The sequence below is a fragment of the Vibrio ouci genome (assembly GCF_004551525.1).
In the GTDB taxonomy this organism is placed as follows: Bacteria; Pseudomonadota; Gammaproteobacteria; order Enterobacterales; family Vibrionaceae; genus Vibrio; species Vibrio ouci.
This window is the reverse complement of record NZ_SATR01000031.1, coordinates 1-57671: the sequence shown is the minus strand read 5'-3', so window position 1 is coordinate 57671 and position 57671 is coordinate 1. Positions and strand designations below refer to the sequence as shown.

The 57671-nt window shown below is 47.1% G+C and carries 56 protein-coding genes and 2 pseudogenes (1 of these 58 running past the window's edge); 31 read left to right on the top strand and 27 right to left on the bottom strand.

Translation table 11 applies throughout. From position 1 onward, the window contains the following. On the top strand, nt 1–236 hold the 3' portion of the coding sequence (locus tag ELS82_RS17850; RefSeq protein ID WP_134836686.1) for a GNAT family N-acetyltransferase. The gene continues 310 nt to the left of window position 1, outside the view; 236 of the gene's 546 nt are visible here — the last part of the coding sequence; its start codon lies off the left edge, out of view; it ends in the stop codon at nt 234–236. An 892-nt stretch (nt 237–1128) separates the two neighbouring features. On the opposite strand, the gene ELS82_RS17845 is transcribed toward ELS82_RS17850, so the two are convergent. After that, the gene (locus ELS82_RS17845; RefSeq protein WP_244230810.1) at nt 1129–1968 is read right to left on the bottom strand and encodes an HlyD family efflux transporter periplasmic adaptor subunit; all 840 of its coding nucleotides are present in this window, start codon (nt 1966–1968) and stop codon (nt 1129–1131) included. Nucleotides 1969–1978: 10 nt separating this feature from the next. On the opposite strand from ELS82_RS17845, the gene ELS82_RS26375 reads away from it, so the two are divergent. From ELS82_RS26375 to ELS82_RS17825, 5 genes are all read left to right on the top strand, one after another. Continuing rightward, nucleotides 1979–2188 (top strand): hypothetical protein, encoded by a 210-nt coding sequence (locus tag ELS82_RS26375; protein WP_167489377.1) that lies wholly within the window; start codon nt 1979–1981, stop codon nt 2186–2188. 512 nt (nt 2189–2700) lie between these two features. Next, on the top strand, nt 2701–3168 hold the full coding sequence (locus tag ELS82_RS17840; protein ID WP_134836684.1) for a hypothetical protein: 468 nt from the start codon (nt 2701–2703) through the stop codon (nt 3166–3168). A 96-nt stretch (nt 3169–3264) separates the two neighbouring features. After that, a complete protein-coding gene (locus ELS82_RS17835) occupies nt 3265–4158 on the top strand; it encodes a GNAT family N-acetyltransferase (protein ID WP_134836683.1) in 894 nt (297 codons plus the stop codon). Nucleotides 4159–4170: 12 nt separating this feature from the next. Continuing rightward, nucleotides 4171–4920, top strand: a complete 750-nt coding sequence (locus ELS82_RS17830; RefSeq protein WP_134836682.1) for a hypothetical protein — start codon at nt 4171–4173, stop codon at nt 4918–4920. Between the two features lie 89 nt (nt 4921–5009). Next, complete coding sequence (locus ELS82_RS17825; protein WP_134836681.1) at nt 5010–5531, top strand: hypothetical protein; 522 nt, start codon at nt 5010–5012, stop codon at nt 5529–5531. Between the two features lie 533 nt (nt 5532–6064). Here the strand turns inward: ELS82_RS17825 and ELS82_RS17820 are convergent. Continuing rightward, entirely contained in the window at nt 6065–6862 is a 798-nt protein-coding gene (locus ELS82_RS17820; protein ID WP_134836680.1) for a substrate-binding periplasmic protein, read from the bottom strand. 68 nt (nt 6863–6930) lie between these two features. After that, nucleotides 6931–7710, bottom strand: coding sequence for a substrate-binding periplasmic protein (locus ELS82_RS17815; protein WP_134836679.1), 780 nt, complete (start codon nt 7708–7710; stop codon nt 6931–6933). A 714-nt stretch (nt 7711–8424) separates the two neighbouring features. On the opposite strand from ELS82_RS17815, the gene ELS82_RS17810 reads away from it, so the two are divergent. The 13 genes from ELS82_RS17810 to ELS82_RS26365 all read left to right on the top strand — a co-directional run bounded on the left by ELS82_RS17810 (nt 8425) and on the right by ELS82_RS26365 (nt 22722). Next, nucleotides 8425–9018: a DUF2913 family protein gene (locus tag ELS82_RS17810; RefSeq protein WP_134836678.1), complete on the top strand. Its 594-nt coding sequence runs from the start codon at nt 8425–8427 to the stop codon at nt 9016–9018. 185 nt (nt 9019–9203) lie between these two features. Further along, nucleotides 9204–9587, top strand: a complete 384-nt coding sequence (locus tag ELS82_RS26370) for a hypothetical protein (protein WP_167489375.1) — start codon at nt 9204–9206, stop codon at nt 9585–9587. Then, complete coding sequence (locus tag ELS82_RS17805; RefSeq protein ID WP_167489373.1) at nt 9584–10228, top strand: LysE family translocator; 645 nt, start codon at nt 9584–9586, stop codon at nt 10226–10228. Before ELS82_RS26370 ends, ELS82_RS17805 begins: the two co-directional genes overlap by 4 nt. 195 nt (nt 10229–10423) lie before the next feature. Beyond that, nucleotides 10424–12880 carry a collagenase gene (locus tag ELS82_RS17800; RefSeq protein ID WP_134836676.1) on the top strand — a complete coding sequence of 819 codons (2457 nt, stop codon included), beginning with the start codon at nt 10424–10426 and terminating at the stop codon, nt 12878–12880. Between the two features lie 863 nt (nt 12881–13743). After that, nucleotides 13744–14583, top strand: coding sequence for a glycosyltransferase family 9 protein (locus tag ELS82_RS17795; protein ID WP_134836675.1), 840 nt, complete (start codon nt 13744–13746; stop codon nt 14581–14583). A gap of 163 nt (nt 14584–14746) precedes the next feature. Next, nucleotides 14747–15229 (top strand): hypothetical protein, encoded by a 483-nt coding sequence (locus ELS82_RS17790; RefSeq protein WP_134836674.1) that lies wholly within the window; start codon nt 14747–14749, stop codon nt 15227–15229. A 451-nt stretch (nt 15230–15680) separates the two neighbouring features. Then, on the top strand, nt 15681–15980 hold the full coding sequence (locus ELS82_RS17785; RefSeq protein WP_244230808.1) for a phytanoyl-CoA dioxygenase family protein: 300 nt from the start codon (nt 15681–15683) through the stop codon (nt 15978–15980). Nucleotides 15981–16316: 336 nt separating this feature from the next. Continuing rightward, nucleotides 16317–17711, top strand: a complete 1395-nt coding sequence (gene gad, locus ELS82_RS17780; RefSeq protein WP_134836673.1) for a glutamate decarboxylase — start codon at nt 16317–16319, stop codon at nt 17709–17711. Between the two features lie 62 nt (nt 17712–17773). After that, nucleotides 17774–18319, top strand: coding sequence for a DUF3332 family protein (locus ELS82_RS17775; RefSeq protein ID WP_134836672.1), 546 nt, complete (start codon nt 17774–17776; stop codon nt 18317–18319). A 34-nt stretch (nt 18320–18353) separates the two neighbouring features. Then, a complete protein-coding gene (locus ELS82_RS17770) occupies nt 18354–20081 on the top strand; it encodes an aspartate:alanine exchanger family transporter (protein WP_134836671.1) in 1728 nt (575 codons plus the stop codon). 443 nt (nt 20082–20524) lie between these two features. Next, entirely contained in the window at nt 20525–20854 is a 330-nt protein-coding gene (locus ELS82_RS17765; RefSeq protein WP_134836670.1) for a helix-turn-helix domain-containing protein, read from the top strand. Beyond that, the gene (locus ELS82_RS17760) at nt 20851–22110 is read left to right on the top strand and encodes a type II toxin-antitoxin system HipA family toxin (RefSeq protein WP_134836669.1); all 1260 of its coding nucleotides are present in this window, start codon (nt 20851–20853) and stop codon (nt 22108–22110) included. Before ELS82_RS17765 ends, ELS82_RS17760 begins: the two co-directional genes overlap by 4 nt. A 96-nt stretch (nt 22111–22206) precedes the next feature. Beyond that, complete coding sequence (locus ELS82_RS26365; protein ID WP_167489365.1) at nt 22207–22722, top strand: hypothetical protein; 516 nt, start codon at nt 22207–22209, stop codon at nt 22720–22722. Here the strand turns inward: ELS82_RS26365 and ELS82_RS17755 are convergent. From ELS82_RS17755 to ELS82_RS17745, 3 genes and pseudogenes are all read right to left on the bottom strand, one after another. Continuing rightward, entirely contained in the window at nt 22617–23087 is a 471-nt protein-coding gene (locus ELS82_RS17755; RefSeq protein WP_244230807.1) for a helix-turn-helix transcriptional regulator, read from the bottom strand. The two genes, ELS82_RS26365 and ELS82_RS17755, sit on opposite strands and share 106 nt — an antisense overlap. Then, entirely contained in the window at nt 23072–24433 is a 1362-nt protein-coding gene (locus tag ELS82_RS17750; protein ID WP_134836667.1) for a type II toxin-antitoxin system HipA family toxin, read from the bottom strand. The genes ELS82_RS17755 and ELS82_RS17750 overlap by 16 nt, the downstream gene beginning before the upstream one ends. Before the next feature lie 186 nt (nt 24434–24619). After that, a pseudogene (locus ELS82_RS17745) lies at nt 24620–25841 on the bottom strand (ISL3 family transposase). A 698-nt stretch (nt 25842–26539) separates the two neighbouring features. Here ELS82_RS17745 and ELS82_RS17735 point away from each other — a divergent pair. Next, nucleotides 26540–26854, top strand: a complete 315-nt coding sequence (locus ELS82_RS17735) for a helix-turn-helix domain-containing protein (RefSeq protein ID WP_244230806.1) — start codon at nt 26540–26542, stop codon at nt 26852–26854. 75 nt (nt 26855–26929) lie between these two features. On the opposite strand, the gene ELS82_RS17730 is transcribed toward ELS82_RS17735, so the two are convergent. Continuing rightward, on the bottom strand, nt 26930–27964 hold the full coding sequence (locus tag ELS82_RS17730; RefSeq protein ID WP_134836666.1) for a sigma-54 interaction domain-containing protein: 1035 nt from the start codon (nt 27962–27964) through the stop codon (nt 26930–26932). Nucleotides 27965–28273: 309 nt separating this feature from the next. On the opposite strand from ELS82_RS17730, the gene ELS82_RS17725 reads away from it, so the two are divergent. From ELS82_RS17725 to ELS82_RS17710, 4 genes are read left to right on the top strand one after another with little or no spacing between them, the layout of a single operon-like run. Continuing rightward, nucleotides 28274–29320, top strand: coding sequence for a sulfate ABC transporter substrate-binding protein (locus ELS82_RS17725; RefSeq protein WP_134836665.1), 1047 nt, complete (start codon nt 28274–28276; stop codon nt 29318–29320). Continuing rightward, nucleotides 29317–30165, top strand: a complete 849-nt coding sequence (gene cysT / locus ELS82_RS17720) for a sulfate ABC transporter permease subunit CysT (RefSeq protein ID WP_134836664.1) — start codon at nt 29317–29319, stop codon at nt 30163–30165. Before ELS82_RS17725 ends, cysT begins: the two co-directional genes overlap by 4 nt. 41 nt (nt 30166–30206) lie before the next feature. Then, nucleotides 30207–31046 (top strand): sulfate ABC transporter permease subunit CysW, encoded by an 840-nt coding sequence (gene cysW, locus ELS82_RS17715; protein WP_341867191.1) that lies wholly within the window; start codon nt 30207–30209, stop codon nt 31044–31046. Continuing rightward, entirely contained in the window at nt 31043–32089 is a 1047-nt protein-coding gene (locus tag ELS82_RS17710) for a sulfate/molybdate ABC transporter ATP-binding protein (RefSeq protein ID WP_134836662.1), read from the top strand. The genes cysW and ELS82_RS17710 overlap by 4 nt, the downstream gene beginning before the upstream one ends. A 434-nt stretch (nt 32090–32523) precedes the next feature. Here the strand turns inward: ELS82_RS17710 and ELS82_RS17705 are convergent, their stop codons facing one another. Together ELS82_RS17705 and ELS82_RS17700 are read right to left on the bottom strand one after the other, a co-directional pair. After that, the gene (locus ELS82_RS17705) at nt 32524–33378 is read right to left on the bottom strand and encodes an EamA family transporter (RefSeq protein ID WP_134836661.1); all 855 of its coding nucleotides are present in this window, start codon (nt 33376–33378) and stop codon (nt 32524–32526) included. Next, on the bottom strand, nt 33375–34145 hold the full coding sequence (locus tag ELS82_RS17700; protein ID WP_167489371.1) for a class I SAM-dependent methyltransferase: 771 nt from the start codon (nt 34143–34145) through the stop codon (nt 33375–33377). The genes ELS82_RS17705 and ELS82_RS17700 overlap by 4 nt, the downstream gene beginning before the upstream one ends. Before the next feature lie 175 nt (nt 34146–34320). Between ELS82_RS17700 and ELS82_RS17695 the strand changes: the two genes are divergently transcribed. After that, nucleotides 34321–34890 carry a hypothetical protein gene (locus tag ELS82_RS17695; protein ID WP_134836659.1) on the top strand — a complete coding sequence of 190 codons (570 nt, stop codon included), beginning with the start codon at nt 34321–34323 and terminating at the stop codon, nt 34888–34890. Between the two features lie 57 nt (nt 34891–34947). On the opposite strand, the pseudogene ELS82_RS26945 reads toward ELS82_RS17695, so the two are convergent. Beyond that, nucleotides 34948–35163: pseudogene (locus ELS82_RS26945) on the bottom strand (HTH-type transcriptional regulator YidZ); the annotation flags it as partial. Nucleotides 35164–35618: 455 nt separating this feature from the next. Here ELS82_RS26945 and ELS82_RS17685 point away from each other — a divergent pair. After that, nucleotides 35619–36749 carry a serine hydrolase domain-containing protein gene (locus ELS82_RS17685; RefSeq protein ID WP_134836658.1) on the top strand — a complete coding sequence of 377 codons (1131 nt, stop codon included), beginning with the start codon at nt 35619–35621 and terminating at the stop codon, nt 36747–36749. 737 nt (nt 36750–37486) lie between these two features. Then, a complete protein-coding gene (locus ELS82_RS27360) occupies nt 37487–37621 on the top strand; it encodes a hypothetical protein (RefSeq protein WP_279630707.1) in 135 nt (44 codons plus the stop codon). A 93-nt stretch (nt 37622–37714) separates the two neighbouring features. On the opposite strand, the gene ELS82_RS17680 is transcribed toward ELS82_RS27360, so the two are convergent. Continuing rightward, nucleotides 37715–37972, bottom strand: a complete 258-nt coding sequence (locus ELS82_RS17680; RefSeq protein ID WP_134836657.1) for a helix-turn-helix domain-containing protein — start codon at nt 37970–37972, stop codon at nt 37715–37717. A 518-nt stretch (nt 37973–38490) separates the two neighbouring features. After that, nucleotides 38491–39507, bottom strand: a complete 1017-nt coding sequence (locus ELS82_RS17675; protein WP_134836656.1) for an alpha/beta hydrolase family protein — start codon at nt 39505–39507, stop codon at nt 38491–38493. A 142-nt stretch (nt 39508–39649) separates the two neighbouring features. Here ELS82_RS17675 and ELS82_RS17670 point away from each other — a divergent pair, with 142 nt between their 5' ends. Continuing rightward, nucleotides 39650–39946, top strand: a complete 297-nt coding sequence (locus ELS82_RS17670) for a PAS domain-containing protein (protein ID WP_134836655.1) — start codon at nt 39650–39652, stop codon at nt 39944–39946. Nucleotides 39947–40569: 623 nt separating this feature from the next. Here the strand turns inward: ELS82_RS17670 and ELS82_RS17665 are convergent. Genes ELS82_RS17665 through ELS82_RS17620 form a run of 11 tightly spaced genes read right to left on the bottom strand, consistent with a single transcriptional unit; the run spans nt 40570 to nt 49018 of the window. After that, the gene (locus tag ELS82_RS17665; RefSeq protein ID WP_134836654.1) at nt 40570–41520 is read right to left on the bottom strand and encodes an SDR family NAD(P)-dependent oxidoreductase; all 951 of its coding nucleotides are present in this window, start codon (nt 41518–41520) and stop codon (nt 40570–40572) included. A gap of 18 nt (nt 41521–41538) precedes the next feature. Then, the gene (locus tag ELS82_RS17660) at nt 41539–42513 is read right to left on the bottom strand and encodes an aldo/keto reductase (RefSeq protein WP_134836653.1); all 975 of its coding nucleotides are present in this window, start codon (nt 42511–42513) and stop codon (nt 41539–41541) included. 13 nt (nt 42514–42526) lie between these two features. Then, nucleotides 42527–43072, bottom strand: a complete 546-nt coding sequence (locus ELS82_RS17655) for a carboxymuconolactone decarboxylase family protein (protein ID WP_134836652.1) — start codon at nt 43070–43072, stop codon at nt 42527–42529. A gap of 9 nt (nt 43073–43081) precedes the next feature. Then, the gene (locus tag ELS82_RS17650) at nt 43082–44611 is read right to left on the bottom strand and encodes an FAD-dependent oxidoreductase (RefSeq protein WP_134836651.1); all 1530 of its coding nucleotides are present in this window, start codon (nt 44609–44611) and stop codon (nt 43082–43084) included. Between the two features lie 10 nt (nt 44612–44621). Beyond that, nucleotides 44622–45944 carry an MFS transporter gene (locus tag ELS82_RS17645; protein ID WP_244230809.1) on the bottom strand — a complete coding sequence of 441 codons (1323 nt, stop codon included), beginning with the start codon at nt 45942–45944 and terminating at the stop codon, nt 44622–44624. Then, nucleotides 45886–46017: a hypothetical protein gene (locus tag ELS82_RS27355; protein ID WP_279630709.1), complete on the bottom strand. Its 132-nt coding sequence runs from the start codon at nt 46015–46017 to the stop codon at nt 45886–45888. The genes ELS82_RS17645 and ELS82_RS27355 overlap by 59 nt, the downstream gene beginning before the upstream one ends. 16 nt (nt 46018–46033) lie before the next feature. Continuing rightward, nucleotides 46034–46336: a putative quinol monooxygenase gene (locus tag ELS82_RS17640; protein WP_134836649.1), complete on the bottom strand. Its 303-nt coding sequence runs from the start codon at nt 46334–46336 to the stop codon at nt 46034–46036. 27 nt (nt 46337–46363) lie between these two features. After that, complete coding sequence (locus ELS82_RS17635) at nt 46364–46891, bottom strand: histidine phosphatase family protein (RefSeq protein WP_167489367.1); 528 nt, start codon at nt 46889–46891, stop codon at nt 46364–46366. Between the two features lie 8 nt (nt 46892–46899). Beyond that, entirely contained in the window at nt 46900–47145 is a 246-nt protein-coding gene (locus ELS82_RS17630) for a phosphopantetheine-binding protein (RefSeq protein ID WP_134836647.1), read from the bottom strand. A gap of 24 nt (nt 47146–47169) precedes the next feature. Next, nucleotides 47170–48165 (bottom strand): beta-ketoacyl-ACP synthase III, encoded by a 996-nt coding sequence (locus ELS82_RS17625; RefSeq protein ID WP_134836646.1) that lies wholly within the window; start codon nt 48163–48165, stop codon nt 47170–47172. Further along, on the bottom strand, nt 48155–49018 hold the full coding sequence (locus ELS82_RS17620) for an AvrD family protein (RefSeq protein WP_134836645.1): 864 nt from the start codon (nt 49016–49018) through the stop codon (nt 48155–48157). Before ELS82_RS17620 ends, ELS82_RS17625 begins: the two co-directional genes overlap by 11 nt. A gap of 878 nt (nt 49019–49896) precedes the next feature. Between ELS82_RS17620 and ELS82_RS17615 the strand changes: the two genes are divergently transcribed. Next, entirely contained in the window at nt 49897–50997 is a 1101-nt protein-coding gene (locus ELS82_RS17615; protein WP_134836644.1) for a tyrosine-type recombinase/integrase, read from the top strand. A 71-nt stretch (nt 50998–51068) separates the two neighbouring features. On the opposite strand, the gene ELS82_RS17610 is transcribed toward ELS82_RS17615, so the two are convergent. After that, a complete protein-coding gene (locus tag ELS82_RS17610) occupies nt 51069–52580 on the bottom strand; it encodes a S1 family peptidase (RefSeq protein ID WP_134836643.1) in 1512 nt (503 codons plus the stop codon). Nucleotides 52581–52963: 383 nt separating this feature from the next. On the opposite strand from ELS82_RS17610, the gene ELS82_RS17605 reads away from it, so the two are divergent. Further along, nucleotides 52964–53611, top strand: coding sequence for a GIN domain-containing protein (locus tag ELS82_RS17605; protein ID WP_134836642.1), 648 nt, complete (start codon nt 52964–52966; stop codon nt 53609–53611). Between the two features lie 12 nt (nt 53612–53623). On the opposite strand, the gene ELS82_RS17600 is transcribed toward ELS82_RS17605, so the two are convergent. Genes ELS82_RS17600 through ELS82_RS17590 form a run of 3 tightly spaced genes read right to left on the bottom strand, consistent with a single transcriptional unit; the run spans nt 53624 to nt 55575 of the window. After that, entirely contained in the window at nt 53624–54268 is a 645-nt protein-coding gene (locus tag ELS82_RS17600; protein ID WP_134836641.1) for a hypothetical protein, read from the bottom strand. Continuing rightward, the gene (locus ELS82_RS17595) at nt 54210–55325 is read right to left on the bottom strand and encodes a radical SAM/SPASM domain-containing protein (protein WP_134836640.1); all 1116 of its coding nucleotides are present in this window, start codon (nt 55323–55325) and stop codon (nt 54210–54212) included. Before ELS82_RS17595 ends, ELS82_RS17600 begins: the two co-directional genes overlap by 59 nt. Beyond that, nucleotides 55318–55575, bottom strand: coding sequence for a hypothetical protein (locus ELS82_RS17590; protein ID WP_134836639.1), 258 nt, complete (start codon nt 55573–55575; stop codon nt 55318–55320). The genes ELS82_RS17595 and ELS82_RS17590 overlap by 8 nt, the downstream gene beginning before the upstream one ends. Before the next feature lie 928 nt (nt 55576–56503). On the opposite strand from ELS82_RS17590, the gene ELS82_RS17585 reads away from it, so the two are divergent. Continuing rightward, nucleotides 56504–57067, top strand: coding sequence for a hypothetical protein (locus ELS82_RS17585; protein WP_134836638.1), 564 nt, complete (start codon nt 56504–56506; stop codon nt 57065–57067). The last annotated feature ends 604 nt before the right edge of the window (nt 57068–57671 follow it).

The window sequence follows — 57671 nt, the reverse complement described above, 5'->3', positions numbered from 1 at the left end:
CTTGCCGGAAGCAAGGTCTTGGTCAWAGACTCATTGATGCTGTTATAAATTTCTGCCAAGAAAAAGCTGAAATTGACTGGCTTGATCTTTGTGTATTATCAGAGAATTTCCCAGCAAAGAACCTCTACCTAAAAGCAGGGTTCAATGTTGTTGGAGAGTTCAAAGATCAATATAGAATCGACGGTTTGTCAGTCTCGGAAACAGCAATGACAAAGTACGTCAAAAATTACGCATAACACATATGAGCCTTCTACCTGTCAATAGGCAATAACATCCTGTTGGCTGCGCGAGCAGCCAATCTTCTTCGAACAACAAAGTTATCTACTTCGCTTTGTCATTTCGGTTGTTAAGCATTGCTTACGACAAACACATATTGAGGATCTCTTATGGTTAAATATAGTAGCCTTTGTTTTTTACGGTATTTTGGTAAAACAAATATGTCAGACAGCTCTATAAACTTCTGTTTGTTTACCAGGGTGTTTTCTGTCGTTACGAAACCAGCTATGTTTCCATCACTTATTAGAAAGTATGCACAACTTCCATCTCTTCCCAACAAACATCCATCAAATACTCAGGATCAACATCATAACAGCCATTAGCATCTAATTCTTCAATAGACAAATAAGAGTTGTGACATGCATAAAATTTCCAAAATACTGGAAAATCTTTCTCGGTTAACTTTCGGATTGAGTACGTAATTATTAAACCATATTTTTTAGGGTAGGAATTCCCTGGTTATTTAAATAAAAGTCATTAAGTAAAAGTAGGAACAAATCTTATCATGTGATTAAATTACTTCGTAAAAAATAAGGAGCAGACAAACAATACGTGAAATTAAATATAATCATATAAATCTGGGTCAAAGCCAAACTTCTTAGACAATCAATTCCTGTCAGTATTTGTATTCTTAATACTTGCCTTAATAATCATGTTTCTTAGTGATCTAATTAGAGTTGTAAATTTACTTTTTAATACCACGGTGTGAGTGCCTGTATTCTCGTTATTTTTAGCCTGTAATTTTTGTGTGAAAATGCCCCTGTAAACGAGAAGTTTGGTCTCAATACAAAAAAAGTGTGCTCTATTATACACCCCGAGCCCCTTTCAATAGGGGCGTTTTTCACCGATAATTTAGTATCTTAGCGAAAACATAGACTGATCGAAAAACATTCCAAAAAGTGCCCCTGCATTTTCAATTTGGTCGCACACACCTGATCGCCAGACAATGTCATTATGCTCATCGTTTAAGTGTACTCGGAGTTTAAACAACCGATTGAACCGACCACTTCGGCCTGACGCTGAAACGGGACCAATTGTGGACTCCGACACGGATGCGATAAAAGAAACACGGCCTGAGATCGGTTGTTTTGGGTAAGCCACCAAGGTGACGATCACTTCCGTCCCCAGTTTTATGCGAGCAGAATCGGTCCCACTGACGTACCCTTCAAATACCATCGGCCCAGGCGCTGCCAGTCTCATGATAATATCAGCGTCCCTAACTGAGGAGGATGACTTGACCCAATCGCTGATTTGAAAAGGGATCGACAACACTAAGCCGGTCATGGGTGAATAGATCGTTTTCCTTGGTGTCGGACGTTTTGAGTCAGGACTGTCGACGGTTGGAAAGGTTTCGATCTCAAACAGCGGATCACCGCGAGTCACACGCTGACCTTTCTGGACATGGATTGCTGAAAGGCGACCATTGTCGGGCGTAGGAAGAGGGTAGATGTGCGGGGCGATCACCTTGCCAGGCAGCGTAATGTCAAACCTGAGGGTTTTCGCGATCACGCTGATCTGACGTTCATTTTTGCCTGAGTAGCTAGGAGTGAGAAGAAACAGGAAAATCAGGCCCAGCCTGACAAAGAGTCTCGCTATCTTGTCAGATTGCGTTGACGACTTGGATCCCCTATTTAAATAGGCCAAAGTACCGTACACGAAAGTAAAAATGGTTATCAAGGTTAATGGCCCCATAGCAGTCAAAATGGACGCACATTTTCGTGTCGAGCTCTTGGACATCGTTCAAAGCAAAATCAATCGAGAGTTCATTGGGGCCATTTCTGATCACTGGTTGTCGTTTCACAAAGTGGCATTCCTGAATCTGGTATTGACTGGCAATGGCCCGGCAGAAATCGCGTTCAAAGTATCGACGGTCAAAATAGCCACACATGTAAACGACACAGCCTTGAAGTAAGTGTGTTAACTCTTGGTCCGTGAGCGCACAGCTGCTGATGACCTTAGTGAGATCGAGGTAACGTAAATCGAGTGGGGTGTTCATGTGAATGTGACAATTTGAACTGTCGATGCAGCAGGTAGGCTTGAGTAAAATCGAATCAAACGGGCATTTGAACTTAAATTTGAGATAACGAAAAACGGTGCTCATATCCATGATTGTCCTCCAGGTGACAAGATGTCAGGGCATAACCAGAGTGTTACTTGGGCAATGAACCTGATTATTAATATGATATCGATTGTATATGAGTCTTTCGCGGAGTAAATCTTTATAAAATTTAATAATATTGGCAAGGGGGAGGGGGCGGTATCGCCTCTTTCTGTTGAATATTATTTTAATTTATTAATTGCTTAACTTACAAGACCCGTTGCACGTTCACTGATACGCTCGTGTGACTTGATGCGTATCGTGATACGCAGTGACGTTGTCACACCTTATCACGCGCATTCTCACCAATTCAGGAGTCGAAGGGGATGAGCCAGTTGATGACCATTGGTTTTTTGGTGTGGTGGCCTGTGCTTCAGGTAGGCGCGAATCCGACGATGTTCGGTTTAACCTTAGGTGAGACTCTGGAATCTCACTTCACGGTGATCTACCCGGAAATAGTGCGTAGCGGGACAAACCGATATACCCATGGGCCGGAGTATCAGTTGCCTGTCGAGAGCATGGCCTGTTGTGCGGATATGCCGGTTAGCGAGCTCCGCGAAGCTAAGATTGTGTTCAGTGAGCAGGAAAAGCTGGTCGCGATCTTAACCCTATTTGAAGGCAGTCAGTCGTTTACGCCGTTAGAAAGCTGGCTTGATCGTCACTATACACGCGTGCCCCGTATGTATCCCTCATTGCGTGATCAACACATCCGATACCACAGCGGCGAGAGTCAAATCTTGCTGGAGTTAGACCGGGACAATGGGGGGGCTTGCTTTGTCTTACATGCACGATGAATTTCTGTCGGCCGTACGCCGATTCCAACAGAAGCAGAGAGAGCAATACGGTCAGGATAGTCTCATCGGTGTAGCCGTTAGTCTAGAGGATGCAGAGTGATAGAGACGGAACGGTTGGTGCTCCGCCGATTGCTTGCCAGAGACGATCATGATGTGTATCGCTACATGTCCGATCCTTCGGTGACCGAATGTCTGGCCAAAAAACGCATGTCCCGTCAGGATGTAACCAGGTTTATCTCAGATGAAGACGACGCTCTGGCAATTGTACTCAAAGAGACCGGGCAGGTTGTGGGTCACACAGTAGTTCGCCAGGCAATAGATAGCCACTCGTGCCAACTGAGCTGGGTGATCAACCGACAGTTTCACCGACAAGGGAGCGCCTATGAAGCGGGAGAAGCGCTTTTGAAGTATGCATTTGATACGCTCCGCATTGATCGTGTCAGTGCCAGCGCACAATCGTGTAACCTTGCTGGATGTGCGTTACTGCGCAAACTGGGTATGGTCTACGAGGGGTACTTTCGCCAATGCATTTCGAAGTCGAACGGTGTTTGGTGGGGAACGCATGCGTACATCATGCTCAAGGCCGACTATTGTCGACACATCGCGATGGCGGACCGATCGAACCCTAAGGTCAAGTGGCTCCACAACATTTTGGTTGGGCTGGATCAACTCGGAAATAGCCTGGCGGGCGGCGAGCCCTCGACCACCATATCGGCCAGAGTGGGTTACTTTGCCAATGTTCGGCGCGAGGGGCGGTCTCGTCCTTATTGGAAAGTGGTGGAAGGGGTGATTGATTGGGCGTTTTACCCTCTGGAGGGGGCGAAGCACTGTGTCCGGGTTTATCAGAACGACACATGTAATGGCCACATCAATGGCAATGATGTCATAAAAGCGATGATGGGCGGTGTGATTGTACCGGTTTGCGTTGTGATCGCGTTGGGAACGTGGGGCCTGTATCTGTTGGGTGTACGTCCGTCGAGCCTGTCATGAGGGGCATCCAGCGTGCGTGGGACGAACTTCATTAAACAGCACCTACTGATCACTCTGATCACGGGATTTAGTTCATTGATGTTCGCAGTGTGGATCTGGCATTGGCAGAGCTTTGTCCAGCAGTACGTCTACCCGCATGTGGTCAGTCAACTGCTCCAGGAACAATACCTGCGTGATCAAATTCAGTCCGGGAAGTTTGTGTCCACGGAGATCCCGGAGTTCTCGACCAGTTTTACCCTGCCAGGCAAAGAGCTGATTGCGCTGTCAGAAGGGGCTTTTGTGTCACACGAGCAGTTGATAGAGGCGCTCAGCTCAAGAGATAGACATCGCGATGAACTGGAAGCAAAAGTTGAGGCATTGACACGGCAAGGGGTGGAGGTTGACTGGGCGTTAGCGGCGCTTAACACACAATATCAAGACTCGAAGCGATTGTTATCTGTCGTTGCATTGGGTGAGTTGAAAGTGCGGTTGTTTGTGTCTGAACGCAAGGAAGATAGAGGTCGCATCATCCTGAATGTGAATGATGCGGTCATCGCAAAACTGATGGAAAACGGCGGGGAGTATACGTTGCGATCAAACGGAACGTGTATCCGTGTCTCGGCGAGAATTGAGTCGGTGTTCGATGAGCATCATCCCATTGACGCTGCGATAGGTCGGTTGCATCTGGATGATTATCATCAGTTATTTGCCGGGGCAAGGGACGGATCTCGTGAAGCGGTGGTCGTGCTGAAGGAAGACGCTGAACGATGCGTGATTAAGTAAGTGAGTATTTACTATGCGATTATCTTCGTATATGCAGTGTCGGAGCGCTATACTAAAGGCAAGTGTCATGACGAGTAGGTGCTCACTGCATGGAGGCTATTGAGTATGCCAGATTGCTGATCCCCATAGTGATGTTGGCGACCTTTGAACTGATTTCACACCACAAAAAACGCATGGAGAGTATGTACTCGGGCATGAACCAGTTGCACTGCGCATACTTTCTTCAGGGGATCGCCTGGTGCGTGATTTTGGCCGCTTCGTTTCTTCTCAGTCAGATCATCATCGATCCCTTGGCCACGTTCACTCTGAGCCTCTTTTTTGCGGCGTTAACGACGTTGACGGTGGTGATCACGGCCCAGCAATTGAGTGTGCGCGTATTTTTTGACGACAAGACGTTGGTGGTGACCCAGCTTTTGGGTGAGAGCAGGTACTGTCAGTTCGACGACATCGTGAGCGTGCACGAAAAGCAGATGGCGAATGGAGGGGGCCGAGTGTTTGATCTCGTGTTGTCCGACGGAAAGATACGCTTGGTCGTGTCAATGCTCACCGGTCACGCCTTGCATAAGCTGATTGAGCACTTACGTCAACTATCTCGTGATATCAAAGGATGAGGGGCATCCGACGGCTCAGTGCGTCGTCGGGCACCAAAGGCTTGAGTGAGTCCTTGAATTACAGTTAATGGCAAAAATATCAATACAAACTATATTAATAAGGCTAGGGGAACGGCTCTTGGCTGCTCACCGAGAAGCGTCACTGCGCGATTTGGTGCTTCGTTTCTTCAAGGCCGTCCTAACGGACGGCTTTTTTTACAACGATGGCTTACTGAAGACAAAGGGCTGTCTTATCCTATGTTGGTAGCCTCCTGCCCAAATCTTGTTGCTCGTCATCACGGCAAAGTGGAAAAATCCTCCTACCACTAGTGATGTCGGGCAGTCAGAAGCACAAGCTCAGGAGGAAAGTACACACTCTAACCTTGAGCATTTTCAACCTGATTTGGCGCTGGCTACGGTATTCCCGTTGTGGTTAACCCAATACCCGTTCAGCTTTTCGCCCAGGGTTCAGGGAAGCCATTCGGATGTCGGTTAGGTTGTACTCGGGGCTTTTATCCGAAAAGTGGCAGGAATTCGTCCTCCCTTCAGAGGGATCAAGGGTGGTTGACCGTGTAGCTGGCCAGAATATCGTCGATGATGCCTTCTTGTTTTATCTGTTCCAGTGCTTGATTGAACTGACGAATAAAATGGTGTTTGTAGGGATAACGAGACAGGCTCGCGTTGGTAAATCCCAGATACCCCTGCTCACCACTGATCGAATGACCTAATTGCAATGGCCAGTCCGATTCAATCTGCCCTTCTTGGATCAATAAACGCACTTCCCAAAGGATGGACAACTTGTCATTGACATAGCAATCGGACTTCTTGTGGTAGAGGTTGAGGATGCTTGGCCGATTTCCCTTGGCTTCCAATAGGGTGATCTTACCATCATTGACGGCTTCCCAAAACGCCTTTCCCCCGATCTCGAACGCTTCGTTGATGCCAATGGTGAGACCAAAATAGTCTTCAGGCCATTGCTTGAGAGTGAGAGCCTTGACGCGATCCGGTCGGCAATACACCACCACCTCTTCATTGAGAATGGGATCAGAATACGGTGAGATGTACGGCCGTTTATCTGGGAAGTAATAAGGTGGGAACAGGGCAAAACTCTGTCCGATTTTCAACATTTTCAGGCCGCGTTTCCAGGGGATAGGTTTAATGATGACTCGGTAGTCTGGCATGCGCTCAAACACCGCGTATAAGATCTCCGCATAAATGCCTTTCGCCATGCCCTCTTGCAGATAACTGTATGGCGGGTAGGCATCATCGCCGTAGACCACCACGTCAGTGGGGGGGCTATACGCGAGGCAGGCACTGCTTATCAAAATGGTGGGTAGCAGCAGCCACTTCATGGTCGTCGCCCTGCCGTCAGTGGTTTGCTATCAAGGGGGGGGGCGTATCGCGTGCATAACTGTTGCCCTCAATTTTGTAGAAAGTCCCGTACGATCTGTTCGATTTCTCCTTTGGCCTTCATGTCCGCCAGCACATCGTAAAACTGACCTTTGAAAGCGGCTTTAAAAGGGAAATGTGCTTGATCGGTTGCAAACCCCAGATAGCCGTGCTCAGTACTGATGACGGTTGCCTCGACCACACTGAATCCATCATACTTTCGCTCTTTGGCCAGTTGTTTGAGTTCCCATTGGATGGACAGTCTGTCGTTGATGTAGCAATCCGTCAGGCCTTTAAGCAGTTGTAGCAGACTGAAAGCGGTCCCTCGAGTTTCCAGGAGGGAGATGTCACCTCGTTCAACCAGTTGTCGGAACGCCGGGCCGCCCGAGGCAAAGCCGGCATTTTTTCCAATGGTCAGCCCTTTATAGTCTTCAGGCCAATTGGGTCTGGGGGTGCTGAGAACAGACTTGGTACATACTGCGACTAGGTGTTCCTCTAGAATGGGCATGTCGTATTCCATAAAGGGGCGAAGATCGGGACGTTTGTAGGGCGGATAGAGGGCGAAGAGATTGCCTCGTTCAATGTCTGCCAAGCCCTGCTGCCATGGGATCCCGGCTAAGGTCACATTGAAGTTCGGCATTCTTTCAAACGCGCTTTCTAAAATGACGGTGTAAATGCCGGTTAAGCGGCCGCTCTCCACATACGAGTAGGGCGGGTAAGCGTCATCGCCATAGATCGTCACATCAAGCCCTGCACTTGTCCACTTTGGCCAAGTGATGAGGCATACCAAGATCGTAATCCATTTACTCATATCGTTATTAAGGGGTTGCTCAACGCCTTTGTTGAGTATAGGTAATGAGGGGGGGAAGGCAAATATGCCAAGGGCGTGGCGTCGTCAGTCTTTTGACTCGTGGTTGCGGCCATCGGGTTCATTGATTGGACCGCGGATGTGTTTGGAGGTAGAGGGCTGAACCAGCGCGTACCGGTTGGATCAGCCCTCAATGCAAACGACCACACCCGTGACAAGGCCGAGCGCGGGCGATGAACAAGTCTGCGTGACCCAAAGAGTCGCGCGTCACATGCATTGTCGCTTGCGGGTCCAGATAGCTTTCCTCTGCCTGAGGAAGAACCAACTGGCTTTGGGTACGCCAACCAGTGAGAGTGTTGGCGAAAATGCTTCCATGCATCCCATCCTGATTGAAACACAGTTTATGGGCTGTGAATAATTAATACTATTTATTAATGATTTGGCGTCATGAGCAGGCGATATCTCTGATGAGACAATCCGCACTTTTTATTTTTGTTTATTAACTGACTCCAGCCCCCAAAGCGATGGTATAACTGCCTCAAAACGGGACCATAAAACTTGGACGACGATGCTTGGTACGTTACCTCTCTGGGGGCGCGCAGACGTCGCGGCATACCATACGGGCAGGGAGTACTGTTCGTCCAGTCCAGAGCCAAATGTGCGCGGCTTAACCCGTTTCCCGTGGGGAGGCTGCGTGCGAAACGAAGGGATGATTGCATGCCAAAGCAGAAAGATTTTGCATACCGAGCCAACCTGAAAGGGCTGGTTTGCCACGCGTTATTGCATTTGTTGTGCAAAGTATCACAAGCCGAGCAGCGCGCTTCGGTGGCGGTGCGTAACGACATTCTGATCAAGTACCTGAAAAAACGTTATAAACAAAGTGCGTTTGCGAATGTGAAAAAAGAAATCCGCATGATGTTGCACGCGGCGCGTCGGCGCGGGGGCAACCTGGAGTGGAAGCTTTATCAACTGAACGAGCAGGTGAATGATGCTGGGAGTGAGGACGCCGAGCAGTTGTATGCACTGCTGAACGCCTTGTCTGATCAGGTCGGGATCGAGACGCACCTGCAGAACGAGACTGAGCCGTTGCAACTGGCCAGGATCTACATGGTGACCAGCGAGTTGGACAGCCTGCTCGATCCTCAGGTGGACCCCGTAACGCCTTTGGCGATGCTGGTTCCGTCCGAACGCCTTGCCCCGGTACTTGAGTGCATTGACCGTCATGGTTATTTCCTGTCTGACACTCAAGTTTCGCCGACTGAGTTGCCGCATACCCACGTCTTGTTGTCTGCGAAGGCTCGGCGCCCCTAGCGCTTCCTGGTGGCGACGGCATTGTCGTGAGTGATGTTTTTTCCCTCACTGAGTTATTAAAACTTAATTGTTCTTATTATGTGGGACGCTCAATATTGCGTTCGACCGCCTTGGTGATGATTAACTTATTAATATTATTAGGGATTATATTAATGCATTCTATGTTGTATCGATGGAGTTATTGAGTGGCATCGTATAGTAATAAAACAATAAGAACGCCGGAATTGTTTACAAAAGGCATCGTTAAGAGTCAAAACGTCTTTGATCCTGAGCTGTACTTATCGCTTTTAAAAGGAGACTGGGTCGAACTGAATCGCTCAGTGCTACATCAATGGCATCAGGCCAGTCGGGAGCGCGGTGGCGAGTTTAATATTCAAGCTGGCTTTGGCTGGAACCAGACGATGGCGCGTGTGTATGAGTCCTCGTTTCTCAACCAAGAAGGGGCGCCAAATTATCTGCGCGTCAGCATTGGTATTGAGCCCGTACAATGGATAGAGCAGTTGGCGCAGTCGCTTATCACCACGGTAAAACGGTTAATGTCAGATCGAGAAAGGTGTGTGGGTCGATGAATGGGGAGTTTTATCTGAGTGTCTTTCTGTTTGCGTTTTCTGCGTCGATCACACCGGGTCCGAACACCATGATGATCATGTCGTCAGGCGTGAACTACGGACTTCGTCAAAGCCTGCCGCATCTTGCTGGTATTACCCTAGGTTTTCCGTTGCTAACGTTGTGTATTGGCTTGGGGATGGGGACGATGATTTTTCTGTATCCGAACCTGATGCTGATCTTGAAAGTGGTGAGCGTCCTTTATCTCTTCCATTTAGCGCTCAAAGTGGCGACCTCCGCTTCGGTTAAGGAGGCCCACCGGCGACGGCCTTTGTCACTGATAGAAGCGGCGCTGTTTCAGTGGGTGAACCCCAAAGCCTGGTTTGTGTCGATTGGCGCGGTGTCCGCCTTTACCAGTGGGTCCGAGCGGGTTGTCATGGAAGTGATCACGCTGGCTGGGATTTTTTGGCTTTGTGCATTGCTCTCGTCACTATTTTGGCTGGTGTCCGGGGCGACCTTTAAACGGCGGTTGGAGCAAAATGGATTAAGGCAGGCCTTCAATGTGGTGATTGGCGCCTTGCTGGCGTTGTCCGTATTGCCCACGGTGGTGGAAGTGTTTGGTGAGTTGAACGTCAGGCTATTCACCGCGCTGCCATCAGCCTGACCACATTGGGTGTGGCGTTAGTCTGTTGATGCGGGAGCGACATAAACGGTTCCCGCAGTCTAATTCTCTGAGATTTAACATAACTAATGAGAAATTAGTTTCATAATGTTCGTTTCTCTGCCTAGATTGGTCTGTGATTTTGCAAAGAACGGCAACGCCGTTTGTGTTAGTCATTACCAATAAAAAGAGTTTAAGATGGAATTGAACAAACTAACAATTGCAGTGGTCGGCGCGTTACTCTCGTTTCACGTCTATGCGATCGGTGAGCCTGTGCCTCAGTATGTCGACCGGATCAGTCCGCATAAGCCTCACGGTGTCGAAGATCCGCCACCGGAGCGTGGGCTGACCCAAGTGTTACCGGAAAAACCGCTACCCAACGTCACTCCGCTGTCGACATTCCAGGTGGATGACGCTGCGACGGGGTGCGATATCGAGTCGTTTGCCACCACCGACAGCCAGGCACTGATCGCCGCGATTACGGGGCAGGGGGCTGGCTGTGTCGGCGATCTGTTTTCGGCCGAGAGCCGCATTCAGGAGCTCGCTTTTGAGTCGAGCAACATGTTTAATGTGGCGACGCACACCACAGAGCTGGCCAAGCGTTATCAGGGAGGGGGAAACGATGCGCTGGAAGCGTTGTTTTTGTATCTGCGTGCCGGCTATTACGTGGCGTTCTATAACGATAACGTCGAGCTGCTGCCTTGGGTGACTCCGGCGGTGAAAGATGCGGTGGACGCGTTTGTCGCGAACGCGCAGTTTTATGAAAACAGCGATGCGCATGGCAAGGTGCTACGTGAGGTGATCACCACCATGGACAGCGCGAACTTACACCATGCCTACCTGGATGTGGTGACCCAGTGGCTGACCCGCTGGAACCCGGCGTACGCGCAGAACTGGTATATGCGCGACGCGGTCAACCGCGTGTTTACGGTGTTGTATCGCGGGCAATGGAATGATCAGTATGTCAAGCGGATTGGTTCACAGACGGCGCTGGTGGACGCGTTAGCCAATGTGGCGTTAGATCGGGACTCGATTGGTCGTGACGATCAGTTCATGACGGCCAATGCGGGTCGGGAGATGGCGAGGCTACTCCAGTACACGGGTACGGCGATTGAAGCGCGGGTTAAAACGCATGTTTCGGCGGTGTTTAAGCAGTACGAGATGTACGGTTTTGGCGATGCTGTCTGGCTGGCGACCGCTGATACGGCTTCTCACTATTCGGACTGTGAGTCGTTTGGGATCTGTGATTTTAAGCCGCGACTGAAATCGTTGACGCTGTCACAAAGCTTTATCTGTAGCCCAACGATCCGCATTCTTTCGCAAAATATGACACAGGAGCAGCACAAAGCGGCCTGTGACAAAATGGGCTATGAGGAGAGTTACTTCCACAGGCGTCTTGAAACGGGCAATGAACCTGTCGCTGATGATCACAATACCCAGTTACAGGTGAACATCTTCGACAGCAGCGATGATTATGGCAAGTACGCGGGGCCGATTTTCGGCATCGACACCAATAACGGTGGGATGTATCTGGAGGGGGATCCGGCTACGCCGGGTAACGTGCCAAATTTTGTGGCGTATGAAGCCTCATACGCCAACCCGGGTCATTTTGTCTGGAATCTGGAGCATGAGTACGTCCATTATCTGGATGGACGTTTTGATCTGTACGGCGACTTCAACCACCCCACTGAATTGGTGGTGTGGTGGAGCGAAGGTGTGGCGGAGTATGTGGCCAAGGGGAACAACAACCCAGAGGCCATTACCACCATTGTAGATGGGTCACCGTATACGTTGAGTCAGATCTTTGCGACCACTTACGATGGGTTTGACGTCGATAGGATTTATCGCTGGGGCTATTTGGCGGTACGTTTTATGTTTGAGCAACATCCTGATGACGTGAATCAGATGCTGGTGGAAACGCGCCGTGGCAACTGGGCCGAGTATAAAGCGATCATCGATCAGTGGGCGATACACTATCAAACCAAGTTCGTGCAATGGCAGCAGGACTTAATCAAAGGGAACGTTGGCAAACCGACGGCGGTGATCGAGGTGCGCCATGAAGGACACGTCGATGAACCCCTCTCATTCAGCAGTGCGTCGAGTTACGACCATGATGGGCAGATCACGGGGTATCTGTGGGAATTTGGAGATGGCGCAACCAGCAGTGAGGCCAATCCGTCTCACGCCTTCAGCGCCGCGGGCAGCTACACGGTGCGCCTAACGGTCACCGACAACGAAGGCAACACCGATACGGCTACCACGTCGATCGCCATCTCAGTGGATGGCGGGGTCGGAGAACTGCCTGATGATTGTGAGAACAGGGTCAAAGTGGATGGCGGTCGTCTGGTGGCAGGCGAACCGGTTTGTCTAGCGACGCAATCGCCAATCTGGTTGAGCATTCCAGGTGTGGATGAGGTGTCTTCCATCGCGATCTCATCGGGCAATGGCAGTGGGGATCTTAAGCTGGAGTACAGTAACCTTGGTTGGCCGAATGAGGATGGGTCCAATTTGCATGGCTGGTCGGATAACCGAGGCAACGGCGAATGCATCACCATCGCTGGCCAGGCCAATTACTGGGGTTACCTCAAAGTGTCCGGCGAATTTGAAAACGCGGCGCTGGTGGTCGACTTCGATACGGCAAGTTGCCGTCAGTGATGGTCACCTCATAGGGCGATGGGTTTCATCGCCTGCTGACGCTTCTCACAGAGGTTCTGGCCCCCGGCTTTCCTCCTAAGCGGATCTGTTTTCAGGTTCGCTTTTTTATTGCCTATCGCAGGGTTGCGTTTCGCATGACGCCCGGACACGAAACCAGTCAGGCCGGAAACTGAGCGGTGCGGGTGACTGTCTCCGATCCTACATCAGAACACAAAGGTTCACCCGTTGAGACGTGATTAATAATATTTAAGTAATACTATTAAATAGCCGAGTGCTCAGGGCTATGAGAATATCCTTGCTGACCATTGAAATGCGAGACTGATTTCCGATAGCACTCCCTGTTTATTGGCAATGTGGTCTACCCTGCCAATTCGTGCAATGATGTTGGACGCTGTTCATACGGATTCGCGAACACAGTATGGTTCGCAGTGCAATGGTCACCTTGACACTGTATACCCGATCGTAGCTGGCGGAGTAATGGCGTTTGGCCTTTCTCTATCGCTATTGAGGGCATGTTGCAGACGTCAGTTGGCACTCAATTAAACCAAGATCGAAGTAAAAAATAAGACTCCTTTATTCTTCCCCCCCTTTGTACTGATCGCCGTCGGCCGCTATGGCTTGAGGGCGTATCAGTGCTTTTATCTCTGCGGCTTAGATTGCCGTTTGGCCGTAAGTTGAGGATTAGTAAAGTTTAATCAAGAGATTTTCTTTCCTTGTTCTGATTGTAATGACGTTCGTGCTTCAAGGGCACGTTCCTTTGAAGCGGTTGGATCGAACGGTGCAGCGGCTGAGGAACACATACAACCCGCGCCTGATGAGGGCGGGAATATAAGGCGAAATTGCTAAATCGAGGAGAAGAAAACATGTCCCTATTAATTAGATTACCGGATTCTATGGGATGTACAGTTGCTAGCACAGCAGTATTATCAAGTCTTCTGAACGAGTATGGTAGGATAAAAGTTGTTACACCTTTTCCCTTTCTCCTTGAAGGCTTCCAAGGGGTAGATATTATTAATGCAGAAGAACAAGAATGCTGCTTTGATGTTGATCTTCGTACCTATACCGCTAGGCGCCCCCATAATAATTATCCCTATCGCCCTAGTTATGTTCATATGACGGAGATCGCACAGGAGCAGCTCGGTATCCGACTAAAGACAGAGAAACCATTTATTCCTCTATCCGAGCAAGAAGACGACTTCGGACGGAGTGAAGTGGCATGTTATAGCAAGCCGTTGATTTGGATACAGTCTACGTCAACATCTTTCAATAGGCTCTGGCGGAGACAAAACTGGATAACCCTGGTAGAAAAACTATCCGATCGGTACGACTTTATTGATCTTTCCTACGCCCATTATTCGCCAAGACAGTCGCTTGCCATTGCACGACATAGCTTGGCGGGGATTTGCCTCGACAGCTTTATGGTTCACGGTTCAGCCGCTGTAGGAGCCGTGAACGTATTGGTTCTTCTTGGAAGCTCAAGAGCAGAGTGCGTAACTTACCCCGGTCAGCGTGTTTTCTACCATTTATCTCAATGTCCCATGCAACCATGCGGTATGCATGGATATTACAAAGGCTGCCAGCAAGATCACGAACACCTGTTTGGCGATTCCCTGTGTATTCAGGTTGAGCCCGTATGTATGCAGACCATCCCAGTTCAGGGTATAGAAAAGGCTATCGAGTTGATAGACTGCTCCCCTAGGTAACTTCTCACTGCCCTATCGGGCGAGGTTTTACGGCGAAATTGCTAAGCACTCATGCGGTTGCCCTCCCCCAAAAGGATGAAATAGGGATGAACCGTAAATACCCAACGCAGAAGAATATATACTTACTCTATGTCGGATTTTACCAGAAGCCTAGGTGCACTGAATGCTAATTAAAAAACAAAAAGCGCCACACGATATCCAAATAGGCACTCGATTTAAAACGAAAAAACATGGCTATATTACGGTGATTGAATACTACAATACACACACCGTTATTGTTGCGTTTGAAAATACCGGAAATATTCGTTCAATTACTGCAGGTAAGCTTCGTAGGGGACAAGTTTCTGATCGTTCTGTTCCACTACAATCTTATATGGTTGGTGAAAAAGTAAAATCAGTCAAGTATGGTATTTTAACTATCATGCAAGTTGAATCTGAAAACATTGTTGTACTTGAGAATGAACTTGGTGAAGAAATTCGCATGTTGCTTCCTGCTGTTAAGAAATTACGTGATCGGGTAAAGGAAGAAGCTGATATATCTAAACCTGAAATGCCTACCTCTTTAAGTGCTCTAACTAAGAGAAATAAAAAAACTAAAGATGTTAATACCCTGCTAAAGAAAATGCTTAGTAATTACGGAAAATAGTCAAGGCTATTATTTAACAGTATTTCTAAGTCATACTTTATCTTAATCTTATAAAAATCTTGTTTAGAATATACTTATCCACTGCTACTTCTTTGAGGTTATTAGTGACTAGATGTTGGTTTTAAACTTTATTTAACGAGATCCGAATCATAAGGTCATTTTTATTTTGCGATGGGAATCTATTCTGTTTTTGGTTTGTTTGGATATGGCTCACCTCAACAAATAAAACGAATGAGAAATAGTCTTTCGACTAAAACCCTACGATATAACGACGCGTGGATTGTGGGGCTGTTAAGCGGGCATCTCCGTTTCAGCTTCTGATCGCGAAATACGGTCATTGGTGACGGTCTTCAGCCGCGTGGTGAAGGCTGTCATCCATCCGGGTTTGACAGCGCGCTAATCGGTTCCTTTGCTTTAAAGCCATCCCTCTTCAGTCGGTTCATGCTTGCGTGTGGAGGAAGCGGCGGAAGACATTGTGGTGCTGCCAATGAAACGGGGGGAGTTTGTGGTGTTCACCGAGCGGACGATGCATTCGTCACTGGATAACACCTCCGATAGAGACCGTCTTGCCATCAATCTGCGTGTGACCTCCAGTGATACTTTAATTTATCCGCGACGACTGGAGGGCGATGTGATGGACGGGTCGGATCTGGATATTACCGATCATGAAAGCTTGCTGATCGGTGGCCGGGATTCATCCGGTAGCCGGAACCGCTACCGGGTGAAAGTGAGCATTGACCGTGGCACTTAGCCTCCCTCGCTGGCGTCGGTTTTTGGGTCCATCTGGCGTGCCCTTGTGTTATTAAGTTATATTAATTTTTATTAATGCCACTCGCCTTCTCCTGTCCCATGGCTGATCTTACCGTCTCTGTTTAAGGCCAATGAACAGATAAAACGCCGTCAGATTAGAGAGATACGGCGCCCGTCATGATGATAAGCTGTCTGGTTTCCCTTTTAAATGCCTTGGCATCTCTCTCATCTTATTGTGACGGCTCCGCACGTGATATGTGGTAAGCCATCAGAACTCGACTATCTTTGCGCATAGAATGTTCAACCTGCCGATCGTCTTTTGGCTTCAGGAGGTGTTATGCCGCTTCACCAGACTTCTCATGTGAGTGGTTCCGTTTATGACGATGTGTATTCGTCCCTCGATCTTGCCGTGGCCATCCCCAAATACCGGATCCCTTCGCATGAGCATGCGCCACAGCACGCCTACCAAGTGGTGCACGATGAATTAATGCTGGACGGGAACTCGCGTCAGAATCTGGCGACGTTCTGCCAGACGTGGGTCGAAGAAGAAGTGCATCAGTTAATGGACGAATGCATCGACAAAAACATGATCGATAAAGATGAGTATCCGCAAACGGCCGAAATCGAGGCGCGATGCGTGCATATGCTGGCGGATCTGTGGCATGCCCCGAGTGCCACCGATCCGGTGGGGTGCTCGACAACGGGCTCGAGTGAAGCGGCCATGTTGGGCGGTCTGGCCCTCAAATGGGCCTGGCGGCGAAAAATGGCGGCACAGGGAAAACCGACCGATCGGCCCAACCTAGTGTGTGGTCCCGTTCAGGTCTGTTGGCATAAGTTTGCGCGGTATTTTGACGTTGAGCTGCGTGAAATACCGATGGAAGGGGATCGGTTGATCATGACGCCGGAGGAGGTGGTCAGCCGATGTGATGAGAACACCATCGGCGTGGTGCCCACCCTTGGCGTGACCTTCACTTGCCAGTATGAACCGGTCGAAGCCGTGCATCAGGCCCTGGACAAACTGCAGGGGGCAACCGGGCTCGATATTCCAATCCATGTGGATGCGGCCAGTGGCGGGTTTCTGGCCCCGTTTTGCGATCCACACCTGAAGTGGGATTTTCGTCTGGCACGGGTGCACTCCATCAACGCCTCCGGTCACAAGTTTGGCCTTTCTCCATTGGGGGTGGGGTGGGTGGTGTGGCGGGATGTTAAGGCGTTGGACGAGGAGCTGGTGTTTCACGTCAATTATCTGGGAGGCAACATGCCGACCTTTGCGCTGAACTTCTCGCGTCCGGGCGGGCAAATCGTCACTCAGTACTACAACTTCTTGCGTTTGGGTAAAGAGGGCTATCGAAAAATCCATCAGGCCTGTTACGCCAATGCCCGTTATCTGGCCAAAGCCATTGAGCGGATGGGCGTGTTTACCATTATCTACGATGGTAAAGGCGGGATCCCGGCGGTGAGCTGGACCCTCAAGCCGGGCAGCGAGCCCGGTTTCAATTTATTCGACTTATCGGATCGCATCCGCGCTCGCGGGTGGCAGATTGCCGCCTATGCGATGCCTTCTCAGCGTGAGGATTTGGTGATCATGCGGCTGCTCGTTCGACATGGTTTCAGTCGTGATATGGCCGATTTGCTGCTGGTTGATCTGAATGCTTGCCTTCAGTTTTTTGCCAAATATCCCATACTCCACGGCAGCACTGCCGTGGAATCGGGCAGTTTCAATCACGGTTGAGCACCGTCGCGGCTCAATGCGGCGCCGCGGTCTGTGTTTGGCCAAGAGGATCAGGAGGAACCATGAAACCATCGTGTTCTGTTATCGTTGCGACCAGTGTGTTGGCAATAAGTCTTTCTGGCTGTGTGGGCAGCAATGCTGTCACAGGGTTGTTGATGAAGTTTAACCTTCAAGCAGTGGACAACCGATATGCGCGAGGCGGGTTAAATATGCTCTTATCGCCGGTCTATGGATTGACGATTGCGGCGGACTATCTGGTGTTTAACTCCTTGGAATTCTGGACGGGGAAGAACCCCATCAGCGGTCAGCCCCACATCTTTGACAGCCAGACGGAGACTCTGATCGATATCAATGATGAGTTGGATGAATCGCTCAAGGATGCCCCGATCTCGCCTCTGACCCGTCGGATGATCGAACGAGGGGAGGTGGTGTTCCCCAATGCCGATACTCTGATGATGACGATCGTTTACAACACCGGGGAACGGGCAGTGTTACACGGGATCCGAGTGGACGCATCGATTGATTACTTCCTGGATGGGCAATGGATAGCCCGCGCCGGCCGTAATGAGCTCGAAGGGTATGGGCTGCGTTTGGCGGTGGTGAGATAGACGATGGTGGTGAGCCAAACGGAGAGGGGGCGGTATGGAGATCTTCTTCATTTATCTCTCCGATAACCCATTTGTGTTTCTTTTTCTTTCTCTCGCCTTGGGGTATCCGCTTGGTACGCTCAGTGTCCGCGGTGTCAGTCTGGGCACCACGGCCGGCACGTTGCTGGTGGGGGTGAGTTTGGCACTGACGGCGTTTTCGATGTACGGACGGACCATACCAGCGCCCGGGTTGGTGTCGGACATTTTTCTGATGATGTTTATGTATTCGATCGGCATGAAAGTCGGTCCGCAGTTCTTTTCTGGCCTGGTGAGAGGCGGCGTTGACTTTGTGGTCATTGGGTTGATTGTGGTCACGAGCAATGTCCTGATTGTTTGGGCTGGCGTGCAATGGTTTGATTTGGAGCCAGGGTATGCGGCCGGGATCATCTCGGGCAGCTACACGGTAACGGCTGTCATGGGCGTCGCGCAATCGGCGATAGATTCGGGCGCGTATGTGCCGCCTGCGGGGATCTCTGCCGAGCACATCAGTGCCAACATTGCGGCGGGTTACGCCATCAGCTATCTGCTGTCGAGCGTGCTTATCATCGTGTTTATCAAGTCGCTGCCGACCTTGTTTGGCCGAGATCCGGTGGCCGCCGCGGCGCAGGCTGAGGCGGAATTCTCTCCAGGGGCGTCGCAGGAAAAGCTCCCGGGCACGTTTGGTTTTTCGCAGGCTGGGGTGTTGCCCATTGACGTGCGCGCCTATCGGGTTTCACACCAAGCTCTGGTGGGGAAAACGGTACAAGATCTTTACCAGCAGTACCCCAACGTCGCTATCCTGACTGTGGTGCGCGATCAGCACGTATTGGAGGCGTCGGAGAACCCAAGTTTAGCGCTGAACGATGTGATTGGTGTGCTGGGTGAGTACCATGTATTGCTTTCTGCAGAGGCGTCAGACGTGGCGCATGAGGTCGATGAGCCAAGAGCGCGCAATGTCGACATTGAAGTGGCCGATATCCCGGTTGGGCGCTCGGAACACGCCGGGAAAACCGTGTCCGATCTGCACGCTGAGATTGGCTTTGGGGTCTATTTCAAGGCGCTGTTCAGGCAGGGCCACGCGCAGCCTGTGTTGGCTCAGACACGAATAGAAGTGGGTGATGTGCTTCGGGTGGCGGGACCCACGTGGTGCGTGGCGCAAACGGCGGCGTCCTTACACAGCGTAGCGATCACCGAAAGCACCCTCACGGAAACCTTTTATCTGGCGGTGTCCTTGTTGTTGGGTTACGTGATTGGTCACGCCAGCGTAACGTTCACTGGGATCCCCTTTGCATTGGGGACGTCGGCTGGGTGCATGTTGGTTGGGATTGGGGTGTCGTTCCTTCGAACGCGAAACCCGGCCTTTGGCGGACCAATGAGTGAGGGGGCCCGGAGCTTTTTGCAGGACATTGGCCTTAATCTGTTTGTCGCCGTTCTGGCGGCGTCGGTGGGACCGAAAATACTCGACTCGTTTCAGGGAACGGTGGTGGTGAAGGTGGCCATCATCGGGATCGCAGCGGCGCTGGTGCCTCCCTTGTTAGCGTGGCTGTATGGGTTGTATGTGCGCAAAATGAACCCGGCGATTTTAGCGGGAGCTTGCGCTGGCGGTCGTAACAGTACCCCGGCGATGAAAGGCGCACAGGAGGTCAGTCACAGTGATATTCCTGCGATTGGTTATCCGGTGCCTTACGCTCTGACTTCGGTTCTGGTGTTGATCTTTGGCTACATCACGATGGTGTTGAGCTGACGCTTCCATCGGGTTTTGTCGGCTTTTAATGCCTAATGCCGGCGTGTCTCCCATTTTAATACACTAGAACTCAATGACCTTTTCTTGGTTCTGGTATCTCATTGCCGGAAAACTCGGGGTCTTGTGACCTGCTGGCGCTGCGAGAGCTCGATGCGATGTCGTAAGTTGAACTTGATTTTTAACTATCTGTTTTTTCATTAAGTTGTATTGATTTGATTTTTACTGGTGTACCTTGCGGTGTACCTATTCTTTACGGTTACCACCATTTTTCACCCAAATAGGGTGCACTTCCTCAGAATCTAATTCTCTCATCCATCTCAACGAAACAACTCCTGAGTTGTTCATGATACAAAATACAATTTTAAAGTTGTTTGAGGGGGTGTTTACAACTAATATGTTGTTTGTGGTAACTGATACAACAATAGAGTTGTTTGAGGTGTGTAGTGAAGAATATTGATGAAATTGCAGTGCTGCTTACCGAGCAACGTAAAAAGCTGGGTATCGAGCAAAAAGACATGTACATGCGAATCGGCATGAAGCAGCAACAGTATCAACGTATTGAAGCGGGTAGTGACGTAAAACTATCTACCTTGCTCAGAGTTCTGGAAGGGCTGGATTTAGAGCTTTCTATTGTTCCAAAGAGAGATAAAGCGACCTCCTCCCTAGTCGAGAGGGTACCAGATAGCCAAAGTGAACTTGGCAAAAGTAAAGGTGAGCTAGAAGATGACTCTGATGACCTTGGGTTTTGGTTCAACTCAGAGGATAACTCATGAGTAAGCAGATCGAGAAAGTTGAAGGCTTAAACATCCAACTACACGGTATCGATGTTGCTGTCATTGCGCATTATGCTGGTGGGAAAAATATACTGACCTTCAATCCCGAATTTGTTGCGGTGCCAGCTGATAAACGGCCTGTTTTTACCTTGAGGCAACTGCGCGATCCAGGCTATTTAAGTAAACCTCAGATTCGGACCGATAAAATCCCGCCTGTATTATCCAATCTGTTACCAGAGGGAACATTGAGAGAGCTGACAGCCAAAGCGCTCCAATGCCACGTAAACAACGAATTTTCAATCCTTGCCTATTTAGGCTCTAACTTGCCAGGAGCACTAATCGCTAAGCCGATAAAAGCGGGTGATGTGCCCGATTGGGCGTTAGAGCAGCGATTATCGACAGAGCCTCAACAAATCAATGTTAAACATGCTGATACCAAGTTTTCATTGGCAGGCGTACAAATGAAGTTTTCCTCGTCACATCTAGATGGCCGATACCATATCGATCAAGAGATTTCTGAGGATATGTGGATTATTAAAACCCCATCTACGGTTCACAAAGGTGTACCCGTCAATGAATATACCTGTATGAAGCTGGCTGAGGCTGCGGGAGCAGACATTCCGGAAATTCGGCTAATCGAGCTTAAAGAACTTGAGGGGCTACCCAGTATTAAATTACCGGATGAGCAATATGCCTATGGCATCAAGCGATTCGACCGTAGTGCCGAGGGGCGTATCCATACTGAAGATTTTGCTCAAGTATTCGGCCTTTACCCTTCGGACAAATATCAACGGATTAATTATGAGCAACTAGGTAACGTGCTCTATCAATCTAGCTCTGAACGATTGAAAGACATTCAGCAGATGGTAAGAAGGTTACTGATTAACATCTTGCTAGGAAACGGCGATGCACACCTCAAAAACTGGACGTTGATTTATAGTGATGCTTACTCCCCACGCTTATCGCCCCTTTATGACGTGCTATTCACCTCTCCGTATATAGAAAATGACAGCCTTGCGCTGAACATGGTAGGAACCAAGCAATGGTTTGAAATCACCATGAAACACTTTGAAGTGTGGGCTGAGAAATCTGGAGCACCGTGGGTTGCGATTAAGCCACACCTGATTGATGTGATGAACCTGGCTCGAAAAAACTGGCCTGATTTGCTGCAAGAGCTTCCCATGGAGGAAGGGCAAAAAGACGCGCTAAAGAAACACTGGGGCAAGTTGAGTGATGACTTCAGAATTCCCCTGTAGACGCAAAAAAGAGAACTAGATGAGCAAGTTATTTAAGCTAAAGAGATTTTTTACACTGAGGGTATCTTTGACCTATCCTTGTTTGGCAGAGAATTCATGGATCTCAATGCGCTTTACATGCAGTCAATAGGGGAGGTTGCTTGGGAGTGTTCCCCAGTTGATTCAGTAATTCTCAAGAAAAATGGCTTCTACTATAAGTTAAAAGGGATTGAGTCGCAGATAGATGAAGGACCTCATGTGGTACCAGAGGGCCGCAAACTGGATCGCAGCGAGAGCAGAGTTGATTGCCGACCCCTTAATTATTATGCACACACATTAGTCATTCGAAAAGAAGAATTAGATAGGTTCATTTCAGCTCAAGATGATGAGGCTCCCGTAAAGCCAACACCGACTGGAGATGAGCAGTCTTTGGCTTGGAAGGAGCGAAATAGCTACCTTGTCTTAATTGCTGCACTGAGTGAACACCTGAAAATTGATCCTCGAGCTAGGGGAGTTGAACTAAAGTATCAATTATTGTCGAGTAATGCGTTTAGCATACTCGATGAGGACGGTATCAGACCAACTCTTAGACCAAAAGGTTTGAAGACTTTATTCAATATGTCCGTTTTGTAATTACCACGATCATTCTCTATATCAGAGAGTGTTTTTCGGGACACATCTACGAGCTTTGCGTAAACATCTTGTTTTAAACCCAGCACATTGATTCGAAGCTCTTTTAGTGCCTGACCTTGAGTTAGTTCGCCAAACAATAGTTGTTTAACTATTTGATTTACTATCCTGGTACGTTCGGCCGCTTTTGGAGGTAGAGTCTTTTTTGATGCTCTTTGAGAAGTTCGAACTCCGAGATTAAGAGTATCAGCTTTCACATTATCATGGCTGTTTGTCTTGTGAGAGCTAGAGACCTGTTTGCGATTATGTCGGAGACGATTAACTACATCATTTATAGACTCTTTGGATGAACTCATAACAACCCCCATTTTTTCAATTTTTCAGGAATATAATTTAATCCAATCGCTGGCATTTCAATGATCTGCTCTGGAACACCACGCACTATCAGTCTTTCTTTAAGATCGAGACAATTTTTTGCGGTACCTCTAAGCTCGTTAAGCAAAAACTCGCTCGGTACAAGGTCAGACAGTGATTCTGTAATACCGATAAAATTGTAAGTGCCTCCAACTTCTAGTGGGGCTTTCCACTTTGTCGTTCTTGGAATACCTTCAGGATCCGCTTTCATTGGAGCAAAATCGTAGATAGGGGCTAACTTAATATAACCATCACCTTTCAAGAATGAGGTGTTTCTACCATGATTGTCGCTATTGCCAAATAGGATGTTGAGTAAATCTCTCTTAACCCACTCTACAACAAAGCTTCTAACATCAAATTTATACCCTTGATTTTGCACCATATGACTATGGGTGATTTTTTCAATTAACGCTCTAATCGTCGCTTCATGCTCTAGAGTAACGCCTGCTCCTTTATTCAAAATGGAGTAAACGGACTCCATTCCGAATTTTTCAATCTGTTGCTCTTCGTTAAAACGAATATCAAATCTAGGTAACCATAAAGAAGGGTAGTTTAATCCTTCTTCTAATCGCATATTTTGGATTGGGATGGTCTCAAAACCCATAGCGGTGAGTTCGTGATAATAATAGAACTCAGCTCGAAGAATATTACAGTCAACAGTGCTTCTTGAGCCTCTAGGATACTTAACTAAATAGTGTGGATCTTGGTTGGTGTTATCATCTTGATAAGGGTCTATCCATATCTTATTTTGATCTGTATCTCCAGTAGAGCAACGCAATATTAGTTTCGGTGCTTCACCACCTGCACCTGTTGCGCCGCCTGCTGCAGCCCCTCTTTGTTGAGCATAATCTAAAAAATCACTTGCGCGGTTTTTTACATCGTCTAAAGAAAAGTAGAGGGTATCGGACTCTTCATAGCGTTCGGGTAGAGAGTCTTTTACTCGCAAGTTGCCGATAGGCGACATTGTGCCAAACTTTAATAAAACATAGTTTTGTTCATCAATTGAAAGATCTTCAATGTCTAGATGTTTGACCCAATAGCGTCTGCTTGCTCCACTTGGCATGATGTCATCAAGAAAACTTAGCCATCCAGGCCTCCCCATATCATCAAAGAAAAAAGATACAGGTAGGTTCATTGATACGGCGTGTAGGTCATCCTTTTCGTGATGTTCTAATGCGTAGTCTCCGAGGTAATTGAGTTCCGTCACTCGGAAGTTGTTCTGTTCACTTTTAGGAAATGAAATGACAGCAATGTCTAACCATTCACCTTTGACAAAAGCTTGTATGTTTAATTCTTCCATTGAGGACTCCACTCTATTCCTGAGTAGTATAATACTCATAAGGCTTGGTTTTATCAATTAATGTATAAGATATTACTCATTAGCGGGCAAGGAAGCCTGTGTAGGCTTCCAGTTTAGAGATCAGCTCGTTGTTCAAATTTGCATGGTAGTGCGGAGCATACAGTATTGCGTCTTGCTCATTAAGAGTTAGTTATTTCCATATGTGTTGTGGGTAAAAATAGGTTCATCGCGGTTTCCGGGGAAGGCCGCTTTTATTTTTAAAAAGAAGTAGTCCGTGTCTCTGTAGCCATAGCCCATCCGTTCGATCAGTTTTATCTTGTTATTGATCCCTTCTAGCGTGCAAGTATTCAGATGATATGAAGCCGATGCTACGATACCGTGAAGGTAAGGTTTACGTTTTCTAGCGAAGTTGATGAGAGGCTGTATGCCACACCTGCTGCCACCATACTTCCTATAATCCTTGAGCTTGTTCCTCGGAGTCACAATACCAAAGCTCCTTGAGGTGAGCCCCGAGTAAGTGCGTTACCATGAGGTCTCGGTTAATCGATAGTATTTCATCAAGATAGCTTTGCTGCTTTATGCTCAAGTTCTCTCGGTTTTTCAAAAGAACCCATCGAGAACGTTTTATTCAACGACGAGCTTTTTTGTCAGTCTTTAGTTGATTAGTTTGGTCTACACGAACTCTGTCCATGACTTCTCGACTGAACTTAGCCACGACATGAAACAAGTCATAGACAATACGCGCATTTGGGCAATGCGCCTGCACTTCGAGATCAAAAGCGGTGTTCATATCCATCGCCACAACTTCAATGTTAGCAGCATTATCACCAAGTTCTTCAAAGAAAGGGCGAATGTCCTTTCGGCTTCGGCCTATGCCACTCCAAAGCACTTGATGACTTTGTGCGTCAGCGATGACGGTAGCGTACCGATGACCTTTAAAAATAGTGAACTCGTCCATAACAAGCTGACGCAAATCACTCCAAGGCACCTCTGGTACAACTCGTTTAAGACGTTGTTTATCCATTTCCTTAATCGTATGCCAACGCACTCCAGTCAGCTCGGAGATATGCTTGATGGGTAACAGCGGGAGCAGTTTCTCGATATAACCTTTTAAACGATTTGTAATTCGTGAATATGAAGCAACCCAAGATCTTGCCTCGGCTTTGACTCCAAAAGAAGAACAGTTTATCCGTCGAGTTTGTACCACAAGCTCAACAGGAGTATCGAACATCATGGCTTCTTTTAGAACTCGCCACTGATAGTCATGGACAGAGTTAGATGTGCGACCACATTGACACATAGCTGTGGGATCAGGCTTTAAAGTGATTGTTATTAAAGAATTAGTTGTGTGGGACTTTATGATCTGAAAGCCTTTATAGAAGGAAGATAGGAAAGTATTATTCGGCATGAAAACGGTAGTTTTTGGAAGGTTGTGTTTGATGATGTAACCATACCATTAACTGCCGTTTTTGTTTCTGCTCCCGCTAATCCGCGAAGAATCTAAAAATAGCCACTGTTCACGCTTTAAATAAATTTCATCGGTGATTGATTGGAAGACGTATTTGCCAATAATGATAATTATACTACTCATTATTTTGATTTTTCTTCATTTATGTAACTTTAACTACTCATTAGTTATTTAAAGAGTTCGAGCCTGAGAAACAAAAGTTGGGAGTATCAGGTTCTGTTCATTTTTTAGGTTTGTTCATAAAAAATGAACAGGGGAAGTAAATGAACACTTGATGTGTTTTTATCTCGAAGAGATTTCGTTAGCGTATAGGTGGCTATGGCATTTAGGGCTGGTAGGTTGCCCTGGCAATGAAGCTTGCCATTGGCAGTTACACATGATGCATTCGAATGTTGCTGTTCTTTTGGATATCGCTGGCGGCATCTAAATTATGTATTTAAGTTGCTGTGTAAATTTGCTTATGTTTGGTTTGATTTTTGTTGGTGTACACCTACGGTGTGCCTATTCATTGAGGTTACCCCAATTTTTCTCCTCGATAGGTCGAATTTCCTCAGTACCTAGCTTATTTGTCCATATTTACAATACAACTTATGAGTTGTTTTTTGTGTTTTGTACAACTTAAAAGTTGTTTGAGGTGTGTGTTGAAGAATATTGATGAAATTGCAGCGCTGCTCATTGAGCAACGTAAAAAGCTAGGTATTGAACAAAAAGATATGTACATGCGAATCGGCATGAAGCAGCAACAGTATCAACGCATTGAAGCGGGTAGTGACGTAAAACTATCGACCTTGCTTAGAGTGCTGGAAGGGCTTGATTTAGAGCTTTCTATTGTTCCTAAGAGAGGTAAAGCGACATCTTTCCTAGTCGAGGATAGCCAACGTGAATTTGGCAAAAATAAGCTAGAAGATGACTCTGATGATCTTGGTTTTTGGTTCAACTCAGAGGATAACTGATGATTAAGCAGATCGAGAACGTTGAAGGCTTAAACATTCAACGACAAGGTACGGGTAACGCAGGGAGGCATACCCCTAGCGCTTTGTGGTGCTACCAACACCGCTAACTCCGACGGGAAAGACAGGGTTGGTCTCATCGTGATGAGCAGACTGACGACCGATCCCCAGATTTTTCATTTTCGATCGAAGTGTACTGGGATGTACATCCAGCCGCTTTGCTGCGCCAAATGGGCCTTCGATACGCCCGTGACAGTCGTTGAGCGTTTGAACGATATGCCGACGAATGACTTCATCGAGCGTCAGGGGGCGATCCCGTTGGGTAGTGGGTGGCGAATGAGTTTCGGATGTATGTGGCGGGGATGGATCAGAGAGTACCAGTGAATCTTCTATCGCCAGATAGTGTCCTTCCCCCAAAATCGCGGCTCGTTCAATGATGCCTTGGAGCTCACGGATGTTTCCTGGCCAGTCATATTGCTTGAGATACTCTATCTGGCTTTCGGTAGGGAAGCGAACCGGGAGCCCTAATTTTGTCGAGGCTTTGTGTGACAGGTGTTTACAGAGATCGTCTAAGTCGATAAATCGTTGCCTCAGTGGCGGAAGCCAAATGGGGAAAATGTTGATGCGAAAAAGTAAATCTTCGCGAAAGCGTCCTTGACTGACGGCTTTGTTAAGATCTCGATGTGTGGCGGCAATGATGCGCACATCGACATTAATTGGTTGTTCACTGCCGACGCGAGTGAGCGTCCCTTCTTGAAGGACACGCAGTAAACGTACCTGAGCGGGCAAACTCAGCTCTCCAATTTCGTCTAGGAACAATACCCCATCATCGGCTTGTTCAAACCAGCCTTTTTTTCGATGAGTGGCGCCGGTAAAACTCCCTTTTTCATGACCAAATAGTTCTGAATCGATCAATTCACTGGGGATCGCCCCGCAGTTGACGCGAATGAAGGGCTGCTTTTTTCGGTATGAATGTTCATGGATATACCGAGCAATCATCTCCTTGCCGGCACCGGTCTCCCCCAAAATCAACGCGGATGAATCCGTCTTGGCAACGAGACGTACGTTACGCATGGTTTTTTTAAGCCCTTTAGTCTGGCCGATTATGATCATACAAGTCCCTCCCTTTTAGTGTCGCGACGTTCAGAGTAAAAGAAGGCAGTGTTCAGGCGAAATAGGTTTTTCTTCCATGGCCTAAGAGAAAGTTATAAACACCCCTGCAAAAAATCGCGGGCGCAAAGTGGTCACTGAAATTCCGTGACATATCGAGGATAAACCGCGGCTCGTCGCTGAAAGTGTAAGTGGAAATTTTAATAAATTCATTTAATACAATGACTTACTGGTTGGCACTGTTTTTGATTATAGGGACTAAGACGGCGTGGAGTTGTTTGCCAACGCATCATCAACCATAAGGGGATTGATATGAACAAAAAGGTTAGCCATTTTTATTTCAACTTGGGGGGACTGCTCTGTGTACTGCTCACTCTGTCATTGCCAGTTCATGCAGAAAAAACATTGCTGAACGTCTCTTACGATCCGACGCGTGAGTTTTATGCTGAGTTCAATCGAGCGTTTGTGAAACATTATCTAGAAACGACGGGTGAGTTGGTCACGATCCGGCAATCACATGGTGGTTCAGGCAGTCAGGCGCGTGCGGTGATCGCGGGTCTTCAAGCTGACGTTCTGACGCTGGCGTTGGCCTATGATATTGACGCGGTACAGAAACGGACACAATTGTTTGACGACGACTGGCAGCAGGACTTGGCGGAAGACAGCGCGCCTTATACTTCAACGATTATTTTCCTGGTACGTAAAGGGAACCCGAAGAACATTCAGGATTGGGACGACTTAATCAAAGATGGGGTTGAAGTGATCACCCCCAACCCCAAAACTTCGGGAGGGGCAAGATGGAATTATCTGGCGGCCTGGGCGTACGCAAACCAAGCCTTTGAGGGGAATGAACAGAAAATTAAGGCGTTTGTGGGCCAGTTGTATCGCAACGTACCAGTTTTAGACTCGGGTGCGCGCGGTTCGACCAATACCTTTGTGCAAAACGGCGTTGGGGATGTCTTACTCGCTTGGGAAAATGAAGCGCTGCTTGCAACGAACAGACTGAATCTGGGTGATCAGTTTGACATTGTGGTTCCTTCAATGAGCATTCTGGCGCAGCCTTCCGTCGCGGTCATGACTAAGCGAGCCAAAAAAAACGGTGTGCTCGATGAGGCGAAGGCTTATCTGAATTATCTCTACAGTCCAGAAGGACAGCGCCTAGCTGCCAGACATTATTTTCGTCCCGTTTATCCTCATCTGACAAGCCCTCTGGATCTGGCGCGATTTGCTCCTATCCCTGCACGACATCTTGTCAAAGTTGACGACCCGTTGTTTGGTGGCTGGGCTCAGGTGCAGAAGACGCATTTCGCTGATGGCGGAGTGTTTGATGAAATTTATGCCCCGAGACGACCAGAATGAGTGCGTGGAAACAACATACGGTGATCCCAGGTTTTCGCTTGAGTTTAGGTTACACCCTGTTTTACGTCGGTCTGATTATCCTCTTACCTATCGCGGCGCTGGTGGGGGAGACGTTGTCGATGTCTGCTTCACAGCTCTGGACTGTGATCACCGATGAACAGGTACTGGCATCCTTTCGTCTTTCGTTCGGGACCGCTTTGTTTGCGGCGTCGATGAATGTGGTATTTGGTACCTTGGTGGCGTGGGTACTGGTCCGGTACAGCTTTCCGGCAAAGCGAATCTTTGATGCACTGATTGACTTGCCCTTTGCCCTTCCGACGGCAGTGGCTGGCATTGCTTTGGTGGCGATATATGGCCCGCGCGGTTTATTGGGAGAAGGGCTTCTGGCGGTCGGCATAAAAGTGGCGTATACGCCAGTAGGGGTCACCCTGGCGCTTATCTTCGTGGGGTTCCCCTTTGTTGTGAGGACGGTGCAGCCGATCCTGCAGGCGTTTGAGTGCGAGATAGAAGAGGTGTCGGCTTCACTGGGCGCATCGCGAATGCAAACGGTCAGTAAGGTTATCATCCCTCAATTATTCCCGGCGTTGTTGACGGGGTTCTCGCTCGCGCTGGCGCGGGGAATAGGGGAGTACGGCTCGGTGATTTTCATTGCGGGCAACCTCCCTTATGTTTCGGAGATCACGCCGTTGCTGGTGGTTTCCAGGCTGGAACGTTTTGACTATACCGGTGCGACGGCAATTGCGTGTAGCATGCTGGCATTTTCGCTGGTGATCTTGATGGTTATTAATGGGCTTCAGGGGCGTTTGATGAGGCGGTATCACTCCCATTCCGGAGGTGTGGTATGACGGATGTGATGAATTCAGAGGTGTCGGTATCACGTCCTTCGATGTATGTTCATGCCGAGGCGACGACGGAGCCGCTGTGGGTACAAAGGGTATGTTTGCTGGTGGCATTGCTGTACATGTTGCTGTTCCTTTTCCTGCCACTAGTGATGGTTTTTAAGCAGGCTTTTGAGGCGGGGTGGGAAACTTACCTGGCGGCGCTGAGAGAGCCTGATGCGCTAGCAGCCATTAAGCTCACGCTATTGGTTGCTGGGATCTCAGTGCCACTCAATCTGTTGTTCGGCGTAATGGCAGCCTGGGCGTTGACCAAATTTCATTTTGCTGGCAAGCGCATCTTGATGAGTTTGATTGATTTGCCCTTCACGATCAGTCCTGTGGTGGCGGGTCTGAGTCTGATTTTGCTGTTTGGTGAGTTTGGCTGGTTTCACGACTGGTTGTCTGTACTAGGGATCCAGGTGGTGTTTGCCGTGCCAGGGATTGTACTTGCGACTTTGTTGGTGACGTTTCCTTTTGTGGCTAGAGAGTTGATCTCGTTAATGGAGGCACAAGGGAGCGATCAGGAGGAGGCGGGCAGAATTCTGGGGGCATCTGGCTGGCGAATATTCTGGTCGGTCACGTTGCCGAACATTCGTTGGGCTTTGTTCTATGGGGTGATCCTGACCAATGCCAGAGCTATGGGGGATTTTGGGGCCGTATCGGTGGTGTCCGGTCATATCCGAGGCCTGACCAATACGCTGCCGCTTCATATTGAAGTGGTGTACAACGAATATCAGTTCAGCGCGGCATTTGCCTGTGCTTCTTTACTGGCGTTGTTGGCCATTGTCACGCTTATTTTACAGTCGTTGATTGAATACAAACAAAAAGAAGGAAAGGTGTCGTCATGAGTATCGAGGTCTCCGCATTAACGAAACGGTTTGGTCAGTTTGTGGCGCTGAATAACGTCAGTATTCGCTTTCCAGAAAATGGGCTGATTGCCTTACTTGGTCCTTCTGGGTGTGGCAAGACGACGTTGCTTCGTGTGATTGCCGGGTTGGAGCGGCCGGATTCGGGGCTAGTGAAGGTGAAAGGATGTGAGATCTCCGGTTTGGATATTCGCCAGCGCCAGATAGGGTTTGTTTTTCAGCACTATGCGCTGTTTAAGCACATGAGTGTGTTTGACAATGTGGCATTTGGGCTTCGCGTGAAAGCGCGAGGACAGCGTTTGTCGACGTCGGCTATCAAACGAAAAGTGGACGAGTTACTGAATCTGGTTCAACTGGACTGGTTAGCCGGGCGTTATCCGGCGCAGTTATCCGGAGGCCAGCGTCAGCGGGTGGCGCTGGCGAGGGCGCTCGCCATCGATCCTCAGGTTTTGCTGCTTGATGAACCGTTTGGTGCGCTGGATGCTCAAGTCAGGAAAGAGTTGAGACGATGGTTACGAGAGTTGCATCAGTCATTGAATACCACCAGTTTGTTTGTCACTCATGATCAGGAGGAGGCGCTTGAAGTGGCCGATCGCGTAGTGGTCATGAATCAGGGGACGGTTGAACAATATGGTTCACCGGAAGAGGTGTATAATCAGCCTGCGAGCGAATTTGTGTATCGATTTGTTGGGTCGTCAAATCGGCTGTATAAAACGGCTGGTGGTTACACGTTTTCTTATGATGGTGATATCGCTACGTCTGAGCGATGGTATTGTCGTCCTCATGATGTTGACGTCTTTACGTCGCCGACGTCAGATGCTGCCTTCGCCAGAGTCAGCCGAACACTTTCGCTTGGGTGTGTTGTGAGAATTGAAGCGTTAACGCTGAACAAGCAGTCGATTGAAGTGGAAATCGCCAATCAGGATCCTCTGATTTCCCGTATCACGCCTGGTGACCACATTTGGTTACGGCCGCGACAGACATGTCGTTTTAGCCAGCCACTCAGCAATGATAATGCACTATAACTAAATACATTTGACCTTAATGTGCCATCTTATTTCAGAGAGACGGGATCTAAAATAATGATCAGGCTAACCTAGATTCGGTATGTTGGTTATTGGGTGTGCACCGTCTTCACATGCAATCTTGCTGTATGAGTGAAGGCGTGAACACCAAGCGCCGGGCTATCTTCGATCAGTTTTTTGCCACGTTTTCGTGCTATCAGCGCCCAAACACGGTAATAGTTTATGACTGATTGATGAAGCCTCTATACTGTGAAAACTAGTCTCACGATCATAGATGGCTGAACGAATAACATATTTATCTCCAATAGTTATGAACAGAAGAATAAAATGAACGCTCGATTATCGAGTTGTCGCGAACCACTATGGCAAGGTGGGTTATCCAACAATATTTGCGCCATACATTTTAACTTGGCGTTCTGCAAAATCGGTGTACATTATGAAACTAAAATGAAAAGACCAAGGGTGGCGAGTAAACAAGAGACTGCCTTCCTTCTAAGGTTGGTGTTCTCGTGTAAAACGAAGTAACCAAACAGAACATCGAGGATGAAGGCGCCTTGAAATATGGCCATGACTAAACTCAACGCGTTGGTGTTTAGCACTTCTAAGAGAAAGTAGTAGCTCGCTGTGCCACAAGCGGCGGTTATTACTGCGTTAACTAGCACTGTTTTGATCAACCTATAATGAATTTTAAACAGTAGGGGGGTCAAAAGAGCCGTTCCAGAAAAACCGATAAAAAGAACAATGCTAGAGGGTAAGTACAGCGTAAGCACTTTATCAATGCCTATAGCAACCGTGAGAAAAATCGGGGCGAGCCACGCGTGGAGATTGGCGGAAAAAAGATGATTTGTTTGGTCCCTTTTGCTGATGAGCATTGAAGCAACAAGTATGAGTATAACGCCCATTATTTGAAGGAAAGTCAGCGTCTCATTTAAAAGGCTTACTCCGAACAGAGTACTCCAGATGATCTTTGTCTTAGAGATTATCGAAACAACGCCTAGTTCAATTGAGGCTCGAGCCTTAAACGTCGAGTATGCAAATCCCATCCAGGAGAAAATACTGGATATAATTAAAAGAAACAGCTCCCGCATGTCGGTTTTATTGTCGCTCAGTGTCGGAGTGTGTCCGATTTCAAAGATAACAAACATCCCAGCGAGTACACTGCATGTGACTTGATAAACCAGTAAATATTCATTGCATAAAGGCGTTTTTTTCAGAAAGACTCGTGATATCCATTTGTCTAGTGAACTAAATATAACAGCGAGAGCCAGAACATAGTCATGGCCAGTCATTGTTTCTTTAACTTGATTGACGTCTTACACTTTATAAGGTCAAACAAGTTTCCATAATCGCAATGACTGTCTTCTCCTTTGGTAATTGCGACATGATGATAGTCCGTTTCGATCTTAGCAATGACATTGGGAATAACACTTTGTAGCATGATTAACTCAAAGACTAATTTACTCAAAGGCGTACCAGGAAATAATTCTTTTTCCTGAAACTCTCCAGGCCAGTGTGCCCATCCCCAATCCTCAATGATGTATATTCCTCCTGGCGTTAGATAAGGGAACGCGGTTAAAAACGTGGTTTTTGTGGGTTCATATAAATGGCTACAGTCATCAATTATCAGATCAACATTTCTTTTGGGGAAGTGTAAGTCGAAAATATGACTTAACGTGTTCACATCATCTTGTTTTACCCCGCAGTAAGGCGTAATGGATGCGTGCGCTAGAGAACTCTTGCGGTATTGACTTAACGATGGGTGTTCCTGGCGCTCATCGATGCCCACGATGGCATCAGGAGTGAAGATTTTATCCAATAAGACGAGGCTAGCACCATGATACAGACCAAACTCAACAATGTTCTTCGGAGTTAAAGGGGCACAAATTCTAGCCATTGATTTGGAGAAAGAAGGGTCTTTCACTAATACGAAATTATTTGGGGTGCTTTTCTTTTTTGGACTTCCCCACGAAACTAAATGGAATTTAACGTCGTCTATAGAAAAGAGTTCTTTATTATGCCATCGTATTTTCCCCCAAGGGTATTCATTATTATCCATGGTTATTATTAGCCAGATTGTTTGATAGCCCTTAATAATAACCGCACACATCATCCAAAATTAATAAATTAAGATTAATTTTGGATCTGTTAATACTTTACTTTATTTCGAATTAATTGAATTTTTCGGTGAAGTGTTGATGGTGTCGGGTTCATTATTTCGGAATTATCTATCTATGGGTAAAATGTGGCCTCAACTGAGGACACCTTTGGCATTAGCGATCTTAAAAACGGACGATAAATGGCTTACGGACGCTGGTTCTTTTAACTTGAACGATCTGGAATTGAGTAGATATCAAGCACAAATTTTAGTGGAAACTGCCATTAAAGAACACAACAAATATAACCTGCCTACGGACAACTTGACGCTTGAAAGTATGAGGTACGAATGGAAAAAAAGTCTTAATGCGGCGAATACTCTCGTGGATAGCTATGAACAACAAATTATAAATAGGCTGACTCAAAGCAGAGTTGATAGTGTGAGACATAAAAGTCGTTCCGAGTTTCTTGAAGTCATTGGAACGAGTGTTTTTTTGCTCAAACAGGATAAAACTGCAGCGCAAATGTTTCGTGAGTCCTTTGCGTTGGAAAATGGTAGAGAAGTGAGGTGCGCATTGGTGGCACAGATGAGAGGTAAACTACTCGCAGTGGGTGGAAATGAGAAAACGGCATTCCATCAGTTGGCCGCTTTAGGGCTCGATGAACATTACATCAACAATGAAAAAAGGTTATCAGGTTGCTACTAATTGCCACTAACCAATTTTTGGCTTGCGTTGGGCTACGAACGGCTAACCATTCGTCGTTCAATTTTCACTATACAGGGTCTTAGTCGTCTCCCTCAACCACCCTACTTTAGGATTCTGGTTATTGCGTTTGTGCCAAATAATTGTCAATGGAATGAGTAATTTATGCTGATATTTTCCCGCGATGGGAATAGGCAAGGCGACTAAGTTGGGGTGGGGCTGTTCGCAGTATCGCTGGCAATACTTTGGTGCCGTGGTTAGCATTTGATGGTCGGGCCTTCTTAGCGTACAGATACCTTCTTCGTCACAGGACAGCACTCATGAAATTAATAATAACAAATAGCTTTTAATAAACAGTGAAAAGGGACGCGTTAGTTTAATCTTTGACCCGTGAGCCATTTCGTAAATGTGTAACAACTCTTTTATCACATGAGAGTGGTCCTGAGGCGCAGAGTATGGCAAATGATAGTGTCAGCGAACGAATTTCACTCGTGAACAGACTCGTTGGAGCGCCTTCAGCGCTGCTGGCGTCGGGGCTCCTGGGTTTAGAAACGGTAAACGCTGGCAATTTCAGAATGTTATCACGACTAAGGCCACCAGGAGAACAGACGTTGAGTATCGAAGGTAATGGTCAATTTGATCTACCGCTCACGTTTAGAGAGGGCAAGATATCGGCCCAAAATTTTAGCGAGTGCCTCACCGCCTCCAAATCCCAACGATAAGGCTACCGAATGCGCGGCTTCCTGATTTGTCACTGTTTCGTCTTGTTGCTCTCTGTCTCGGCCTACGCCAAGGTAGATGAAAATCTCGGGATAACATCTCAGGGGATACCAAGTGAAGTGAGGCAATCAGGCGCGCAAGCTCAGGAGGCAACCCCGCGTTCAACCCTCAAGCAATTTGAGCAGGCCATCCAGTCTTATTTGTCCACTCACCGGATCGAGCAAGGGGTGATTGGTATTGTTCAGCGTGAACGGTTGGTGCACCTCAAACAATACGCAAAACAACCCCAAGCCAATCGGCCAGAGCAGTTGTACCGTATCGCGAGTGTCTCGAAAGTACTCACTCTGATCGCCGTGCTCGACCTGGCTCAGAAGGGTGTAGTATCGCTGAGTGACAAACCCTTTTCCGAGTCGGGAGTCCTGTTCAATGAATGGGGGGACTTACCCTACCAACCTGAGGTCGCATCCATCACTCTTGACCATCTTCTGCGTCATCGTGCGGGGCTCAGCCAGCAACTCGATCGGCGACTTTTTCTTGAGCCCGACTTGGCGCCCGCTACGGTTTTCCAGTTGTTGTTAAACCAAATTCCGCTCAGCTTTTCGCCCGGGGCTCAGGAGAGCTATTCGAATGTCGGTTATGTCGTGCTCGGGGCCGTGGTCCGAAAAGTGACCGGGATGAGTGTGTACGAATACCTCGCGCGTGATACGTTCAAGCAAATCGCCGATTTCCGTCTCACCGCCTCGGGAGGGGTGAGTCGAATAGGGGAGGAAGTCGAGTACCGCTCTGAGTATTTCGAATTGCCTTACGCACTCAACATGTCCAACATAAGTTCGGCGGGAGGGATGGCCACGAATGCAAGGTCGCTGGTTCAGGTTCTAATGCGCATTGATCGATTGGAACGGGTGCCGGATGTGCTGCGTGAGCCCTGGAGCAATTACGATTATCTCGGCTATGACACTTGGTTCCTGTTCGGTTCACTGCCGGGCAGTTCGGCTCTGATCGGGCGACTTAATGATACGTATTCTGTGGTTGCGCTGTTTAATGGGCGAAACCCTGACATTGATGCGCAGCGCAATGACCTCATCAAGATCTTGTCCCATTTTTCTGGTGCGACTGAGTGGGAAGCCGCGGGCTCCGAATAGGTGGTATCTATTGGAGATAGGCACAATTGCGTTCTGTCTTTAGGAAGGAGAGCACCCCAACAGGCGGCCATATTATATTATCCAGTACGTAGGTAAGCCATTTCGCACCGGAGTCTGCTGTCCTTACCGCGCCGGAATTCAATGGGGAACACAAGTCCTTGAACGTTTTGCTAAACAAGTGGTGCTCGGTGACGGATTCGTTAGAAAGCAGGGCCGATCACAATGAGCGATTGCAAGAAACCATCGGGACGTTTTTTCGTTCGACTGAATTTGACGTGAGCCTTTATCGTTGTGGAAAACAGAGTCCGGGGCAATCTGGATACCCGGATTTCTCAATAAAAGCATCTCTGAAAATGTGCTCAATTGAGCACGTGTGGGCACAAGCAATTCGTTAGGTAAACACTATCTATTTAGCCAGCAACTTAGCCATAATAACGCACTATAACTAAATGTATTTAACCCTAATAGGCAATATTGAAATCGACAGATTATCAATACTGCTTATTAGATATTTTATGGTAAATCCTTTATGTTCAATGGATTAGGTGGAAACCGAGGAGTGGCATAGGAATTCGCAGGCGCTTACAATGTTATTTAACATAATGTACGTAATGCGTACTTGACATGACATGACATGTAAGCGCAAAGTTGTAATGTCACTATTTATCAAAGTTAAAATGTCTCTTTAGCACGAGCTCACTAAACTTGGTTCACAGCCCTTAGCTAAGGACATTGAGATGCTAGTGACTATGAGTGCTTCTGACATTAACCGTTTTAAAGTAATTCAAGATGTTTGTGACCGTCGAATCCGCAGAGCCGATGCTGCTGATATTTTGAGTTTAAGCGTCCGACAAGTTCAACAGTTGGTGTAAATAGATGTGTGAAACCATGGGTAAGGACACCTAACTCATGGCTATCAGAGAGTACATCCAGCCTGGTTATTTTATTCGGCAATGTCGCTTCCATTACTCGCCCTCAGAAAAAAGTGTTTCTATCTCATCCCAATCAGGCAGTGAATGGGACTTAGGTATGACAGAAAACTGTAAGTCCAGCGAATCAAGGAGTCTCTCAAAGATATCAAACGAGCCAGTAAAGCGGCCATTCTCAATTTCAGAGATCGTTGTTTTGTTGATTCGGGTAATTTTAGCGAGTTCCGCTTGAGTCAGTTGCTTCTGTTTCCTGCTTTGTTTGACCTGCTTGCCAATGTTACTACGTGTAGCCATACTGCCTCAAAATGTTAGCTATATACCTAACATTACCAATATATCGTTGTAGTCATTTTAGGGTCATCAACACTCGGAAAAAGATCATCAGCATTGTAGTTTCTTTGTTTTAACCTCCCTCCTTAAATGAGGATGTGCGCATATCAACACGTGAATGTGAATCCCCAACTCTTATGGTGGCTTTAAGTCATCGTTCAACTTTCCAGAGTAAGTAAGATTCAGTGAGCTTTTGAGAGCCTTTTTGCTGAACGAATAACCGGCTTGATATTTGTTGTTTTCCGCGGATGTGGATGGTGTGATTTCCTATGATATCTTGCAAAAGAATGTGCAACATACGGATTGGGTTCTGTCCGTTGGCTAATTAATACTGCTTCCTGCCATTGCTGGGGGGATTGTTGTCAGCATCAGTAGACCTTCTGAGCAGGGCCCTCACTGCAGGAGGGAGAAAAGCCTGTACCAAATCGAATTTTAACCGTGAGTTTTCAAGAATTACTGGGCAACCCCCGAGTGACTATCGGTTATGATTCAAGAAAGGCAACGATGTCGGCCAGCATCGCCTGATGTAACTGGAGCCGTGGGGTGGCTGCCCCATCGCTGCAAACAATACTGTCGCCGGGGTTTTCGGTTGCCATCATCGCTTTTGCACTCGGCTTACAGCGTTGCATGAAACTGAAATGACTCGCTGCTTCGTAGACTTTGTATCGTCTTAGGTTCAGAGGTAGATGCTCCGCAATATAGCCCGATTCATGGGCTTGCGGGATCTCGACAATATCGATACCCGCCGCCAGGATCAGACTGGGTACCTTAGTCTCTTTCAGGCTTTTAACGGACAAGCTTCGGGCAACCCCCAAGTCGAGACTGATCACGCGCTTAATCCGAGGATCGGATAAGTCGTTGTGGTTTGGCTCGGTGCCCTGAATACGAGAGAGCCCCAGTTTTTCGGAAAGCTCGCATATCAGTGGGCTAGGAAATGTCAGACATCCGGCTTTGAGCTTCGGCCGGTCAATTTGGGCCCCCGCCAACTGCATCACGGTCCACCCCCCTAACGAGTGGCCAATGGCGGAGATGTTGCTGGTGTCCAGAGCGTGCTTCCAGCGGGGCTCGGTTTGCAGGTATGTGAGGAGTCGTGATACATCTCGAGGTCTTTCCCACCATTGAGCCGCATGCTGTGGCGAGAGATCGAGTGCGGTGGTGCCAGGGTGATCCGCGGCGGCGACGATGTAGCCACGACGGGCAAGCGCAGAGGCCAACCAGTTCAGACTGCGCCAACTTCCCAGATAGCCGTGAGAAAGCACCACCACCGGAAACTTGCCCGGACTGAGGTCGGCATTATGAATGACACTTGTGCCGATAAACAGCGCAGTGTCACCCACGCGAATGCGGTCAGACACCGCTTGCGTGGGGTACCAAATGGTGGTGTTCAGTGGACGCGCCGGGTTGTCTTTGAGGATCACCTGTCTGAACCCAGTCTCAGCGGCGAACGACAAGGTCGACAGAGAAAGCAAAGCGGCAAACAGTAAGAGTGTCCATTTCATAGGGTGTGCTCCAATTGAGTTTATCGGAGGCATTATCGGGGAACTTCAGCAATCCAAACTAGTTATTAATTATTTATAAACATATTCTCGTGACTCTCTTTTACTGATAGAACGGAATGGGTGCGTATATTAAGAGAGTATCGTGAGCAAGACGTTTTCTTTGAGCGACAGTGTCATTGGCGATGTAGTTGATTTCGCTGATCAAATGACAGTCCCGGTGATGGTAAAAGACAAACAGGGAAAGTATCTGTATGCGAACCAGTCCAGTGTCGAGTTGTTCGGTCTCAGCCAGCAAAGCGACTTGATGATCACCGATGGCTTTATGGCGTCTTATTCAAGTGCGATGTTACTCCTCGCGGCACTCTGTTCATTATCCTGGTTGATTTTACTGGTCAAGATGAAAAACGTCTCTATGAGCCGCTCGGAAGAAAAACCGTGATCACCATGCTCACCTTTTATATCCAGAATGAAGCCAATTCAGTGGCTTCATCTCATGAGTGTATTGGTCGCAGAGAATTGGATGTGCAAGGTGAGTCAAACGGTGGGGGATTCACACAAGGCGCCCGGTTGACGGACCTTATCGCCGTAGGGCGAACGGGTTAGCCAGCGTCTCGTTAACCGTGAGTGGTTGGAGTGTTCCGGGCATGCCCCGAGTGATCCCCGGAGTTTGTTTCAAACCTATCAAGGTGGCCTCCGTATAGCGGGCTATGACTCAAGAAAGGCAACGATGTAGCCTCGACGGGCAAGTGCAGCATCCCTGGGACATCTCTAACTGGACACACATCATTACCTCTTAAAGTTTTTAATCAAGTTTATCTTGAGCTACTTGGTTCAATTGGATATCGACGTTAGTAAATAAGGTGCCGCTGATTCACATCGTTGGCGTAGTCGTTTACACCGCGACCATGCGCGCTCTTCGTCACTTCGGCTGCGTACCACTAGCTCGATACGTCGATTCTCTTGGTTCGAAACCGCGCGCTTAATCACTTCATCGAGTACAAAATAGCTATGTTAAGTTATTAATCTCGGGGGAAGGTCAAGACGAATAAAAACTTTGGTAAACTAAAACGCGTTAACGCCAGTTACCTCTGCGCTATATTTCCATAGTTTACTAGCTTCATCCGCGTCAAGTGCGTAACTGCAAGCACCAACGAAAGGCTCTTGGTATTCAGACGCCATCCCAGCAATGTTGCAATCTTCACAATAAAGTCCACCTAACCCCTCAAGTAACGGACTGGTCGCCACCCAAACTTGGGTTGAAGCTCCTTGCTCAGGTGATTTAAATGTAGGATCAATCGGCTTACCGTTAGAGTCTATCCATCCTTCTTGTGCCATTTCCTCATCGGAAAGGTGACGCTGTAATGGCGTAAAGATCTTGCCTGGATGTAATGAATATGCGCGAATTCCATGTTCCTTGCCATACTTATCAAGCTGGTACGCGAAAAGCGCATTTGCTGTTTTGGATTGACCATATGCCAGCCATTTGTCATATCCGTTTTCAAACTGTATATCGTCCCATCGAATTGGCGACAGATGGTGACCTGCCGATGACACACACACAACTCTTGCTCCGGGATTAATATTTGTCCAAATTAAATTAACTAACGCATAGTGTCCAAGATGGTTGGTAGCGAACTGCATTTCTAACCCAGCGCCTACTCGCTGTTCAGGCGTAGCCATAATACCAGCGTTGCATATTACAAAGTCAAAATGAATACCTTCATTTTTCATTGTTGATGAGAATCGTTGGACAGAGTTGAGATCAGACAGATCTAATTGATAAGCGATGACATTATTGATTTCTTGAAATCGCTCTTGAGCTTTTTCAAAATCTCTTGCACCAACAATAATACGAGCCCCTGCACTTGACATCGCTTTTACCGATTCAAATCCCAAGCCAGAATACCCACCCGTAATTAGGGCGACTTTACCTGAAAGATCCAATCCTTCTACTACGTCTAATGCCTTGGAGCGTGCATGAAATGGGGACTTTGTTTGATTAGTCAGTTTCATAATAACCTCAAAATTAGTTTAGGAAAGTTCTGCTGCTGTGTGCGGAGTGTAAAACTTTTCTAACGCCATGATTTCTTCTTCGGCAAGTTCTATATCGAAGCAGCGGACATTATCAACTAGCTGCTCTACGGAGGTGGCCCCGACAATTGGAGACGTTACCGCTGGTTTAGAAAGCAACCACGCTAGTGCAATGTGTGCAGGTTTACTGTTCTTTTGATTCGCAATATCATTGAGTGTTGATATTATTTTCTCATCAGATTGCTCCGCGGAAGAGTATAACCACTCAAGAACTTTATCCGTGCGGGATCGGCTCGTTTCAGAAGACTTTGCCAATTTTCCTCTTGCGAGTGGGCTCCATGGTGTGACCCCAACACCTTCTGACAAGCAAAAAGGTATCATCTCTCGCTCTTCTTCTCGATTGATCAGGTTGTAGTGGTTTTGCATGCTGACAAATTGTGTCCACCCATTAATTAAAGCTACATACTGCGCCTTGACAAACTGCCATGCCCTCATGGATGAAGCTCCTATATAGCGAACCTTCCCCATACGAACCAAATCGTTTAATGCTGACATTGTTTCTTCTATTGGGGTGCGGTCGTCCCAACGATGGACAATATATAGATCAATGTAATCGGTATTGAGCCTTTGTAAACTTTGATTGACTTGCGCAAAGATTTCTTTTCTTGAAAGGCCGCCACTATTGGGTGAGTCGACCATTTTTTCATAAACTTTAGTGGCAACAACAACATCGTCACGGTAAGCGTATTTTTTTAAACACTGACCTAGAAACTCTTCACTCGAGCCCAATGAATATATATTGGCGGTATCAAAGAAATTTATCCCTAAATCCAATGATTTGCGGATAATACGCTCACTTTCCCCCTTACTTAGAGTCCAATTATGAGCCCCTTGAACTGGGTTGCCAAATGACATGCAGCCAAGTGCTAGTCTGGAGACTTTGAGTCCGGAATTTCCTAAATTACAATATTCCATCAACGAGCTGCCATTATTCGTTCAGCTCAGTCAGCCTTGACCAAGATGCGAGATTCTCATCCAAGGGAATATCAAGACTTGATAAGTACATTGCGGTCATCCAGCAGTGGCCAGCAAGATGAGTGGCATCAGCGATTTCGCCTTGAGTATAAAATTCATTGAGTTGTCGGAACGAAGATGCTGACGCTTTTCCTTCTAGAATGCATTCAGAAATATAACGTACCATAGCCTGCCTTTTCGGAGGCATATCCTGATAGTTGGCGCGTTCGATGTCATCGATTTCCTTTTCAGATAATCCTGCCTTAATAGCCAGCGGGTAATGGATCAATCGTTCAAATTCACTGTCGACGAGTTTTGCAACTCTCATCACTATGATTTCTCTTTCAAAATCATTTAAGTACCCTTGAGTAATCGCCCCACCTAACGCTAGATGCGGCCCCGCAGAGCACTTAGTAAGTAATAATGCTCTCGTTAAGTTAGAAGGGAACTTTTCATAGACATGTTTTTGTTTGTCAGACATATTTTCAACGGGAATAAGATCTACACGTGGTTTATTCATCATTTTTCCTTATTGCGCTATTTTACTATTAATTGACTGAATTGATTTTTCGGGTGAGTGCATATTTATATTGATAATGTCTGATATGAACCCATCTGGGCGAACAATCAAACTGATTGGGTGTTTAGGTAGTAAATCTTTTAGGTAGCCGAGTACTTTGCCACTTAAATCGACGACGTGTGAGTGTGTAATTGATGTCTTGGCTTGCTCGAATATTGAGGCCCAAGTGGAGTAGACATATTCATCCCCAGGCCACAAAAAGATCGTATGTTCGCTTAGATTAAGATATGGACCAATAGCAGACGTATCCCACTCCAAAGGTATTCTACGGCCAGGCTCTAGCTTTAGCTTTCCTTCAGACAAGTCACCCATAGGTATATCTAACTGGGCTACTCGAGGGGCAAAGTATTTATCAATCGCTTTAGATTTAGAAGCAGCCCTGAATGACATATCACGCGCGAATATCGCAGCTCTATTTTTATAGAGGCTAACGTCTGCCAGAAATGTTGATAAACTGGAAATTCGATCGATACTGTTTTTTCTTTCCGGCGAATAACTCTCCAAAAGCGAAGATCTAAAATCTCTTTTAATAACGCCAGCCAACTTCCAAGCCAAGTTTATTGCATCCTGAACCCCACTGTTCATTCCCTGAGCGCCAGAAGGGCTCATGGTATGCGCTGCGTCTCCAACAAGTATTACGTTATCGATTTTGTAAGTGGATGCTGAACGTACGTGGGCATCAAAAGTGCCACAAAAGTTCATTTTACCTAGAGACTTATTACCCGGTACACGTTCGGCCAGTGCGTTATTAAAGAACTCCCGATCGATATCACCCTCATAATTATCTGGGACACTTGCACCGACACGGAACAGTCCATCTCCAATAGGTGCCAAAACAAGATTTCCCGTACGGTGAAGGTAGTAGCCAACCTCTCTACTCGTTGCCTCGCTTATCAGTTCAGTATCAGTTATGGCCAGTCGTGTTTTCATTTGAAAGCCATCGAACCCAAAACCAAAGCAATCTCGAACTTTGCTCGATCGACCATCTGCTCCAATTACCCAGTCATAAGTGAGATTCTCTTGATTACCGTTATCACTTAGTAAAGAAACTTCTACTTGTTCTCCAACGTTTTCTCCATGAACAAATTGACATCCATATTCGACATATATACCGGATTGATTCAACAAACTTTCAATTATTTCTTCCGTTTTCCACTGAGGGATCGCTATACCATAGTTATAATTTGTGTAGTTAAGTTTCGAAAAATCGATATTACCGATTTCTTTTTTATTTGAATAATACTTCATTTTATCGAAGTAATGCCCTTTAGAGATAATCTCTTTGGACACCCCTGTTCTAGAAAGTAATTCCAAAACTCTAGGCCATATAATTGTCGCTTTGGAGTGTGGGGAGGTTCGTTGGTGCTTGGAGATTATCCTCGATTTCACTCCTAACTTAGCCAGTTCCAACGCGGTAAGCATGCCGACTGGACCGCCTCCGACAATTAAAATCTTGCAGTCATCATCCAATAATTTCATTACTCGTATCCTATGATTTTAATTTCCTATATCGATTCATAATTGGTATCGATGAAATAAAGCAAATGAGTGAAGTTATAACCAGTATCAAAGAAAAAGAAGAGAGCACCTGTAACTTATCAGATAAAAACTCTTCAGACCGTTCGTTATAAAATATGTCTATTCCAACATTTTTACTTATAAATACCGCCGTAAAACTAGAAACAAGAGGTATAAATATAGATTCACCTCCAATCCTAAATGTGTTGAATGTGCCTGCAGCCAAACCTGACTTCTCAAGCTCTACTGAACTAACTGCAATACCATCTAAATAGGACAACGACACCCCAAAAGAGCATCCTAAAAAAAACATCGCAAAACAGAGCTGAACAAATGAAGCATCTGAAATCACTGCGAGCAAATATAATGGTGAAATAACAAGACACATTAAGGTGACAGCAACGAGAACGTTATCATTCACCTGAGCCCTGAACTTCGATATCAATGGGGGGAACATGAGTGATGGTAAGGTTGACATCATCACAACGGTACCCACTTGAGCAGCGCTTAAGGAAGTCACCTTATTCAGAATATAAGGGATATACATCATCAAACTAATGTATCCGCCACCCAACAACAAAGAGATAATGCTCATGCTTGAGAACTCTTTGTTTGACAACAGCTTAAGATCTACAATAGGGTTAACTGCCTTACGCTCTGCAAAAAACAATAGCGGTAAGCAAGCAGAGAGTAATAGACATATAGATTTTGTTTTTATATCCCAGCCCCATACCGGGAAGAATGATGCTACCGAAACAAGCGAAAATATGACTACTGTCAGCAAGACGCTGCCACAAAAATCAAATGCTCGACTTTCTCTTTTCGAACGTTCCAAAATAAATAGAGATGAAATAAGCAACGGAATCAAAATGACCAGGTTAATTGTCGAGTAAATAATCCAGCCATTAGAATAGTCATTTAATAAGGATGACAAAAATGGACCAACAATCATACTCACGCCAAGAAATGTACCAAAAATCGAAAAGGAAAATTTCCGATTTTTTTCAGCTATATTCGTCGAAAGTAATGATGTGGCAGAAGTAGTAACAGCTGCAGCACCTATGCCGCATAATCCTCTTGATATTACAATGTTTTGATAACTTTCTATTAAGGTACCCAGGACGAACCCCATAAAAAATAAACATAATCCTATGAAGAATGTTCGCTTTCTTCCGAACAAATCTGACAATCGGCCAGTGATAGGAAGAAACGATGCGTAGAGGACCATAAATACGTTAATAAACCACTGTGATTCCTGATACGTTAGACGATACTCTTTCATGAGAGATAACATGATCACTGAGGATGATGTTATATTCATGGGTATCAGAAACATCGACAGGCAAACCGTTGATAGGATGTGCCATTCTTTTCTTGTAAAGGTCATATTGATGGTAATGCCTCGACATTTTCAATATCTTCAAGGCGGAAGACTCTTGTCTCTTTAATCATGATTTCTGTATTATTAATGAAATCAACGGTGTAGTTGAATTCCATATGGAGATCAATACTTTCTTGGCTTTCCCATCGTTCGATAAGCACATACTCATCTCCAACAATATATGTATCGAATCTTTCACACCCTTCCTCAGCTAACGTCATCTCCCTTAGTTTCGATAATAGTGAACCAAATTCTTTGAAATTTTCCTGATTAACTTTAATGAATACAACGATATTTTTAGACATAAAAATCTACCTAATAGTTTTGTTAGTTTATCTCAACCTAATGGAACCACCGACACTTTCAATCACATGGAAGGCCCCATTATCTAAAAAGTTCCTACCACTTTTTGAATTAATAATATACTTCATGTAAAGGTTTATAATCCCGCCGTGGGAAACGACGAGAACATTGCCTTCACTATTAGTCGCTATATTATTAATTTCATCTGAAAAACGAGTAATGCAAGACCGCACACTTTCACCACCTAAAGGAATAAAGTTAAAGTCGGATAAATTTTTAATAATTTCAGGGTTCTTGTTTTTCTTGCCATCCAAAATTCCCAAGTTTCTTTCAATTAATCTTCGACTTTTAATCACTTCCAATTGGCTATTTGAAGCGATTATCTCCGCAGTTTCTACAGCCCTAATATATTCAGAGCTGTAAATTTTTTTAAAAAACAATGGTGGAAACTCGCTAGCTATCTTTTCAATTTCTTTAATGCCTTGCTTACATAAAGGTATGTTTGTCTGGCCCAAAAATCGACCTTCGATATTGTACGAGGTTCGACCATGCCTCATTAGATAAATCATACAGAGTCAGATTTATGCTGTAACATCACATCAATAGATTCACCAATAGTCATTGAAGGCTCTAATTGACCGTGTTGGATACGTAGTTGAAACTCTTTATTAAGTATCACGGATAGCTCAAGTAAAACCAATGAATCTAACTCTAGGTCATCGTATACGGCAGACTCAGATATATCTGAATCCACGATGTGGTAACTGTTTTCTAATAAATCAGCGATTCGTTTATAAATATCTTTTTTCATGTTATTTTTCCTTTGTTTATCTAGTTAAATAAATTCTGGTTCTATGTTTATCTCAGGCCATTTTAAAATAGCGGCTCCCCAAGTGATCCCCCCGCCAAAAGCAGTAATCGCGACTTTGTTTCCTGGCTTAATAGTGCCCTCTAACACATGCTTAGTTAATGTAATTGGTATCGAAGCGGAGGATGTGTTGCCAAACTCTTCTAAACTGGTAAGGGCTTGTTCCTCTCTCAGGTCAAATAGACTGCTCAACGTGTCTATGATCCTTTTATTTGCTTGGTGAGGTACGATGAAATCCAAATCGGTCACAGGTAGATTTGCTAGATCAGAAGCCTTGATTACGGCGTTTTTCATATGAGAAATAGCTTTTAGAAATACGTCTTTACCTTGCATCGTAAAGAATGCGTTCTTGCTCTCTTTTTCTCTCAACGCACTTTCGCTTCCTCCCCCTTCTACAGTGATTAATTGTTCATACCTTCCATCACTGCCGGTATAAGAAGAGAGAATGTTTTCTTCATCGCCATTTTCGATGATCATTGCACCTGCCCCATCACCAAAAAGTGGAAAAGTCGCACGATCTTCTTTATCTAATAAGGTTGAATACACATCGGCACCGATCACCAATACTCGTTCCGACTTTCCGGATCTAATGAAAGATTCTGCCATTTCTAGTGCATATACGAACCCTGTACATACCGCATTCATATCAAATGCGGTGATTCCTTTTAAGCCCAACATTGAAGCGACTTTTGGGGCTGTTGCTGGACATTTTCGGTCTGGTGTCGTTGTCGCCAGGATTAGCGTATCAATATCGTAACGCGCTGACATACTGTTGATTGCCGCTAACCCTGCGTTATATGCTAGCTGGCTGGTATATTCATCTGGCCCAGAATGGTACCTTGTTTTAATTCCAGTACGAGTTGTTATCCAGCTATCTGTTGTGTCCAGTTCTTTTGATATATCTTCGTTAGATACTTTTTTATAAGGTATCGATGCTCCTAAACCAACAATCTTAACTGGCATGTTTCATCTCCGGCTTTACGGCTAGCTTATGTGTAACAGAACAACGAAGAGAAATATTCGAAACGTTAGCCACTATATCGGCACTTCGCCATTGGTATCCATCAACCAGTGTGAGGGTTATATTTTCCAACTTGACCGAAAGCACGCCTTCATCACCATACTGCTCTCTCTCTTCAAATTTAAAACTACGCATCCACAAGTTATTGGATTCTTCGCGCTTTATTCCGTCCAACTCATAGAGCATTATTTGTCCTACTTGTAGGCCACTGACAAATACATCGATATAATCCAGTTCGGAATTAGTTTCCCCATGCGTAGTTTTCTGTAAATTAGATAAACTATCGTCTTGATCAGCAATGGTTATATTGGCTATTTTTTGGGTGCTATTTTTGAACCAATCATCGACGAAGGCGAATCTGTCTTCCTTTGCATTATTCTTTTTGTATGTAGCTAGAACTTTCATATTGCCTACAACACCATCAATTTTTATTGTCTTTATCAATTCCTCTTGGTTTTGAAATGAAACCGAAACAGAACTGAGACATTCGAGAGGCGACGTTGATGCCCTTACGATCAAAGATGAAATTTGGTAACCAGTCTTCCCTGACGAAGACATCATCGATTCGCATGCACGAGAAGCAAGAATTAGCGTATCAATACTACTTAAGTGAGGGGGGAGTTTATTCTTCTTCAAAGACCAATCCTCCTGGTAGAGGATATTAAATATTCCGCTGTACTTACGAACAGTCACGTCTTCTTTAATCGTTTCATAACTCACTTTTTTGTATCCAGAGCCAAAGAATCGACGGTCTGGATCCCCTAAATACATCTCTACACTTTCAATTGTTTTCATTCTTATTTCCTTATTAAACAATAGTAGCCAATCACACGATATACATTGATAGAGTTTTCTTAAGATAAGTGGTCGCCATTAAAAGCAGTGAGTACATGTCTTTACGTATACCTAATCCTCTGGATATTGAATATATAGAGCAATCTACGTTTACGTATTTACGTATTTACGTATTTACGTATTTACGTATTTACGTATTTACGTATTTACGTATTCACGTCTTTGTTATTCACCTAGTGGCAGGGGGATCTTTCACAAGGGGAATTAATACTTATTGGCCAGATCGTCGGTTAACTCAATCTCACTCTCCGCATCGGAAACAACCGCCATGAGGTCACAAAAGGACCAGAATCGCGAGCGTATTTTGATAGGTACTCAAGGTACGTTTTATTAACCTTTCCCATATTATTCATATAAATAGCACTGCTTTCTCTATGTGAACAGTATACATTTCTGATAGTAACAATCAGCAAATGCTGTCTCATTAAATATTATTAATTGGGTATGATTGGTTAGACAATGTGTACTAGGCTTAGAATCTTTGATGTCGAAGCTGACTTCATTCTATTTTCTGTCTTTGTTATTAGTACGTACGTTGGTAGGGCCACCTTGCCCTTATTCTTCAGTGCTCATACATTTGATATTGAACAGTGAATGTTTTGTAATTATTGAATATTTCTATGACCTTAATTGGTCCCATGAAATATAAAGGTTGAGCTCATATCTGTTTATTTAACCAGACTACGTATTGATGGTTATTGGGACGTGATCTGGTTAACGTACAGCAATGAACTGTATACATACAGGTTCTTATGATACTATACGTCCTAGAACTGCCATTCTAGGACGTATGATCATCATTAGTGGGAAAGGATCGTTTGAGTACATTGTCGATATTGGGTCAACAGCCGTTTGATCGCCTATTACCGCATGAATTTGCGCAAGGATTGGCGTCGGCGCAGCGCGCTGGCGAGGTATTGGAAGGGCATCCGTTGGTGGAAGCGGCGATCGCCCACTATCAACAGGAGTTTTTTCAGCGCGCTGAGCGGTTGCAACCGGCCACGTTGGTGCGATTACGCAGTGCCTGGGCGACCTTTGTTGCCTGGTGTTGTGATCATGAGCGTTGTGCCCTGCCCGCATCGGCGCAGACGGTCGAACAGTACCTGATCGCCGAGCAATCCCGGTTACACCGTAACACTTTGAAAGTTCAGGTGTGGGCCATCTCTAAGACACATAGAATATCCGGCTGTCCCGATCCCTGTCAGAACGATTACGTCAAAGCGCAGCTGCAACAAATCCACCATCGCAAAGTGCGTCAGCGCGAAGTGATCAGGCAGGCGATCGCCTTTCGGGAAACACACCTTGATCGTTTGACGAACATCTGGGGGGCGCCGACGGCGTCGCTCACTGAACTGCGCGATCTGCTTATCGTCAGTGTGCTGTACGAAACCCTGCTGCGAAAAAGTAACGTGGAAACCTTACGGGTGGCGGATATTGAGTGGCAACGGGACGGAACCGGATTGGTCAAGGTGTATGTGACTAAGACCGACAAGAGCGGTGACGTCCGATACAGTTTTCTGTCAGGCACGACCATGGATGTGATGGAACGTTATCTGGCCCACCCGGAGATCAGTGACGCGCCGGACGCGTACCTGATCCAGCGCACCAAGTTATCGAGCAAGCAGATGAAGGGACAATCGCGCCAGACGGCCGCGATGGATCCGGTGTCGGCCAAGCTGATCGGCCGGGTGTGTGTCAAGGCCAGTGCGGCTGTCGGGCTGGATGCCGATCGTCATTTTACGGGTCACAGTGCCCGTGTTGGGGCAACGCAGGACTTGCTGTCGGAAGGATTTTCTTCCCTCCAGGTTCAACAAGCCGGCGGTTGGAGCTCTGAGCGAATGGTGCTTCGCTACGGCGGTGGCGTGTTGGCTTCGGAGTCTGCGATGGCGCAGAGAAGACGGGCTAAACGCCCGTCATAACTGCTTTAACGCATACATAAGCTGTGCATCAGACCGCCCTCTGTTTACGGCGAGTTTTGGCGCCCTACCCCCTACAGAACCTCCTCAAAAGGCGTCACGGAGATGGCATCGAGCCAAATCCGATCTCCAGTGAGCCCTTCACAGTCACAGCGAGGCGTTAATCGGAACTCGATCGTGTTGGAAGGCTGTGTTAACACGTGGCGATACGGAGAAAAAGCGGGATCGCTGAATTCATGTCGCTTCCGAACTGGGTAACCATTGACATATACGTGGAGTTGCTCACTGGCCATCTCGTCGGCAAATTTAGCCCAATATGTTAACTCGCCCGGCGGCAGATCATCTATCACAATCGACGCGGTTTCTGCAGGATTGAGCTCGGGCGCTCTTAAGGAACTGTTGTCTCGGGCATGCTGAAAATCGCGCTGCCATGCTGGGCCGTTCGCGTATATGGTCCCCTCCTGTTTTGCTATATCCAACGTCGAACGATACTGAGGAGCGGCAGGGAGGGACAAGCTCACTACCTTAGAGGAGAGGATCAGGTCATGCTCCTTGACTGCCACGGTTAGCTCGCCAGTGTTCATCGGTTGCGCCTCGTTCTGGTTCACATCGACGACTATCTGACACGTCGCCTGAGGCTCTAAGCCTGTTTGACAACGATTGTCGACCAGTCGGATATTGTCAGAGACCGAGGGCTCATCGAAGTATACCGCTTCGTCGCGGTGATTTCGGAAGACGAATGTATGGCGATAAGTGCCTTGGGGCTGGATGCCGAGAAACTCGCGCTGGGTGAACTCAATGTTGTGTGTCTGACTCTGAAGCCAGTCGTACACATGCGGGGTGCTGGCGTAGACTCCATAGGCATTGGGGCGTGCACAGCCTTCGCCCGAACTGACGATGCCCAGGTGCTGGTACTGACCGTCGCGCTCAACAATCAAAGGACCACCGCTGTCACCTTGACACGAGTCCTTTCCTCCTTCCTTATAACCCGCACAAATTTCGTCGTGGCCAATCTGGTCATAGGGATAACCCAATGCCCGACACGTTGGCAAGTCGACAAAAGGCACACCCACATAACGAAGGATCGGATCCAATCCACTCCCCTCCTGTAAGTGCCCCCAGCCCATGGTGATCAACATTTCTCCCGGTTGCAAAGAGGCGTAGGTGTCAGGACTGGCCAGCGGCAAACTTGGTTGCGTCGAAGGTGTCGTCAGTTCCAGCAGGGCATAATCGGACGGAGGCGGTGCGAGGAAAATGTTTTTCACAGGAATACGTTCGCCATCATTGTCATTCAAATTGTACGCGCCGATCGCCACCTTGAGGCCCTGTGGGCTTATGTTTCCCACGCAGTGGCTTGCCGTGACGGCATAACGAGGATGGATCAACGCCGCCCCGCATCCCTGACCTAACACCAAAGGAGATAACTTGGCCATAAACGGCCACTGACCTTTCTCAGCCGGCTGTCCGCCGACAATTTTCCCCGACACCGGCGGATCATCGCTTGCGTTGGCGAACGATGACGCTATAAAACTGGTGCCGAAGACCAGACAACTTAATGTTATCAGCAATTTTGTAATCGGTTGCATAATGCCTCTTTCTTCGGTTTGGAATGGAGAGGTAAGGGTGTGGCCTGCGGGCGTTTAATGCCAATTATTGATTGTCATTAATTAACCGGCAGGAGGTGACGTTTCGGTTATTGGCTGCAAGGATTGATGTTGGGTTTGGTAGTGATGTGGTCGGTTCGACGGATTCGATATTATGTTATGGCACGTATCATTTAGTTATAGTGCGCCAAGTTTATTCATCATCAGAGGATTAACAATTATTATTAATCCTTAACCTGCATTTACACGCCCTTGTTCCCTACTTAGTATCTGCCCTTCGTCGGTGCCGCTACTCAGTTCAATGTGACCGCTTTTATATCAGCGGAATAAGCGCGCACTTTACACGCGCTAACAAAGGACACCACATGATAAAATACCTATCAGCCCTGATGGGTCTGCTGGCATTGGCCGCCGCGTTTACATCCTCATCCCAGGCCGCCGAACAGCGCCTTCCTCTAGACGTCTTCACCTCGGTCACCGCCAGACAGGATATTGAACTGACGATTGGCTGCGCAGCAGATCCTCACTTAGTGGTGATGGGCTCGCGAAAGGGCATCGAACAACTCAACGTGAACAATCAGGACGGTGCACTGGTGTTAAACAACCCGCGCTCAAGGAGCACGTTGAACATCAAGCTTTTCACCAATACCCCACTGTCTGCCATCAGAGGAAAGATGGGCACGCAGATTAACGTCTCATCGTGCGCCGTTAACCCGGAAGCGTTTCAGATCACAGCCAGTAAGGGGGCAGGCATCAACGTGGAAGGCCGTACAGACCTGCTGCGTTTAAACCTGTCTCAGGGCGCCAACTTCAACCAAATGTGGACCCCATTCTCAGTCAACGTCGCCCAAGTACGTCTCCGTATGGGCTCCGTGGCGTCGTTATGTGACGTCCGCACGGTGAGTGGTACGCTGACGGCAGGCGCCCACCTATCGATTGATAGCTCTACGTCGCTCGAGATTGGGGAAGAGGACATGTTTGCCAGTACTGTCGCACGTTCGGATTGTCGTTGAGTCCATCGCGACTCAGCTCTTGACGCAACGTTGCATGATATCGGTGTACTCCGTCACACTGCCCGCCATCCGATCACCTTTAACTACGGGCAAAGGAGAGGAAAACTCCCCCTCTCCCTCGATACACACCACGTCATCGCCTGGCGGACTCGGTGTGCGTACCAGGGTTAAGTGGCTCCGGTTGATGCTGTCGAGTGCGGTGATCCCCTCACTTTGAAACCGGGCCAGATCGCCCACCAGGGTAACATCTACACCTCGCGTTTGCAGAGTCAGAATCACCTGATCGAGGTGAGAAAGTGAAAAGGTGGTGTGGTCACAGATGACGATTTGAATATCATGAATGGGCCATTCTGGCTCGCCCGCCTCAATCAGTATCGTTAAATTGTCGAGGCTGGAAATCAACTCAATGCGATACCCCAGCGAGATTAATTCACGCCAAAGCGTTAATAATGTGGGGAACGCGGTGAGGTCAAAGTGGCAGAGGTCAAAACACACGCGTTTTTGGTAGTTAAGATGGAGATCTCGTCCCTCTTCAATGCCACTCACCCTATCATACTGCCCGCTGTAAACCCGAAAGAACAGAGATAAGGCGTGCTGCTTATCGGCGGACCACTGTTCGGTTGTCATGCGCACGAAAATGGATGGGAACAGTCTCATTCTTGACCTCCTGTATGGGAATGGTTTGAATACCCAGGGCCGACAGCAGATGTTTTACGTCGTCAGAGCGGCGTCGGGCAAAATTGTGCTCAAGCGCGCTTGAGCGATGAGGATCGGAAAACACCCGCCAGCACAGTTTGCAGATATTGTCATCCTCGCGGCCCAAAGCAATGTCCGCTTCGCGCAACAGCGGCACCAATGCTCCGGCACCGTAAAACACCAGAGTCCGCAGCAGACGACTGTCGTTCATGCGTCGGTAGATATCGACGATCGCATCCTGATAGATATTGCCGAACGACAGCCCCTGCGTCTGATCGCTGCCGCAATAGCAAGGCGACACATTGCCTTTCGGATTGACGGTCAGTTGAAGCCGGGCGTGGCAGGTGTCCCCGGCGCTTTGCTCCGAGAAAAAGTCGCGGTTCGGCAGCAATTTAGTGGCTCTTCCCATCTTCGCCACTGGCCCGGATTTAATTTGATCCACACTGGTCAATGACCGATAACGCAATAAGCCTAAGGCCTCTTGAATGCGATGACGTTGGGTGGTGAGCACCCGCAGCGTGATGGCGATCCCTTCACGGTGACAAGCGGCAATCACATTATCGATCGCCACGGGCGATATGTAGTCAAGATGCCAAATGTCCCAACTGAGGTCCAAATGGGTCAGCCCTGCCTGACGCATGGCTCTTACCGTGGTGTACGCCTGCTCTTCATCCCGCCCCCAAAAGCCATTGGTCGTCACCGAGATGGTCGGATAGCCGTGATGGCGAGCGTGTTCAAACAGCGCAACGCATCTGCTCAGCGACAGCAAGGGCTCGCCGCCGGTCAGCAGGAAGTGTTTGGTTAAAGGTGCGAGTTCTGATGCCCCTTCAATCACTTTTTTGATCGCACCAAGGCGCAAAGTACGACGCCCCGAGACCTCCGACCCTTTCGGGCTGGCATATTGATAACACATGCTACAGCGAGCATTGCACCGGTTGGTGTATTCCACCACCAAGGCATTAAATGTGATGGGCCAGGTTTGAAACGCCGTGTGACGTGCGTGTAACGATTCAGTCATTACCAGCTTTGTGTGCACCGGCGTTGGTCGCCTTGGCGTTCAGGTAGGGATTAGCCGCTCCAACACGGGCATAGCTCTCTTCAAGCGTGCGCAGCGCTTCGGTCAAAGAATCCAACATGTACGCATCCAGATGACAACCTTGGTTACGCGTATACAACTCGGGATCGATGAGAAACTGAGCACGATGCTCCTCGGACGAGAGCAAAAAACTGATCAGCTGAATCCTTTCACCTACGGTGTCATTGACCATGTAACTGTCCTTTTTCGGGCTGACAGACGTGACGCGCCGATTGACAACACCAGCGTCGATTTCACATAGGAATAGGACAGATCCTGGCGATTCGTTATTTATTAATTGTTATTTATTGTTTACTTTCCGTCTTGGTCCGACATTAGGCAGAAATGACGGTTAAGCGTGAGCAATTAACACAAATCAATAACAAACCTTGATGATCTCCGAACGACTACGTAGAGCGGGTATGGGTTATCCCTTAACTCAATAGAAAAAACCGTTGGCGGGACAGCTTATGTGCCATTTAACGCACAGGAGAGTCGCCATGACCACCTTTAAGCACCGTTTCATGACCGCGATGCTATGCCTGTTCACTCCCCTTCTCTCAGCAGTACCACACTATTAAATGGCATGGTCGCCGGAACGGCCATCGTGTTGATGTAACAAGCGTCGCTCAACGCAACGGACGCGGTACTGTTTGCGGGGGGGGCCGGGAATGGACATTGGGGGCGGCGATGTCTTCGTTGTAAGGTCCCCGTCCTCACCCGATAGGGCGGATCACGTCAGGCTTACGCAGGCGCACAAATCATCTCGAAAACACGTGGCAGTAACCGGTTAATTTTTCCACAACATTTGTGGATAACTTTTTTAAGCTACTGATGTTTCTAATCTTAACCGTGACTAAACCTTGTCAAGTCCAGTATTCAAATCTTGCAGTTCTCTCCGCAGAGAAATGGGCGGTTTAGCGAGACGTTGCCAAGGTACTGACAGGCTGGCCTCCACACCTTGATACGACCAAGGACTGAGGCAGGAAATACTACCTTCTCATTAACCCCGCAATACCAGATGGTACTTAGCACTGATTTCTCTATTTTTATCTTTCATTACGCTCATGGTTGCATAACAATAATCACTCATTAACCACAACTTTAGTAAGGTTATAGTTATGAAGACACACCATGTGATCCCCCTCAGTCTGCTCCTGGCCACCGTCCCTTTTTCTTTGTCATCCGTGTATGCCGAGGAAGTCCGACAAGAACAGCGCGCCGAGGTCGTTCAAGCGAACTGGCATGAAGCCTACGACTTAATGGGCTACTCGCGCGGTCAACAATTCATCATTCGAGCCATCGGTGAACTCACCACGGAGGAAGCCCTCAGGGCAAGACTGACCGACTGGTATAACTACCTCAATGCAAACGCGACAAAGATCATCGAGCAGGGATTTTTCCCAGATGATCCCGACTATCGCGAGGCGTTTGTTGCCAAACAAGTGGTTTTCTTCACATTGTTTTTGAAAGGCGAACTGACCGTAGAACTCCTCAAGCAGTTCGAAGACAGGCACGATGGCAACCCCATCAACACCATCACTAATGAGTTGTTTGATGAATTTCTAAATCTATCAAAGAGTTACTTTGCGACGCATTACCCAGATTTATCTAAGGTACTCGACATCCAAACACTGGTCGAACCCTTTAGACCTTATGTGGTAACGAATGTCGGCACACCTTAACTCACACGCTTATGGCAGGCCGTAAGGCGATTTATGGACTTTCATACCAATACGGAACTCGGCAGACACGCATGATCAACTGCCCTTCTGGGTGTGGAAGTCCGGTGGCATCAGGTTACAGGGTAGCGCCACTCCAGCGTTCAGGAAATGATGGATGTCCGCGATAAAATGAATGAGATCAGGAACTGCTCCGATGTAACCCCATGCGCATGTATTCTGCAATCAAATCACGTTTACTGGCGTGAGCCTCATGCCCCTCCACTGGTAAGGAGAACGCTCTCTCGACAACGACCCTATTAATTATCCTTATCTCACGCGATCTCTTGCCATCATTAATCACTCCCAACCGCCAATCCCTTGAGTAGCGTGTATTAACATCGCAATACGATCGTATTAAGATGTTAATACACTTCAAATCTCAACTCGCCCGGAAGGCTTGCTGTATAAGGGCTCAAAAGATTGTTAATACAATCGTATTAACAATCTGCCAAAAATGCACAAAACGCCTCTCTAGCCCTTGCCAGTAAAGGGGTTAATACATTCTTAATACAATCGTATTAAGAATGTATTAACATTTTGCCGAAATTTTAGTGGAGAATCTGAA

What these genes read in the sequence shown, in the direction of transcription:
- ELS82_RS17845 (WP_244230810.1), bottom strand. Translation starts at nt 1,968, where the DNA reads ATGGGGCCATTAACCTTGATAACCATTTTTACTTTCGTGTACGGTACT.
- ELS82_RS26375 (WP_167489377.1), top strand. Translation starts at nt 1,979, where the DNA reads ATGGACGCACATTTTCGTGTCGAGCTCTTGGACATCGTTCAAAGCAAA.
- ELS82_RS17840 (WP_134836684.1), top strand. Translation starts at nt 2,701, where the DNA reads ATGAGCCAGTTGATGACCATTGGTTTTTTGGTGTGGTGGCCTGTGCTT.
- ELS82_RS17825 (WP_134836681.1), top strand. Translation starts at nt 5,010, where the DNA reads ATGGAGGCTATTGAGTATGCCAGATTGCTGATCCCCATAGTGATGTTG.
- ELS82_RS17820 (WP_134836680.1), bottom strand. Translation starts at nt 6,862, where the DNA reads ATGAAGTGGCTGCTGCTACCCACCATTTTGATAAGCAGTGCCTGCCTC.
- ELS82_RS17815 (WP_134836679.1), bottom strand. Translation starts at nt 7,710, where the DNA reads ATGAGTAAATGGATTACGATCTTGGTATGCCTCATCACTTGGCCAAAG.
- ELS82_RS17810 (WP_134836678.1), top strand. Translation starts at nt 8,425, where the DNA reads ATGCCAAAGCAGAAAGATTTTGCATACCGAGCCAACCTGAAAGGGCTG.
- ELS82_RS17805 (WP_167489373.1), top strand. Translation starts at nt 9,584, where the DNA reads ATGAATGGGGAGTTTTATCTGAGTGTCTTTCTGTTTGCGTTTTCTGCG.
- ELS82_RS17800 (WP_134836676.1), top strand. Translation starts at nt 10,424, where the DNA reads ATGGAATTGAACAAACTAACAATTGCAGTGGTCGGCGCGTTACTCTCG.
- ELS82_RS17795 (WP_134836675.1), top strand. Translation starts at nt 13,744, where the DNA reads ATGTCCCTATTAATTAGATTACCGGATTCTATGGGATGTACAGTTGCT.
- ELS82_RS17790 (WP_134836674.1), top strand. Translation starts at nt 14,747, where the DNA reads ATGCTAATTAAAAAACAAAAAGCGCCACACGATATCCAAATAGGCACT.
- gad (WP_134836673.1), top strand. Translation starts at nt 16,317, where the DNA reads ATGCCGCTTCACCAGACTTCTCATGTGAGTGGTTCCGTTTATGACGAT.
- ELS82_RS17775 (WP_134836672.1), top strand. Translation starts at nt 17,774, where the DNA reads ATGAAACCATCGTGTTCTGTTATCGTTGCGACCAGTGTGTTGGCAATA.
- ELS82_RS17770 (WP_134836671.1), top strand. Translation starts at nt 18,354, where the DNA reads ATGGAGATCTTCTTCATTTATCTCTCCGATAACCCATTTGTGTTTCTT.
- ELS82_RS17760 (WP_134836669.1), top strand. Translation starts at nt 20,851, where the DNA reads ATGAGTAAGCAGATCGAGAAAGTTGAAGGCTTAAACATCCAACTACAC.
- ELS82_RS26365 (WP_167489365.1), top strand. Translation starts at nt 22,207, where the DNA reads ATGGATCTCAATGCGCTTTACATGCAGTCAATAGGGGAGGTTGCTTGG.
- ELS82_RS17755 (WP_244230807.1), bottom strand. Translation starts at nt 23,087, where the DNA reads ATGGGGGTTGTTATGAGTTCATCCAAAGAGTCTATAAATGATGTAGTT.
- ELS82_RS17750 (WP_134836667.1), bottom strand. Translation starts at nt 24,433, where the DNA reads ATGGAAGAATTAAACATACAAGCTTTTGTCAAAGGTGAATGGTTAGAC.
- ELS82_RS17730 (WP_134836666.1), bottom strand. Translation starts at nt 27,964, where the DNA reads ATGATCATAATCGGCCAGACTAAAGGGCTTAAAAAAACCATGCGTAAC.
- ELS82_RS17725 (WP_134836665.1), top strand. Translation starts at nt 28,274, where the DNA reads ATGAACAAAAAGGTTAGCCATTTTTATTTCAACTTGGGGGGACTGCTC.
- cysT (WP_134836664.1), top strand. Translation starts at nt 29,317, where the DNA reads ATGAGTGCGTGGAAACAACATACGGTGATCCCAGGTTTTCGCTTGAGT.
- cysW (WP_341867191.1), top strand. Translation starts at nt 30,207, where the DNA reads ATGTATGTTCATGCCGAGGCGACGACGGAGCCGCTGTGGGTACAAAGG.
- ELS82_RS17710 (WP_134836662.1), top strand. Translation starts at nt 31,043, where the DNA reads ATGAGTATCGAGGTCTCCGCATTAACGAAACGGTTTGGTCAGTTTGTG.
- ELS82_RS17705 (WP_134836661.1), bottom strand. Translation starts at nt 33,378, where the DNA reads ATGACTGGCCATGACTATGTTCTGGCTCTCGCTGTTATATTTAGTTCA.
- ELS82_RS17700 (WP_167489371.1), bottom strand. Translation starts at nt 34,145, where the DNA reads ATGGATAATAATGAATACCCTTGGGGGAAAATACGATGGCATAATAAA.
- ELS82_RS17695 (WP_134836659.1), top strand. Translation starts at nt 34,321, where the DNA reads ATGGGTAAAATGTGGCCTCAACTGAGGACACCTTTGGCATTAGCGATC.
- ELS82_RS17685 (WP_134836658.1), top strand. Translation starts at nt 35,619, where the DNA reads ATGCGCGGCTTCCTGATTTGTCACTGTTTCGTCTTGTTGCTCTCTGTC.
- ELS82_RS27360 (WP_279630707.1), top strand. Translation starts at nt 37,487, where the DNA reads ATGCTAGTGACTATGAGTGCTTCTGACATTAACCGTTTTAAAGTAATT.
- ELS82_RS17680 (WP_134836657.1), bottom strand. Translation starts at nt 37,972, where the DNA reads ATGGCTACACGTAGTAACATTGGCAAGCAGGTCAAACAAAGCAGGAAA.
- ELS82_RS17675 (WP_134836656.1), bottom strand. Translation starts at nt 39,507, where the DNA reads ATGAAATGGACACTCTTACTGTTTGCCGCTTTGCTTTCTCTGTCGACC.
- ELS82_RS17665 (WP_134836654.1), bottom strand. Translation starts at nt 41,520, where the DNA reads ATGAAACTGACTAATCAAACAAAGTCCCCATTTCATGCACGCTCCAAG.
- ELS82_RS17660 (WP_134836653.1), bottom strand. Translation starts at nt 42,513, where the DNA reads ATGGAATATTGTAATTTAGGAAATTCCGGACTCAAAGTCTCCAGACTA.
- ELS82_RS17655 (WP_134836652.1), bottom strand. Translation starts at nt 43,072, where the DNA reads ATGAATAAACCACGTGTAGATCTTATTCCCGTTGAAAATATGTCTGAC.
- ELS82_RS17650 (WP_134836651.1), bottom strand. Translation starts at nt 44,611, where the DNA reads ATGAAATTATTGGATGATGACTGCAAGATTTTAATTGTCGGAGGCGGT.
- ELS82_RS17645 (WP_244230809.1), bottom strand. Translation starts at nt 45,944, where the DNA reads ATGTTATCTCTCATGAAAGAGTATCGTCTAACGTATCAGGAATCACAG.
- ELS82_RS27355 (WP_279630709.1), bottom strand. Translation starts at nt 46,017, where the DNA reads ATGGCACATCCTATCAACGGTTTGCCTGTCGATGTTTCTGATACCCAT.
- ELS82_RS17640 (WP_134836649.1), bottom strand. Translation starts at nt 46,336, where the DNA reads ATGTCTAAAAATATCGTTGTATTCATTAAAGTTAATCAGGAAAATTTC.
- ELS82_RS17635 (WP_167489367.1), bottom strand. Translation starts at nt 46,891, where the DNA reads ATGAGGCATGGTCGAACCTCGTACAATATCGAAGGTCGATTTTTGGGC.
- ELS82_RS17630 (WP_134836647.1), bottom strand. Translation starts at nt 47,145, where the DNA reads ATGAAAAAAGATATTTATAAACGAATCGCTGATTTATTAGAAAACAGT.
- ELS82_RS17625 (WP_134836646.1), bottom strand. Translation starts at nt 48,165, where the DNA reads ATGCCAGTTAAGATTGTTGGTTTAGGAGCATCGATACCTTATAAAAAA.
- ELS82_RS17620 (WP_134836645.1), bottom strand. Translation starts at nt 49,018, where the DNA reads ATGAAAACAATTGAAAGTGTAGAGATGTATTTAGGGGATCCAGACCGT.
- ELS82_RS17610 (WP_134836643.1), bottom strand. Translation starts at nt 52,580, where the DNA reads ATGCAACCGATTACAAAATTGCTGATAACATTAAGTTGTCTGGTCTTC.
- ELS82_RS17605 (WP_134836642.1), top strand. Translation starts at nt 52,964, where the DNA reads ATGATAAAATACCTATCAGCCCTGATGGGTCTGCTGGCATTGGCCGCC.
- ELS82_RS17600 (WP_134836641.1), bottom strand. Translation starts at nt 54,268, where the DNA reads ATGAGACTGTTCCCATCCATTTTCGTGCGCATGACAACCGAACAGTGG.
- ELS82_RS17595 (WP_134836640.1), bottom strand. Translation starts at nt 55,325, where the DNA reads ATGACTGAATCGTTACACGCACGTCACACGGCGTTTCAAACCTGGCCC.
- ELS82_RS17590 (WP_134836639.1), bottom strand. Translation starts at nt 55,575, where the DNA reads ATGGTCAATGACACCGTAGGTGAAAGGATTCAGCTGATCAGTTTTTTG.
- ELS82_RS17585 (WP_134836638.1), top strand. Translation starts at nt 56,504, where the DNA reads ATGAAGACACACCATGTGATCCCCCTCAGTCTGCTCCTGGCCACCGTC.